60 protein-coding genes, 1 riboswitch and 2 other annotated features (2 of these 63 only partly in view) are annotated in these 56,784 nt (G+C 47.9%); of the genes, 33 read left to right on the plus strand and 27 right to left on the minus strand.

The window, feature by feature from the left end; translation table 11 throughout:
* From nhaC to PJK55_RS11805, 4 genes are all read left to right on the plus strand, one after another.
* Positions 1–68, plus strand: the 3' portion of a protein-coding gene (nhaC, locus tag PJK55_RS11790) for a Na+/H+ antiporter NhaC (protein WP_214746942.1). It extends 1,309 nt beyond the left edge of the window; only the last 68 of its 1,377 coding nucleotides appear in the window; the start codon falls outside the window, past its left edge; it ends in the stop codon at positions 66–68.
* Positions 69–152: 84 nt separating this feature from the next.
* Complete coding sequence (locus PJK55_RS11795) at positions 153–737, plus strand: DNA-3-methyladenine glycosylase (protein WP_271305939.1); 585 nt, start codon at positions 153–155, stop codon at positions 735–737.
* An 82-nt stretch (positions 738–819) separates the two neighbouring features.
* The gene (locus PJK55_RS11800) at positions 820–1,332 is read left to right on the plus strand and encodes a type 1 glutamine amidotransferase domain-containing protein (protein ID WP_026824537.1); all 513 of its coding nucleotides are present in this window, start codon (positions 820–822) and stop codon (positions 1,330–1,332) included.
* A 150-nt stretch (positions 1,333–1,482) separates the two neighbouring features.
* On the plus strand, positions 1,483–2,568 hold the full coding sequence (locus PJK55_RS11805) for an MFS transporter (protein ID WP_271305940.1): 1,086 nt from the start codon (positions 1,483–1,485) through the stop codon (positions 2,566–2,568).
* A gap of 271 nt (positions 2,569–2,839) precedes the next feature.
* On the opposite strand, the gene bshB2 is transcribed toward PJK55_RS11805, so the two are convergent.
* Genes bshB2 through pdxK form a run of 3 tightly spaced genes read right to left on the minus strand, consistent with a single transcriptional unit; the run spans position 2,840 to position 4,738 of the window.
* Positions 2,840–3,490, minus strand: coding sequence for a bacillithiol biosynthesis deacetylase BshB2 (gene bshB2 / locus PJK55_RS11810; protein WP_271305941.1), 651 nt, complete (start codon positions 3,488–3,490; stop codon positions 2,840–2,842).
* Positions 3,487–3,858 carry a YojF family protein gene (locus PJK55_RS11815; protein ID WP_214695888.1) on the minus strand — a complete coding sequence of 124 codons (372 nt, stop codon included), beginning with the start codon at positions 3,856–3,858 and terminating at the stop codon, positions 3,487–3,489. Before PJK55_RS11815 ends, bshB2 begins: the two co-directional genes overlap by 4 nt.
* Positions 3,859–3,913: 55 nt before the next feature.
* Positions 3,914–4,738 (minus strand): pyridoxine/pyridoxal/pyridoxamine kinase, encoded by an 825-nt coding sequence (gene pdxK, locus PJK55_RS11820; RefSeq protein ID WP_214785603.1) that lies wholly within the window; start codon positions 4,736–4,738, stop codon positions 3,914–3,916.
* Between the two features lie 186 nt (positions 4,739–4,924).
* Here pdxK and cbpA point away from each other — a divergent pair, with 186 nt between their 5' ends.
* Entirely contained in the window at positions 4,925–5,560 is a 636-nt protein-coding gene (gene cbpA, locus PJK55_RS11825) for a cyclic di-AMP binding protein CbpA (protein ID WP_214695898.1), read from the plus strand.
* Positions 5,561–5,594: 34 nt separating this feature from the next.
* Here cbpA and PJK55_RS11830 read toward each other — a convergent pair whose 3' ends face one another.
* The 3 genes from PJK55_RS11830 to PJK55_RS11840 form a co-directional block, all read right to left on the minus strand.
* Positions 5,595–6,119 (minus strand): GNAT family N-acetyltransferase, encoded by a 525-nt coding sequence (locus PJK55_RS11830; RefSeq protein ID WP_214785655.1) that lies wholly within the window; start codon positions 6,117–6,119, stop codon positions 5,595–5,597.
* Between the two features lie 57 nt (positions 6,120–6,176).
* A complete protein-coding gene (locus PJK55_RS11835; protein WP_271305942.1) occupies positions 6,177–7,061 on the minus strand; it encodes a diacylglycerol/lipid kinase family protein in 885 nt (294 codons plus the stop codon).
* A 130-nt stretch (positions 7,062–7,191) separates the two neighbouring features.
* The gene (locus PJK55_RS11840) at positions 7,192–7,566 is read right to left on the minus strand and encodes a hypothetical protein (RefSeq protein ID WP_074034233.1); all 375 of its coding nucleotides are present in this window, start codon (positions 7,564–7,566) and stop codon (positions 7,192–7,194) included.
* A gap of 159 nt (positions 7,567–7,725) precedes the next feature.
* Here PJK55_RS11840 and PJK55_RS11845 point away from each other — a divergent pair, with 159 nt between their 5' ends.
* The 4 genes from PJK55_RS11845 (at position 7,726) to PJK55_RS11860 (ending at position 11,613) form a co-directional block, all read left to right on the plus strand.
* Positions 7,726–8,157 carry a MarR family winged helix-turn-helix transcriptional regulator gene (locus tag PJK55_RS11845; protein WP_214746962.1) on the plus strand — a complete coding sequence of 144 codons (432 nt, stop codon included), beginning with the start codon at positions 7,726–7,728 and terminating at the stop codon, positions 8,155–8,157.
* Positions 8,158–8,278: 121 nt separating this feature from the next.
* Positions 8,279–8,914, plus strand: a complete 636-nt coding sequence (locus PJK55_RS11850; RefSeq protein ID WP_015880490.1) for an FMN-dependent NADH-azoreductase — start codon at positions 8,279–8,281, stop codon at positions 8,912–8,914.
* Between the two features lie 79 nt (positions 8,915–8,993).
* On the plus strand, positions 8,994–9,671 hold the full coding sequence (locus tag PJK55_RS11855; protein WP_271305943.1) for a uracil-DNA glycosylase: 678 nt from the start codon (positions 8,994–8,996) through the stop codon (positions 9,669–9,671).
* Between the two features lie 143 nt (positions 9,672–9,814).
* Positions 9,815–10,008, plus strand: a binding site (T-box leader).
* Positions 10,009–10,053: 45 nt separating this feature from the next.
* Entirely contained in the window at positions 10,054–11,613 is a 1,560-nt protein-coding gene (locus tag PJK55_RS11860) for an aromatic amino acid hydroxylase (RefSeq protein ID WP_271305944.1), read from the plus strand.
* A 44-nt stretch (positions 11,614–11,657) separates the two neighbouring features.
* On the opposite strand, the gene PJK55_RS11865 is transcribed toward PJK55_RS11860, so the two are convergent.
* Both PJK55_RS11865 and PJK55_RS11870 read right to left on the minus strand, forming a co-directional pair.
* Entirely contained in the window at positions 11,658–12,656 is a 999-nt protein-coding gene (locus tag PJK55_RS11865) for an alpha/beta hydrolase (protein ID WP_214695910.1), read from the minus strand.
* Positions 12,657–12,686: 30 nt separating this feature from the next.
* Positions 12,687–13,508 carry a Cof-type HAD-IIB family hydrolase gene (locus tag PJK55_RS11870; protein ID WP_271305945.1) on the minus strand — a complete coding sequence of 274 codons (822 nt, stop codon included), beginning with the start codon at positions 13,506–13,508 and terminating at the stop codon, positions 12,687–12,689.
* Positions 13,509–13,633: 125 nt separating this feature from the next.
* Here PJK55_RS11870 and PJK55_RS11875 point away from each other — a divergent pair, with 125 nt between their 5' ends.
* The 4 genes from PJK55_RS11875 (at position 13,634) to PJK55_RS11890 (ending at position 17,555) form a co-directional block, all read left to right on the plus strand.
* Positions 13,634–14,326 (plus strand): response regulator transcription factor, encoded by a 693-nt coding sequence (locus PJK55_RS11875; protein ID WP_026824524.1) that lies wholly within the window; start codon positions 13,634–13,636, stop codon positions 14,324–14,326.
* Positions 14,323–15,702 (plus strand): sensor histidine kinase, encoded by a 1,380-nt coding sequence (locus PJK55_RS11880; protein WP_214695920.1) that lies wholly within the window; start codon positions 14,323–14,325, stop codon positions 15,700–15,702. Before PJK55_RS11875 ends, PJK55_RS11880 begins: the two co-directional genes overlap by 4 nt.
* Positions 15,703–15,768: 66 nt before the next feature.
* Positions 15,769–16,134: a DUF1499 domain-containing protein gene (locus tag PJK55_RS11885; RefSeq protein ID WP_214695922.1), complete on the plus strand. Its 366-nt coding sequence runs from the start codon at positions 15,769–15,771 to the stop codon at positions 16,132–16,134.
* Positions 16,131–17,555 carry a dihydrolipoyl dehydrogenase family protein gene (locus PJK55_RS11890; RefSeq protein WP_214746981.1) on the plus strand — a complete coding sequence of 475 codons (1,425 nt, stop codon included), beginning with the start codon at positions 16,131–16,133 and terminating at the stop codon, positions 17,553–17,555. Before PJK55_RS11885 ends, PJK55_RS11890 begins: the two co-directional genes overlap by 4 nt.
* 32 nt (positions 17,556–17,587) lie before the next feature.
* Here PJK55_RS11890 and PJK55_RS11895 read toward each other — a convergent pair whose 3' ends face one another.
* The 3 genes from PJK55_RS11895 to PJK55_RS11905 form a co-directional block, all read right to left on the minus strand.
* Positions 17,588–18,367 (minus strand): flagellar motor protein MotB, encoded by a 780-nt coding sequence (locus PJK55_RS11895; RefSeq protein WP_271305946.1) that lies wholly within the window; start codon positions 18,365–18,367, stop codon positions 17,588–17,590.
* Positions 18,345–19,127, minus strand: a complete 783-nt coding sequence (gene motA, locus PJK55_RS11900; protein WP_074034258.1) for a flagellar motor stator protein MotA — start codon at positions 19,125–19,127, stop codon at positions 18,345–18,347. Before motA ends, PJK55_RS11895 begins: the two co-directional genes overlap by 23 nt.
* A gap of 86 nt (positions 19,128–19,213) precedes the next feature.
* Complete coding sequence (locus PJK55_RS11905; protein ID WP_224862903.1) at positions 19,214–19,405, minus strand: hypothetical protein; 192 nt, start codon at positions 19,403–19,405, stop codon at positions 19,214–19,216.
* Positions 19,406–19,605: 200 nt separating this feature from the next.
* On the opposite strand from PJK55_RS11905, the gene PJK55_RS11910 reads away from it, so the two are divergent.
* The gene (locus PJK55_RS11910) at positions 19,606–20,985 is read left to right on the plus strand and encodes a TrkH family potassium uptake protein (protein WP_214695929.1); all 1,380 of its coding nucleotides are present in this window, start codon (positions 19,606–19,608) and stop codon (positions 20,983–20,985) included.
* Positions 20,986–21,170: 185 nt separating this feature from the next.
* Complete coding sequence (locus PJK55_RS11915; RefSeq protein ID WP_271305947.1) at positions 21,171–21,455, plus strand: hypothetical protein; 285 nt, start codon at positions 21,171–21,173, stop codon at positions 21,453–21,455.
* A 91-nt stretch (positions 21,456–21,546) separates the two neighbouring features.
* Here the strand turns inward: PJK55_RS11915 and PJK55_RS11920 are convergent, their stop codons facing one another.
* Positions 21,547–22,617 (minus strand): SDR family oxidoreductase, encoded by a 1,071-nt coding sequence (locus PJK55_RS11920; protein ID WP_271305948.1) that lies wholly within the window; start codon positions 22,615–22,617, stop codon positions 21,547–21,549.
* A complete protein-coding gene (locus PJK55_RS11925) occupies positions 22,614–24,788 on the minus strand; it encodes a PAS domain-containing sensor histidine kinase (RefSeq protein WP_271305949.1) in 2,175 nt (724 codons plus the stop codon). The genes PJK55_RS11920 and PJK55_RS11925 overlap by 4 nt, the downstream gene beginning before the upstream one ends.
* 126 nt (positions 24,789–24,914) lie before the next feature.
* Between PJK55_RS11925 and PJK55_RS11930 the strand changes: the two genes are divergently transcribed.
* Both PJK55_RS11930 and PJK55_RS11935 read left to right on the plus strand, forming a co-directional pair.
* Complete coding sequence (locus tag PJK55_RS11930) at positions 24,915–25,409, plus strand: restriction endonuclease (protein ID WP_271305950.1); 495 nt, start codon at positions 24,915–24,917, stop codon at positions 25,407–25,409.
* Between the two features lie 218 nt (positions 25,410–25,627).
* Positions 25,628–26,110 (plus strand): hypothetical protein, encoded by a 483-nt coding sequence (locus PJK55_RS11935; RefSeq protein WP_015880506.1) that lies wholly within the window; start codon positions 25,628–25,630, stop codon positions 26,108–26,110.
* Positions 26,111–26,165: 55 nt separating this feature from the next.
* Here the strand turns inward: PJK55_RS11935 and PJK55_RS11940 are convergent, their stop codons facing one another.
* Positions 26,166–26,789: a DUF1836 domain-containing protein gene (locus PJK55_RS11940; protein WP_271305951.1), complete on the minus strand. Its 624-nt coding sequence runs from the start codon at positions 26,787–26,789 to the stop codon at positions 26,166–26,168.
* Positions 26,790–26,940: 151 nt separating this feature from the next.
* On the opposite strand from PJK55_RS11940, the gene PJK55_RS11945 reads away from it, so the two are divergent.
* Positions 26,941–27,591: a diacylglycerol/polyprenol kinase family protein gene (locus PJK55_RS11945; protein ID WP_214785613.1), complete on the plus strand. Its 651-nt coding sequence runs from the start codon at positions 26,941–26,943 to the stop codon at positions 27,589–27,591.
* A gap of 152 nt (positions 27,592–27,743) precedes the next feature.
* On the plus strand, positions 27,744–28,664 hold the full coding sequence (gene murB, locus PJK55_RS11950; RefSeq protein ID WP_271305987.1) for a UDP-N-acetylmuramate dehydrogenase: 921 nt from the start codon (positions 27,744–27,746) through the stop codon (positions 28,662–28,664).
* A gap of 87 nt (positions 28,665–28,751) precedes the next feature.
* Here the strand turns inward: murB and ald are convergent, their stop codons facing one another.
* The 4 genes from ald to trhO form a co-directional block, all read right to left on the minus strand.
* The gene (gene ald / locus PJK55_RS11955; protein WP_271305952.1) at positions 28,752–29,882 is read right to left on the minus strand and encodes an alanine dehydrogenase; all 1,131 of its coding nucleotides are present in this window, start codon (positions 29,880–29,882) and stop codon (positions 28,752–28,754) included.
* 132 nt (positions 29,883–30,014) lie between these two features.
* Positions 30,015–31,238, minus strand: a complete 1,224-nt coding sequence (locus PJK55_RS11960) for a PucR family transcriptional regulator (protein ID WP_214876352.1) — start codon at positions 31,236–31,238, stop codon at positions 30,015–30,017.
* 91 nt (positions 31,239–31,329) lie between these two features.
* Entirely contained in the window at positions 31,330–31,743 is a 414-nt protein-coding gene (locus PJK55_RS11965; RefSeq protein ID WP_074034273.1) for a divergent PAP2 family protein, read from the minus strand.
* Between the two features lie 126 nt (positions 31,744–31,869).
* Positions 31,870–32,811 (minus strand): oxygen-dependent tRNA uridine(34) hydroxylase TrhO, encoded by a 942-nt coding sequence (trhO, locus tag PJK55_RS11970; protein WP_271305953.1) that lies wholly within the window; start codon positions 32,809–32,811, stop codon positions 31,870–31,872.
* 228 nt (positions 32,812–33,039) lie between these two features.
* Here trhO and PJK55_RS11975 point away from each other — a divergent pair, with 228 nt between their 5' ends.
* Positions 33,040–33,684 (plus strand): TVP38/TMEM64 family protein, encoded by a 645-nt coding sequence (locus PJK55_RS11975; RefSeq protein WP_214785617.1) that lies wholly within the window; start codon positions 33,040–33,042, stop codon positions 33,682–33,684.
* A gap of 18 nt (positions 33,685–33,702) precedes the next feature.
* On the opposite strand, the gene PJK55_RS11980 is transcribed toward PJK55_RS11975, so the two are convergent.
* Together PJK55_RS11980 and PJK55_RS11985 are read right to left on the minus strand one after the other, a co-directional pair.
* Entirely contained in the window at positions 33,703–35,061 is a 1,359-nt protein-coding gene (locus PJK55_RS11980) for a Na+/H+ antiporter NhaC family protein (RefSeq protein ID WP_271305954.1), read from the minus strand.
* Positions 35,055–35,150, minus strand: a riboswitch (SAM riboswitch). It overlaps the preceding gene by 7 nt.
* Positions 35,151–35,248: 98 nt before the next feature.
* Positions 35,249–36,928 (minus strand): GGDEF domain-containing protein, encoded by a 1,680-nt coding sequence (locus PJK55_RS11985; protein WP_271305955.1) that lies wholly within the window; start codon positions 36,926–36,928, stop codon positions 35,249–35,251.
* A 154-nt stretch (positions 36,929–37,082) separates the two neighbouring features.
* Positions 37,083–37,294: a binding site (T-box leader), on the plus strand.
* A 58-nt stretch (positions 37,295–37,352) separates the two neighbouring features.
* On the opposite strand from PJK55_RS11985, the gene argS reads away from it, so the two are divergent.
* A complete protein-coding gene (gene argS / locus PJK55_RS11990) occupies positions 37,353–39,035 on the plus strand; it encodes an arginine--tRNA ligase (protein WP_271305956.1) in 1,683 nt (560 codons plus the stop codon).
* A 45-nt stretch (positions 39,036–39,080) separates the two neighbouring features.
* Here argS and PJK55_RS11995 read toward each other — a convergent pair whose 3' ends face one another.
* Both PJK55_RS11995 and PJK55_RS12000 read right to left on the minus strand, forming a co-directional pair.
* A complete protein-coding gene (locus PJK55_RS11995; RefSeq protein ID WP_214876359.1) occupies positions 39,081–39,659 on the minus strand; it encodes a metallophosphoesterase family protein in 579 nt (192 codons plus the stop codon).
* Positions 39,656–40,147 (minus strand): YajQ family cyclic di-GMP-binding protein, encoded by a 492-nt coding sequence (locus PJK55_RS12000; protein ID WP_015880519.1) that lies wholly within the window; start codon positions 40,145–40,147, stop codon positions 39,656–39,658. The genes PJK55_RS11995 and PJK55_RS12000 overlap by 4 nt, the downstream gene beginning before the upstream one ends.
* Positions 40,148–40,215: 68 nt before the next feature.
* On the opposite strand from PJK55_RS12000, the gene pulA reads away from it, so the two are divergent.
* Positions 40,216–42,213: a type I pullulanase gene (gene pulA, locus PJK55_RS12005; RefSeq protein WP_271305957.1), complete on the plus strand. Its 1,998-nt coding sequence runs from the start codon at positions 40,216–40,218 to the stop codon at positions 42,211–42,213.
* 15 nt (positions 42,214–42,228) lie between these two features.
* On the opposite strand, the gene PJK55_RS12010 is transcribed toward pulA, so the two are convergent.
* Positions 42,229–42,393 (minus strand): YycC family protein, encoded by a 165-nt coding sequence (locus tag PJK55_RS12010; RefSeq protein ID WP_074034904.1) that lies wholly within the window; start codon positions 42,391–42,393, stop codon positions 42,229–42,231.
* Positions 42,394–42,523: 130 nt separating this feature from the next.
* On the opposite strand from PJK55_RS12010, the gene PJK55_RS12015 reads away from it, so the two are divergent.
* The 4 genes from PJK55_RS12015 to PJK55_RS12030 all read left to right on the plus strand — a co-directional run bounded on the left by PJK55_RS12015 (position 42,524) and on the right by PJK55_RS12030 (position 46,706).
* Entirely contained in the window at positions 42,524–43,324 is an 801-nt protein-coding gene (locus PJK55_RS12015; RefSeq protein WP_224862875.1) for a hypothetical protein, read from the plus strand.
* A 91-nt stretch (positions 43,325–43,415) separates the two neighbouring features.
* Positions 43,416–45,539: an MMPL family transporter gene (locus PJK55_RS12020; RefSeq protein WP_271305958.1), complete on the plus strand. Its 2,124-nt coding sequence runs from the start codon at positions 43,416–43,418 to the stop codon at positions 45,537–45,539.
* A 248-nt stretch (positions 45,540–45,787) separates the two neighbouring features.
* Entirely contained in the window at positions 45,788–46,420 is a 633-nt protein-coding gene (locus PJK55_RS12025; protein ID WP_074034289.1) for a YitT family protein, read from the plus strand.
* A 103-nt stretch (positions 46,421–46,523) separates the two neighbouring features.
* Complete coding sequence (locus PJK55_RS12030; protein ID WP_271305959.1) at positions 46,524–46,706, plus strand: hypothetical protein; 183 nt, start codon at positions 46,524–46,526, stop codon at positions 46,704–46,706.
* A 73-nt stretch (positions 46,707–46,779) separates the two neighbouring features.
* Here PJK55_RS12030 and PJK55_RS12035 read toward each other — a convergent pair whose 3' ends face one another.
* The 3 genes from PJK55_RS12035 to PJK55_RS12045 form a co-directional block, all read right to left on the minus strand.
* Entirely contained in the window at positions 46,780–47,727 is a 948-nt protein-coding gene (locus PJK55_RS12035) for a DUF4003 family protein (RefSeq protein WP_271305960.1), read from the minus strand.
* A gap of 87 nt (positions 47,728–47,814) precedes the next feature.
* A complete protein-coding gene (locus PJK55_RS12040; RefSeq protein WP_015880528.1) occupies positions 47,815–48,246 on the minus strand; it encodes a YbjN domain-containing protein in 432 nt (143 codons plus the stop codon).
* A gap of 67 nt (positions 48,247–48,313) precedes the next feature.
* Positions 48,314–48,580, minus strand: coding sequence for a metal-sensitive transcriptional regulator (locus PJK55_RS12045; protein WP_214695974.1), 267 nt, complete (start codon positions 48,578–48,580; stop codon positions 48,314–48,316).
* Between the two features lie 277 nt (positions 48,581–48,857).
* Here PJK55_RS12045 and PJK55_RS12050 point away from each other — a divergent pair, with 277 nt between their 5' ends.
* The 5 genes from PJK55_RS12050 to PJK55_RS12070 all read left to right on the plus strand — a co-directional run bounded on the left by PJK55_RS12050 (position 48,858) and on the right by PJK55_RS12070 (position 54,314).
* Complete coding sequence (locus PJK55_RS12050) at positions 48,858–49,163, plus strand: rhodanese-like domain-containing protein (protein WP_271305961.1); 306 nt, start codon at positions 48,858–48,860, stop codon at positions 49,161–49,163.
* Complete coding sequence (locus PJK55_RS12055; RefSeq protein WP_271305962.1) at positions 49,160–51,625, plus strand: CoA-disulfide reductase; 2,466 nt, start codon at positions 49,160–49,162, stop codon at positions 51,623–51,625. Before PJK55_RS12050 ends, PJK55_RS12055 begins: the two co-directional genes overlap by 4 nt.
* Before the next feature lie 203 nt (positions 51,626–51,828).
* On the plus strand, positions 51,829–53,274 hold the full coding sequence (locus PJK55_RS12060) for an alanine/glycine:cation symporter family protein (RefSeq protein ID WP_271305963.1): 1,446 nt from the start codon (positions 51,829–51,831) through the stop codon (positions 53,272–53,274).
* Between the two features lie 84 nt (positions 53,275–53,358).
* The gene (locus PJK55_RS12065) at positions 53,359–53,814 is read left to right on the plus strand and encodes a hypothetical protein (RefSeq protein ID WP_214760799.1); all 456 of its coding nucleotides are present in this window, start codon (positions 53,359–53,361) and stop codon (positions 53,812–53,814) included.
* Between the two features lie 53 nt (positions 53,815–53,867).
* On the plus strand, positions 53,868–54,314 hold the full coding sequence (locus tag PJK55_RS12070) for a hypothetical protein (protein ID WP_271305964.1): 447 nt from the start codon (positions 53,868–53,870) through the stop codon (positions 54,312–54,314).
* A gap of 37 nt (positions 54,315–54,351) precedes the next feature.
* Here the strand turns inward: PJK55_RS12070 and PJK55_RS12075 are convergent, their stop codons facing one another.
* On the minus strand, positions 54,352–55,371 hold the full coding sequence (locus PJK55_RS12075; protein WP_271305965.1) for a metal ABC transporter solute-binding protein, Zn/Mn family: 1,020 nt from the start codon (positions 55,369–55,371) through the stop codon (positions 54,352–54,354).
* A 173-nt stretch (positions 55,372–55,544) separates the two neighbouring features.
* Here PJK55_RS12075 and PJK55_RS12080 point away from each other — a divergent pair, with 173 nt between their 5' ends.
* Both PJK55_RS12080 and PJK55_RS12085 read left to right on the plus strand, forming a co-directional pair.
* Positions 55,545–56,480, plus strand: a complete 936-nt coding sequence (locus PJK55_RS12080) for an alpha/beta hydrolase (protein WP_271305966.1) — start codon at positions 55,545–55,547, stop codon at positions 56,478–56,480.
* A gap of 63 nt (positions 56,481–56,543) precedes the next feature.
* A protein-coding gene (locus tag PJK55_RS12085; RefSeq protein ID WP_214785633.1) for a histidine phosphatase family protein crosses the window boundary here: on the plus strand, positions 56,544–56,784 show its start. The gene runs 359 nt beyond the window's last position; 241 of the gene's 600 nt are visible here — the first part of the coding sequence; its start codon is at positions 56,544–56,546; the stop codon falls past the right edge of the window.

The raw sequence follows: 56,784 nt of genomic DNA on the forward strand, positions 1-56,784 counted from the left end.
TCTTCTCCATCATTTTGGGATACGTCCGATTGGGGAAGCAACGTGAATCACTTAAAATCGCATCGTAATATCGAGGTGTCCTGCCATGCAGGGCATCTTTTTTGTGTGCAGCACATGACTTTTGAGAAAATAGGAGAAAGGGAGGTGGAACGATGAAGCGACTCGATCTAGCATTTTATGAACAACCGACACTCGAATTGGCACGCGCCTTACTCGGGCAATATTTGGTGCGGCGACACCCGGAAGGTGACATCATCGCGAAGATTGTTGAGACAGAAGCTTACCTCGGTGCCATCGACCGAGCGGCACATAGTTTCGGAGGGCGTCGAACGAAACGGACGGAAGTCATGTTCGGGCAACCTGGGCATGTATACACGTATCAAATGCATACACATACGCTCCTGAACGTAGTCAGTGGTCCGGTTGGTACACCGGAAGCCGTGTTGATTCGAGCCGTCGAACCGATTCAAGGACATGAATGGATTGCTTCGAACCGTCCTGGGGTGAAACGATATGACCAAACGAACGGACCAGGGAAGTTGACGAAAGCACTCGGGATCACGATGGACTTATATGGTCACTCGTTCCAACAAGACCCGCTCTATCTTGCTGAAGGTGAGACGGGAATGGTGATTGAGGCGGGTCCACGCATCGGCATTCCGAACACGGGCGAGGCACGTGACTACCCATATCGCTTCTTTGAACGCGACAATCCGTATGTCTCGAAGTTCCGTTGAATGCATGCAATGATGTTTAAGTGATTCATGCCAGTGGAACAGTCCCTATGTGCATAAAACAAACAGAGGGAGTGTTTAGAACATGGCAAAAGTAGCAACGCTCATTACAGATATGTTTGAAGATGTAGAATTCACGGGTCCCCGTGACGCATTGGTGGATGCGGGACATGACGTCGTGACGATCGAGAAGAAAGCAGGCAACACGGTAGAAGGGAAGCAAGGAGAGGCGAAAGTGAACATCGATCAATCGATTGATGATGTATCGCCAGAAGATTTTGATGCCCTTCTCTTACCAGGCGGATTCTCTCCTGACTTGTTGCGTGAAGACGAACGGTTCGTCTCGTTCGCGAAAGCCTTCATGGATGCGAAAAAACCTGTCTTTGCCATCTGTCACGGACCACAGCTGTTGATTACGGCGAAGACGTTAGAAGGTCGTGACGCGACCGGCTACAAATCGATTAAAGTCGATATGGAGTATGCCGGTGCCAAATATGCGGACAAAGAAGTTGTCGTCTGTCAGAACCAGCTTGTGACGAGCCGTCAGCCGGATGACATTCCAGCGTTCAATCGCGAGATTCTCAACTTATTGAAATAACACGTCAACCACGAGAGGAATCTCGTGGTTTTTTTGTGTTTTCGGGAATAGACAAGTAAGGAGGAGATTCAAATGAGAAAACGAGCACGTTCACCTAGTTAAGTTCGTCGAAACGTTGTCCGATTAGGATGGATTCGTTGGTTTGAAGGCTTGATTCCCGCATACGTGATTGAACGGCTGTTCTGGGAGTCACGAGGCATCTCCATTCAGGAAGTCGTTTATTTAGAGATGGTATATGCGCTCATCATCGTTCTGTTCGAAGTACCGACTGGTGTATGGGCGGATCATACGGCACGGCGTCGACTTGTCCAAATCGGTGTCACGTTAGAATGGCTGTCGTTTATCGTCATTTTGTATTCGTTCACGTTCACGGGTTTCTTTGTCGCCATCAGCTGTTCGGCCGTTGGGTCGGTCATTCGAAGTGGGGCAGAGAATGCGCTGCTATACGAGTCCTTACAAGAAAGTCATGAAGCTTCGTCATTCGAACGGGTTCTTGGGAAGCTGAACGCGATTGGGATTGTGGCCGCTGTGGTGGCGGCATTGAGTGGTAGTATGTTGGCTCAGTACCTTCCTTTGGAGTGGAACTATGGAATCTCGATTTTGAGTTTGATGATGGCGACACTATGTAGTGTATTTCTCGTGGAACCGACTCATCGAGAGCGGGAGGAACGTTTGACGTGGCGGCATTTGTTCAAAGGGTTCCGATTCATTTGGTCAAACCGACAACTTCGTTATGTCACAATCAGTTTTTTGGCAGCGGTATCCGCTTTTAACTTCATCGATGAATTTTGGCAACTGTACGCTCGCGATGTGTCCGTTCCGATTTATTGGTTCGGTGTCATTTCAAGTGGGTTGCTCTTGATCCAGTTACCTGGACAACTGTTCGCAGGAACCATCGTGCGTGTTGCGCCTTCGGAACGTTGGTTGAAACAATTCGGTTGGGTGATGGGTGGCGGGTTTCTCTTCATCGGCTTATTTCCGAGTCCAATCGGAATTGGTGTCATGGGATTGTTGGCACTTCTATATGGGGCGATGGAGCCGCTCTATTATGGACTTTTGCACCATCAAGTTCCTTCATCCATTCGAGCGACGACGGAATCGTCTGTCTCGATGCTGTGGCATCTTGGCATTCTCGGATTAGGGGTTGTCTTTATCATAGGGACGACAGCGTCGCTATTTTTGGCGTTTTCAATGATTGGGCTTGTTGTGTGGGTCGTTCATGCGACTGCACGATAATTCTCACAGGCATGGGCCATAAGCCATGCCTGTTTTTACGTCTTAAGACGGACGCAAGATGGTGAGGAGAAGTGTATGCTTAAAATAATCAAATCGAATACATAAAAACAGCACACCCTGAAAGGGATGCGCTGTTTGAAACCAATCCATAGAAACGTTCGTATAGTCTAGAAGAGGTGAAAACATGGGACAAATCGTTGTAGTATTCGGAACGTTAATCGGTCTTGGGACCGTTGGGGCATTACTTTATATGACCCGCCTAGCCTATGAATCATGAGAACGGATAATGATAGAAGCGCTCACGTTGGAGTAACTCCATGACGTGGGCGTTTTCTGCGTTGTCAATCGCGCGAAGTAGACCTTCCGTCTGAGAACGATGAGCAAAGAGGGAGGCTTTTTTCTGCTCGCTCTCTTCCGTCACATCGACGATCACGTGAGGTTGTCCGAGTTCTTCTTCTGTGCGGCGATCGAAGGCGACACCTAAAAACTCAGGGCGTGACTCTCCCATCTCCTGAAGTGCTCGTACGACAGCACGAGCTGTCGCTTCATGGTCCGGGTGAACGGCATATCCTGGATAGAACGAGATGACCGTCTCCGGCTTCACTTCGTCAATCAAGGAGCGGAAGCGACCAGCGAGCTCTGCCTCGTCCTCAAATTCAACGGTTTTATCACGAAGTCCCCACATGCGCAGGTCCTCGATGCCCATCATCCGACAAGCTTCTTCAAGTTCATGCTTTCGAATTTTAGGTAGCTCCTCACGCGTTGTAAAGATGGGAGAACCCATGTTGCGTCCCATCTCGCCCAGTGTTAAGCAGACATACGTGACCGGGAGTCCTTTTTGACGATGTTGGATAATCGTTCCGGCCGAGCTGAATGCCTCATCGTCCGGGTGTGGGAAAATGACGAGTAATGGTCCATTCATTGATTCTCCACCTCCGATGCTCCTTGCGGGAGCGGTTTGATATCGATATGCAGCGCACAGGCCAGTCGACCGAGTCGATCGTGACCAGCGAGTAATAACTGTTCGCCATGCACCTCGTAGTCGGTCAATCCTTCTACATAGAGCCAACCGTGATCAAGTTTTAAACCGACCCGATAAGGCCCGTTTCCTTTGATTTGGCCGATGCTATATTCGATTTTGGCATTACGGATAAACATCCCGGCGTTATGAAAATCCGGGTCGTTATGTGTCGCATAGGCACCATTTGTCGTCTCGACATGCACGAAAAGTGGTGTTGCGACGTGATTGTCTAAATATTGCTGAATGTGATCAGGTTGAATCGCTTTCACGTCTGTCCCTCCAATGGAAAGGATGACCCGAAACGTCACGTTCCGGGTCATCTGTTTACGATTGTGTTGCTACTTTTTTACGGTATCCCGTATGGTTCGTCGGTCCGACGTATTGGTTGAGACGGAACGAGTGACGAACTGCTTCTGTGATAAATTCTTTTCCGATTTCAATCGCTTCTTCGACCGTATGGCCGTTTGCGAGAGAAGCCGCGATGGCAGAAGAGAACGTGCATCCACCGCCGTGTGTGAACGCTGGCTCGATTTTTTCACTTTCAAGCAGACGGAATTCGTTTCCGTCATACAAGACGTCGAATGCTGTGTCGAAACCAAGTTTGCCGCCGACTTTGACGATGACGATCTCAGCGCCAAGCTCATGGATGAGACGAGCCGCTTCTTTGATTTCGTCCATCGTCGATGGTGTTTTATCGAGGCCAGCGAGCATACGCGCCTCGAATAAGTTTGGAGTGATGATTTTGGCAACTGGTACGAGATGTTGACGCATCGCGACCGCAACGTTCGGGTCAAGAATCTCATCCGCACCTTTACAAGCCATGACCGGATCGACGACGGCATTCTCGATTCCGTATTCTTTAATCTTACGTGCTGCGAGTTCGATGATTTCAGGAGTCGGGAGCATTCCCGTCTTCACTGCATCGACTCCAATCCCAGCGAGTACCGTATCGATTTGCTTCTCAATCAATGTCGTGTCGATTGGAAAAACTTCGTGATTCCATGCGTTGTGTGGATCTTGTGCCACAATGACAGTCAAAGCTGTCATACCGTACACACCGAGTTCTTCCATCGTTTTGAGGTCGGCTTGGATACCCGCGCCACCGCTCGTATCAGAACCGGCAATCGTCAATGCTTTTTTCATCGTCATAATCGTCCATCCCCTTTGTCTGTTTGGATAGTTTCACTATAACGACTTTTTCGTATTCCGACAAATGCAAGGATTACAAGAAGTGTTCATAACTTTTCAGAAAAAGTATGCAGGATGTTCATCATATTTGGGGAATAATAATAAATAGGGTGTAGACCACTTTATTATTGGCTGGGAGGAAAACGCATGTTAGTGCATAGCTTATGTATCCCGAAGAAAGATGTTGTCACAATCAGTGAAAAGGCAACCTTGCGGGAAGCGCTTCATACGCTTGAAGAAACAGGATATCGTTGTGTGCCTGTTTTAGACGAGACGGGGAAATTTTTCCGCGGTAACATTTATAAGATGCATATTTATCGTCATGGAATGAACGGGGAAAACATGGACGATAATGTGATGACGCTCATTAAAAATACGCAAAAATACGTTCATGAATCCGACGGCTTCTTCGAAGTCTTTTTCTCGATCAAAGAATTGCCATACATTGCTGTATTGAAAGATGAGAGCAATGAGTTTTATGGTATTCTTCCGCACGGGAAGATGCTTGGGATGCTCGAAGAGGCATGGAGTCGTGACACAGGTAGTTACGTCTTGACGATTGCCTTGAGCGAACAGGCAGGAGCGCTCGAGAAGATTACAAAAATCGTGAACAAGTATACGTCAATCGCAAGCTTGATGACGCTTGATGCAAAAAGTAAGGTGTTGCGTCGCGTACTCGTGACGTTACCACCGGATTGCGAAGAAGACATGAAGAACAAAGTTGTTGCCAAGCTTGAACAAAAAGGCTTCCGAATCGTCGAAGTCGAGAACTTGAACAACTAAGTCAAAGCCCTTTCACACCACGTGAAAGGGCTTTTTAGTTGAGTCGTTTTTCCATCCGGATGTCGGACCAGAATTGACCGTCCCAGTAAGTGAAGTGCTCAATTCGTCCGATTTCTTCATAACCGAGTTTCGTATAGAGTCGATGGGCCGTGTGATTGAAGGCGAACACGCCGAGCTCCATGCGAGGCGTCCCCTGCGCCCGCAGTTTCTCCTCCAGTAAACGAAGGGACTCCGTGCCCACGCCTTTGCCGCGTCCTACGGATTCCCCGATGACAAACCCGAGCCACGCCGTACCAGGTTCTTGACGGTACAGATGAGGGGGGTCATACATGACGTTCATTTCACCGACGAGATGGTCGTCTGCATAAATGAGAAAAATATCATGTGTCAGAAGACGATCCTCTAAATCTTCGACCGTCATCTCATAATGAGCGGTCAATTCTTCTTCAGACCGACTCGGACGAATCAAATGCACGATTTGTGGGTCATTATTCCAGCGATTGAATGTCTCGACGATTTCGTCGGATGCTGTTGTAAGTGGAACAAGCGAGATGTTGATAGGTCATTCTCCTCTCTCGCTTGTTAACATTCGGTTTCATTCATGAAAGTCCTTCTCTTATACGGGCTTCAATACGTTCAAATGACTCGGTAAAATTTCAAATGTAAATGGCAACGTACCACCTGTGTCACCATCTGCATTTACAGGAAGGGATTCAGGCGAGTTGACTTTCACCCGTGTCGTACAGAATGACGTGACGCTGTCCGTTTCCTTTAATTTTCCCGTGAACAGGGCAGGCGTTAATTGAAGTGCGTCTTTTAGACCGAGTTCTTCAAAAATATAGACGTGCAATAGACCGTCATTCAGTCGCGCGTCCGGTTCGAAATTCTCAAATCCTCCGACCGAGTTCGTCAAGGCGATGACGACGAGATAAGCTTCGCCATCAAATTGACCGTCCTCACTTTCAATCGACAACGCATAAGGACTATGTTCGCGGAACGCCTTCACGCCTTCAATTAGATAGGCGAATGGCCCCCACTTTGTCTTTTCTTCCACGCTCACTTCATCGACCGCCTCGGCAATGAGACCAATGGCAATGACGTTCATAAAATAGCCGTTCTCATATTTTCCGATATCCATCGGTGTCGGTTCAGCGTTACGAAGAGCTTCAATCGCTTTTTTTGGATCATTTGGTACACCAAGTGCGCGGGCAAGGTCATTGACCGTACCGAGCGGGATGAGTCCAAAATCAGGACGATGAGGCGCTTCCGCAAGTCCGGTGACCGCTTCGTTCAACGTTCCGTCCCCACCCATCGCAATGACGGCCTTATATTGTTTTTCTGCTGCTTCTCGTGCAAAGTTCGTCGCATCCTGTTCTTTCTCGGTGAAGCGGACATCGACGTGTCCATATCGTTCACGCAACACTTCCTCGGCATGTGTCGCGTGTTGTTCCCCCAATTCTTTTCCTGAGGATGGATTGACGATTAACATGACTGTGTCCATTCCAACATATCTCCTTTTCGGTTCGAATACTGTCCTTTATTCCCGTCTGCGAAATCGATTACTCCTAAAAAATCCCCATGATCGTCAGCACTTTTGCTGATTTTCATGGGGATTGGAACATGTCGTTCGTTTAATAATGACGGAATGCGGACATATCTAAATGACTCGCTTCAGACTCATCCACTGCGAGTTCGATACGCAGATGTTCATGAAACGGAGAAACGAGGGCGCCCATGCAGGCGACCGGTTCATGGTCGGGGACCGGTGATTTACGTTTCGTTTTGACGAATAAATAATCCGATCGCTTCAACGTCAACAAGAAACGTTCCACGGCGTGCGGTTCACGGGTCACGTTTGGCCAAGGTAAATGATTGAACAATAAAAAGACCGCGCCTTCCTTTTCGAGCGCATAGTCCGGTGCGATGCCTTCCCGATTCAACAAATCGATGACAGCATGCAAAAACTCCCGTTTAATCGTCAATGAAATTTCGTAATACTCACGCATACGGTCCACCCTTTCTTAAAATCACAATACTACCATTCTAAACGTTTCCGACATACGCGACAATGAAGAAGTTCCTTGACGAAGTATTTTTCCCGGCTTATACTGCATAAGTCCTGCTATACTAGTGATATATGATGAACGAATTGAGGTGAAACCGACATGATTGAATCCCTTGAATTGAAGGCATGGGTCGTTCTCGCACGAACGATGGATGCCATCAGCGATCGTGTGAAAGAAGATTTACGACGCCACCAGTTAAATTCAACAGAGTTCGGTGTTTTATCCGTTTTGTATAAACGAGGAGATACCCCGTTACAACAAATCGGGGACCAGATTTTGATTACGAGTGGTAGCGTGACATACGTGATCGACAAGTTGGAAAAGCGTGGGCTGATTGAACGAATCGCCTGTCCGTCCGACCGTCGCGTCACATACGCCTCGTTAACAGAGGATGGGAAGGCGCTCATGGATGTCGTCTATCCACAGCACATCGAAATCTTTAAAGATATATACGGACCGTTAAGCGATGAAGAGACGGAACAATTGATTTCGTTATTGAAACGAGTCGGTTATAACGCAGCGGGCAAATAAAGCCCGTTGCTTTTTTCGTTAATATCTTGAAGTTAAAATAATTGACGATGAGATATACAGATGATATAGTTCTAACTGTTATTGAAAAAAATTAGAGATTACCCAAATGGAGGATTACACGATGACTAAAGTATTATATGTATCGGCTAACCCGAAACCAACTGAACTTTCATACAGCAAACAAGTTGCAGAAACATTCGTATCAACACTCAAGGCTGAAAACGCATCAATCGAAGTAGAAGCAATCGAACTCTACGATGTCGATGTACAAGAAATCGATGGAGACGTGCTCAGCGCATGGGGAAAATTCGCATCAGGCGAAGCACTCACTGACGTGGAAGCGAAAAAAGTAGGCACAATGAGCGGCATGCTCGAGAAGTTCATGGAAGCGGACCTTTATGTATTCGCAACGCCAATGTGGAACTTCTTCTTCCCAGCACGCATGAAAATGTTCCTCGACAGCGTCCTCATGGCGGGTAAAACGTTCCGTTACACGGAGCAAGGTCCTGTCGGCTTGCTTGAAAACAAACAAGCGATCCACATCCAAGGGACAGGTGGAATCTACACAGGGACAGACCTTAACTTTGCAGACGCATACCTTCGCCAAGCGCTCGCGTTCGTCGGTGTTTCTGAAGTGACGACGGTAGCGGTTGAAGGAATGAACCAATACCCAGACAAAATCGAAGAAATCGTTGCAGACGCGAAAGCGAAAGCAGAAGCACTTGCGAAAGAAGTTGCAGGCGCAGTAACGGTATAATGCGAAAGACGAGTCGGCTGGCTCGTCTTTTTGTATGCTCGCATTTTGGGTATCATACAAAGGGAAAGGGGAGTATGCAATGGGAGAACAGTTATCGAGTCGATTGCTTGGGGATTGGACAGACATCATTCAAGACGAGATGAGTCAGCCTTATTTTCAACAGTTGAAACAGTTCGTCAATCAAGCGTATGAAGAGACGACGGTGTACCCAAACCGGGAAGACATTTGGAACGCATTTATTTACACGAAATTTAGTGACGTGAAATGCGTGATTTTAGGGCAAGATCCGTATCACGGACCAAACCAAGCGCATGGTCTCAGTTTTTCGGTACAGGATGGGGTGCGTTTCCCACCGTCGTTACGAAATATCTTTCAAGAACTAAAGGACGACGTCGGGTGTGACATTCCGAAGAGTGGGAATTTAGAAAAATGGGCGAAACAAGGAGTCCTCCTCTTGAATACAGCGCTGACGGTCGAAGCGGGAAAGGCGGGCTCGCATCGTGGGAAAGGATGGGAACAATTTACCGACTCGGTGATTGAGCGACTAGGGAGTCGTGAAGAGCCCATCGTATTCATCCTTTGGGGGAATGACGCCAAGAAGAAAATGAAATGGATTGGAGAACAGCATCAAGTGCTCACGTCCGTTCATCCGAGCCCACTATCATCCCATCGTGGATTCTTTGGATCAAAGCCGTTTTCTCAAGTGAATGACGCTTTAAACGAGTGGGGACAGTCCCCGATTGATTGGTGTCTTTGACAGTCTACGAAAATTCGTAGACTGTTTTTTGTTGACGCGTCGAAAAACCTTTGGTACAGTAACTAACAAGACGTCACTTTAGTGCTTAAAAGCATATATGCATAACAGCATAACTGTATAAAAGATAGAGAAATGAATACGTAGTAGAAGCGAAGAAGGAACCGAAGTAGAGACATCTTCCCTGGCCCAGAGAGCGTGTGGTGCTGCGAACACGCCCAAAAGATGAATCGAATTACAGTTCCCGAGCTCTCATGATTGAGCGGTCCCCCGTTATCGGAATAAGCGGCTAGATAATCTCTAGCAACTAGGGTGGTACCGCGGCTTTGTCGTCCCTATCGATTGAATCGATAGGGATTTTTTTGACTTTAAAGGAGGACTTCACATGTTGACACAATCGATTCCAACACATCTTGCCCCACATATTTCACCGCAGTTTTACAATGAATACACACCAACGGATCATGCCGTCTGGCGCTTCGTTTTAAGCTTGAATCTGCATACGTTAGAAGGAAAAGCGCACCCGTTTTACATCGAAGGTTTAAAACGGACAGGAATGGGACCAGACCGATTACCGAACGTCGAACAGATGACGGATGAGATGCGGGCAGCGGGATGGTCGACTGTCGCAGTGGATGGACTCATCCCAGGCGTTGCTTTCTTTGATTTCCAAGGAAACGGAATGTTGCCGGTCGCGACGGACATTCGAAAAGTCGAGAATATCTTATACAGTCCAGCACCTGACATCATTCATGAGGCAGCAGGTCACGCGCCGATGTTGATGGACCCAACGTTCTCGGCAATCGTCAAACGTTTCGGTCAACTAGGGGCGAAGGCGTTCATGAACCGAGAAGAGCATGCTTCGTTCGCGGCGTTGAAACGCTTGACGATCGTGAAAGAGAACGCCAACTCAACGGAACAAGACATCGAGGCGGCAGAACGAGCGGTACACGAAGCGAAAGCGCAAGTGACCGGTTTTTCAGAGGCACAACAAGTCGCACGCATCTTTTGGTGGACGGTTGAATTTGGATTGATTGGTGACCTTGAGAATCCGATGATTTACGGGGCGGGCCTCTTGTCATCTGTCGGTGAAAGCCGTCACTGTCTGACCGATGCGGTCGTCAAACATCCATTTGATTTGGAGCATGCGCTACAGACGAAGCAAGACGTGACGAATATGCAAAAAGAACTATTCGTCATTCCAGACTTTGAGACGCTTTCTTCCGTTTTAGATGAATTAGAAGGAAGAATGGCCATTCGAAAAGGTGGGGTTGAATCGGTCACAAAAGCATTGGCGTCGGGAAGTCAATCGACGATTCGACTCGAGGACGGTTCAGAACGTGTCGGCATCGTTCGCCACATGACAGAATCGAAGGAACATACGCTCATCCAATGGGATGAGTGCACAGTCGTAAAAAATGGTCAGTTGACGAAACGAGAACGTCACGGACTTCTCATTGTCCATGACACAGAATCTGCGCTAGACCGCGATGATCTCCTCGAGGACGGAATGACCCTTCGTCAAGCATGTGCATCGGACATGCTCGAAGGGGTGATCGTTCAACTAGAAGGACGGACGATTTCACTCGATTCACTCGAAGTACGCGTCGATTCACTTCCATCGGTCTTCCCTGGGACGACGGTGGAAGAATTGACGATCATTGAAAAACCGGTGATCATCGAACGGGATGAACGTGTATGGACGAAAGATGACCCGATGTTCAATCGCATTCACCTCATGCGTGAACGCGGCGAATCGATTGATGGTCTCGTTCCAGACATTTTATCCGAGCATCCAGATGCGTGGTTGTTACACATTGAATGTCTGGAGTTAGTAGAAGACGAGGAATTGAAGCAGGCCGTGATTGATCGACTTGAAGCACTTCGTCATACATCTCCTTCTCGAAATGAATTGATTGGACGCGCGTTCGAACTGTTGCGCTAACGAAAATAAGCGACGTTCTCCGAACAGAGAACGTCGCTTATTTTTTATACGGATTGATTCGTCGTTTCACGTAAGAACGTGATCAGACGGCGATACGTCGAATTTGCCGCCGGGCGGTCCATTTCGAAGTAATAGTTATGACCGAGTTCGTGTTCGTTCCGGTCATAAAATACAGTCGTCACATCCGTTCGACCTGAGAGAATTGTTGCAAATTCTTTCGCCTGATCTTCAAACGAATGGTCGTTTCCGTCAGCGATAAACGTCGGCACGAATGTAGCAGGTACGTTGACGAGCGGCGAAGCTTCAGCGACGACCGGGAGTGTTTCCCAGTTGTATGTGCCGAAATAAGCCCAACCGATGCGTTTGAACAAGAAGCGGTTCACAGATTTCGATGATTCGAGCCATGAACGCTTCAAGTCGAATGGTGCAGACAATAAGATGGTTCCAAGGATAGACGATTTCGGTACAACTTGTCTGACTTCGGCCGAAGGCGAGTAGTCGTCATTCAACTGAATCCCGACAAACTGTGCAACGAGCTGTCCACCGTTCGAATCACCCGCGAAAAAGACGCGGTCCAAATCGAGACGGAATCGATCGTTGTTTTCAGCGATGAATGCATACGCTTCTTCCATTTGCTGAAGTGGTGTCGGATACGTTACATCTGGCGCAAGCGCGTAGTTGATACTGACGACGTTGTAGCCGTTACTCGCAATCGAGGTGGCGTATTTTAAGACGTCAGATTTATCACCACCGACGAATGAGCCACCATGCACCCAAAAGATTGTTGGGACAGGTTTTCGGTCGCCTTCATAGCGAATCAAATCAAACGTCCCGTTGTCATAAGAAGACAAGTAGTCGATGTCTTTTCGGACAGACGTCTTTTGAACGACTTCCTCGAATCCCTTCATCTCCACTTCGTTCCCCCCTGCGAACGAAGTTTTGATTAAACGTGTTGCTGGTTTAGGCGAAAGGAAAACATAAGCCGCTCCCGCGACCGCTGTTCCAATCAGCCCGACTCCAGCGCGTTTCAACCCTTTATTCATCTTACTTCCTCCCTTTCTCCAACCAGAAGCTTATTGCGTGACGAGTACGTCCGCCATGTATGTCTCGATGACATGCGCAATTCCGTCTTCGTTGTTTGACTTCGTAATGAAGTCTGCTTTCCCTTTGACTGTCGTATTGGCGTTACCCATCGCAACACCGAGACCTGCCCATTCAATCATCGTCAAGTCATTGTTTCCATCACCGCAAGCGATGACTTCTTTCTGGGCGATGCCGAGTTGATCTGCTAGGAAAGCGAGGCTTGTCCCTTTTGTGACACCGGCTTCCGTGAACTCTAGGAAGAACGGTTTTGAACGAGCGACGGCCAATTTTCCAGCCAACTCTTCTTGAAGCTTCGTCTCAATCGGAGCAAGCGTGTCACCATCGGCAAGCATCAAACATTTAACGACAGGTGCAGTCACAGCTTCTTTAAAGTTATCGACATGAACGACCGGCATACCTGTCAATTCACCTTCGATATCCGTATACGGGTTCGGGCGATCGGTTACGATTTCGTTACCGACGTACGTATGAATCGCGATTCCTTCCCGTTCACTGATATCATGGAGATGGGCGACTGTGTCCGGTTGAAGCGTACTCGAGAAAATTTCCTCGTTCGTCGCGCAATTGATGACCGATGCACCGTTGAACGATAAGATGAAGCTACCGTACTTCGCAAGTTCTAATTCACGGGCTGCATCCCACATCGCAAACGTTGGTCGGCCACTCGCGAGCACGACTTTATAGCCGCGCTCTTGCGCATCGAGAAGTGCTTCTTTTGTTTTAGGGGAAATCGTATGGTCGCTCGTGAGGAGCGTATCATCCATATCCAATACAATCATCTTGTAACTCATAGTAGTAGGGGGTCCTCCTTCAGAATCTAATGACTCCATCCTAAACCTTTTTAAGGTCAATTGACAACCTTGTCGCAAAAACGTAACTATAATGTAGAGAAGTGAACTCTAGAAGAGGTGTAAATATGAATCGAATTTTAGTAGCTGAGGACGAGCATGCGATTCGCAGCTTCATTATTGTGAATTTAAAACGAGCCGGTTTCGATGTGTTTGAGGCGACGAATGGACGAGAGGCGGTCACCGCATTTGACCGTGAACCGTTCGATGTCGTCTTATTAGACGTTATGATGCCGGAGATGGACGGGTTCGAGGCATGTGCGGCCATTCGAGATATCGATGAAAACGTCGGGATTATCATGTTGACGGCACGGACGCTCGAAGAAGATAAAATCGAAGGCCTCGGAAAAGGGGCGGACGATTATATCGCCAAACCGTTCAGTCCAGGCGAATTGGTAGCACGCATTCAAGCGTTGCTACGCCGCGTCGAAAAAGTGAAACGAAAAGACTCGAAGCGGTTGAAGTCAGGACCGTTCGCGATTGATCTTGCGGCGAAGCAAGTGACGAAGTACGGTCAATCGATCGATTTGACGCCGACCGAGTATGACTTGATTTGTCATCTTGTTCAAAATGAGGAAATTGTTTTATCGCGTGATGCACTACTCGATGCCGTATGGGGCGTCAACTACTTCGGTGACCGCAAGACCGTCGACGTTAACATTCGTCGCTTGCGTCAAAAAATCGAAGATGACCCGAGTCATCCGATTTATATTGAAACATTATGGGGTCACGGATATAAATGGCGGAGACATGAAGCATGAAACAACAGTTAGTCATTCGCATGATGATTGTCGTGACGATCGTCTTGCTTTTACTCGTCAGTGTCTTGTCTTACGGGACATATCGATACTATTACGAGTATGAGTCGGAAGCGTTACTCAGTCATGCGACCACGAGTGCATATTTATATCCTCAAGCCCAAGTCGGGTTTGAGACGCCGAGTGCCTTTTCCGTTCTCGTCCGGACATTCGGATATCCCGGAACCGATTTGACGATTGTCGACCAGAGCGGTTCAATTGTTAAAACGACGGGACAACGGACCAGGCAGGCATCTTTTTCACAAGAACAATTACAAGAGCTGTCACGAGGTGAGTCGGTCGTTCAGGACTATGACGTCGGTGACGAGCATTACTTATCGGTCACCAGTCCGATTATGACGAACGATACGTCAGAGTTTGCGATTAGCTTTACACGCCCGCTCGAAGACCTAGACACGCTGATTCGTGAGATTTGGATGACCGTCGTCATGATTGGTGTCCTCATCTGGTTACTCGCACTCTATACGGTCATTCGCATTGCTGATCGTTTCGTCCGTCCGATTCGTCAAATCATCGAAACGGCGGATGAGATGGCTCAAGGTGATTTCGACGTCGCTGTGGAGTCGAATGAGAAACATGAGCTTGGGGCATTGGCTCGGACACTCACGTATTTAGGTGCGAAAGTACAGCAGCACCAGTCGACACGTAATGAGTTTCTCTCGAGCGTCTCCCATGAATTGCGGACACCGCTCACATCGATTAAAGGATGGACGGAGACAATTCGAGGTGGCGATGAGAAGTTGTCTGAAGAAACGGAGCTTGGTTTAAGCATCATTCATTCAGAAACGGAGCGTATGATCGGTCTCGTCGAGCAGCTTCTCGATTACACAAAAATCGAAGAGAGTCGATTGGTCTTGTATCGTCAGGAACTCGATTTAGTCTCCTTGTTACGAAAAGTGACGTTGCAGTTAAAGCAGTCGCTCGAAGACAAAGGCATTACACTCATCGAACGTTATCCTCAAAAGTCAGTCGGGCTATTTGATGAGAATCGATTGAAACAAGTGTTCCTGAACATTCTTGAGAATGCGATTCGCTTTTCACCGGATGGCGGGACATTGACCATCCGTTTCGTTCAATCAGAACGTGTCGCCTTCATCTCGATCATCGATGAAGGTCCTGGTATCTCACGTGAGCATTTGCAGCGTATCACCGAAATGTTCTATCAGGCCCATGTGACGGAAGGGAGTAGCGGTCTCGGACTCGCCATCTCCAAAGAGTTGATTGAGGCACATGAAGGAAAACTCGTCATCGAGAGTGAGGTCGGACACGGGACGACCGTGACGGTTTTATTACCTCTCGACCCGAGCGAACTACATTAATAGGGTTAAACCTCCCGAATTCAGGCTACATATATAGATGTATGTAGAATGAGGGAGGTTTTTGTTATGGCCAATCAGTCATTGAAGCCGTTAAAAGGAAGTCCAAATGCCGTCTCGACGCAAACCTCGATTGAAGAGTTACGCATGTCTCCGCTCCCATATGCGGGGAGTCGCGGCCAATCAATTGAAGCGATCAAGATGGCAATGAACCAATTGCCACGGGCCGAACTGATCAAAGAAACAGATGAGGGCCTTCATTATGTGGTGACCTCGAAAGTGATGCGTTTTAAAGATGATGTGAATTTTCTATTTGATGATTCCACTCAACAAGTCGAATTTCGGTCTGCGTCACGTGTCGGCTATTCAGACTTTGGCGTGAACCGAAAACGGATGGAAGATGTGAGTGAACGATACCGGAGGTTGATTCGATGAAGGACTATCAGTTGATTGTCATCGGTGGCGGTGCCGCTGGGATGACGGTAGCAGCAGGAGCAGCGAACTTAGGCGCGAAAGTCGCGCTTGTTGAAAAGAACAAACATTTAGGTGGCGACTGTCTACACGTCGGATGTGTCCCGTCGAAAGCATTGATTGCCGCCTCGAAAGAAGCGAATGCGATGATGCGCGCAGCGCGTGTTCTCGGAACAGAATTCAATGGAGGCGAGCATTATCAAATGTCGAAAGCACGAGTCGACAAGGCGCGCGCCATTATCCAAGACCATGATGGGACAGAACGTTTTGAAAAGATTGGGGTCGACGTGTACATCGGAGAGGCTTCTTTCCAAAGCCCGACAGAATTGAAAGTCGGGGACGATTTATTGATTGGAAAAAAATTCGTCATCTCAACCGGTTCAAAACCGACAGTCCCTCCAATCGACGGATTGGATCAAGTCCCATACTTAACGAACGAGACGGTTTTTGAAGAAGAGACGCTTCCGGAAAGCCTCATTGTCATCGGTGCCGGGACAGTCGGCCTCGAGCTAGCACAATCGTTTGTTCGACTCGGCTCGCAAGTTACGGTACTCGAGGCACAGGATGCGTTCTTGCCAAAAGAAGATGAGGACGTCTCAACTTACCTAAAATCTCAACTCGAGATGGCGATGCGCTTAAAAATCGGCGTGAAGGTCAACCGGGTCGATGAAGTCGACGGTCGCATTCGTGTCACGACAGAGGTGGACGGCGAGACAGTCGAATATGAAGCAGATAAACTGCTCATGGCGACAGGGCGTGTGCCACGCATCGACGCGCTTCGTCTCGATCGTGCAAACGTTCAAGTTACGAAAGGATACATCGATGTCTCCTCTTCGTATCGGACGTCACAGCCGCATATCTTTGCGATTGGCGATACGATCAAGACGTTACCGTTCACACACGCGGCTGGCGAAGAAGGGAAAGCCGTTGTCGCAAACGCACTGTTTGGACTATGGAACAAGGTAGATTACAGTAAGCTTCCTTGGATCACGTTCACAGATCCTGAAGTATTTCACGTTGGGATGACGGAGAAAGAAGCGCGTGAGCGTTACGGGGATGACATCGAGACATATGAAGCGAAACTGTCAGAAGTGGACCGTTTCATCGCCGAACGCCAAGAGGCGGGCTTTGTCAAAGTCATCACGAAGAAAAATGGAAAGATTATCGGGGCACATGCGGTTGGTGAGTCAGCTGGCGACTGGATGCAAATCGTCGTCTATGCGATGCAACGCGGCGATAAGATCGGCAAGTTGTCACGAATGATTTATCCTTACCCATCGCGCAGTGAAGCGGTGAAGAAAGTGACAGATCTCTACTGGCGGAAACGCTTGTTTGAAAGTCCGCTCACAGAACTAGCGAGACGTTACTTCAAATTGACGCAATAACACAAATCACCCACTCGTTTGAGTGGGTGATTTTAGTTCGGTAAGGTGATCGTTTCAATCATCTTCGGTTCGCCCTCCGATAAGTCGACGAGCGGTTTAATTAACACTTCGACACGTCGGTTTTTCGAACGACCTTCTTCTGTGTCGTTCGTGGCGATTGGTTTGAATTCCCCGTAACTTGCGAGTGTAAACTGAGCCGGGTTCAATGCATCATTCGTCAATAATCCACGCATGAATGCCGTCGCACGTGCTGAACTGAGCTCCCAGTTCGATGGGAAGCGGGCCGTGTTGATGGGGATGTTATCCGTATGACCAGAGACGACAATTTCTCGCTTTCCAGCCTTCTCTAAGATTTGACTGATGTTTTGAGCCACATTTTGAGCATCGGCATCAAGTGTCGCCTCTCCTAAGTTGAAGAGGGCGCGGTCTTGAATCGTTAAGACGAGACCACTGGAGTTAATCGTCGCTTTAATTTGGCTCTCTAACCCGTTCTTCTTAATGTATTGGTTCACATCTTCTTTCAACTCATCGAGCTGAGCGAGCTCGTACGTGCGCGGATTGGCGGTCGTATTCGTGTTATCTGTCCGACTGATGTCGCTGTTTGAGGCGGTCGAAGCTTGGAAGACACTGACGCCTCCAGAGAATACTTGGTTGAACGAGCGCGACATTTTCTCTAGCTTCGTCTGGTCGATGTTACTCGATGCGAACAATACGATGAAGAGCGCGAGTAAGAGCGTCAATAAGTCGGCGTAAGGAATGAGCCAACCTTCTGGAATGTGTTCTTCATGATCATGCTTCTTTTTGCGTTTCATAGTCAGCTCGCTCCTTTGGAGACAAATACACAGACAGCTTATCTTCTAACGTTTTTGGAGATTCACCGCTTTGAATCGATAAAATCCCTTCAATCATCATTTCTTTGATGACGACTTCGCTCTTCGAATACTGCTTTAATTTATTGGCAAACGGGAACCAAAGTACGTACCCGGTGAAAATCCCGAATAGTGTTGCAACGAAGGCTGCAGAAATGGCGTGTCCGAGTTTTTCGATATCCGACAAATCTTTCAGGGCGGCAATCAATCCGATAACGGCTCCGAGTACCCCGAGCGTCGGCGCATATGTCCCGGCCTGGGTGAAGATGTCGGCGTTCGCCTTATGACGCTGTTCCATGTTTTCGATGTCCCGTGACATGACTTCCGCAATATACTCAGAAGGTTGACCGTCGATGACCATCATCATGCCTTGGCGTAAAAATGGTTCTTCGACTTGTTCGAGTGCTGTTTCTAGGGATAAGAGTCCCTCTTTCCGAGCTTGCGTCGATAAATCGACAAATTGTGTAAGCAATCCAGATTTACTTGGGAGTTCTTGTTTTTTGAACAAGATTTTAAATAACTTCGGTACATTTTGAAGCTGTTCTTTCGATACGGCGATACTGACCGCAGCAGCTGTACCGACGAAAATGATAACGATTGCGGCAGGGTTGATCAGCGGTGCGATACCCGCTCCTTTTAATAACATTCCACCAACGAGGGTGAGGAACCCGAGTATGAGCCCGACTAACGTAACGACATCCATGTCTTTGTTTTCCACCTTTCCGAAATAAATCAGGACAAAAAAAGCGAGAGACGCTACTCGTCTCCCGCAACATGCGTTCCCGATGATTAAGCGCCGTTTTCATCAATCAGCATTTGAATGCTGATGTTTCGTTCTTCACGCTCTATATCGGTTAATACGTCGTATTTTTTTAACAATGCGTACAATTGATTCACGACTTCTTGCTCAAGTGACCAATTGAGTAACTCTTCTAGCTGAAAATAAAGGTGAGCGGGCATACATTGTGATTGTCGCTCCAACCTTCGCGAGACATCCTCTATCGAATGATCTACCGTACTAGGGTCCACGGTTTCATTCAACCTCCTCAACATTCTTAAAGTCTATCTCTCATAATACCAAAAAATCGAGGAAAGCGTTAGAGATACATTTTCTTGTTGGCATTTAGAAAGGCGAGGAGTAACATGAGGCTTAGAATAACAGAAGTGAAGGGGATGTCGTGATGCGACATAGACTGTCAGCGCGTGAGATGCGCTTGAAGCGAATCGAGGTACTTTATCGAGTCGTGTTTGAAAAACCTGCTCGCTTTATCGCGGGAGGATTTTTACTTGCGATTTTTATCGGGGCAACACTTTTATATATGCCATTTGCTCAAGAAGAACCAGTGTCTTGGATTGATTGTCTATTTATCGCGACTTCTGCGGGTACCGTGACCGGATTGTCGACAGTCGACATCGGATCGTCGTTCAACCTGTTCGGAGAATTGGTGATTGTCGCGCTCATTCAAATCGGGGGTCTCGGGTTCATGACGATCGCGTTGATGCTCCTGAGTGTATTAGGGAAGAAAATTGGATTGAAACAACGGATTCTCTTACAAGAGTCGTTAAACTTAGCCGGACCCGGTGGAACGGTTCGTCTCGTGCGAAATATCGTCTTCACGACGGTCATCGTTCAATTTATCGGGATGCTATTTTTGACGTTCGAGCTATATAGTACAGAGAGTTATTCTTTCGGTGCGGCACTTTACTACGGCTTTTTCCATGCCGTCTCTGCCTTTAACAATGCAGGCTTCGCGTTGTTCCCGGATAGTCTAATGTCATTTGAACAAAACACGGCGATTGTCGTGACCATCGCCCTCATGATCATGATTGGGGGTCTCGGGTTCACGACGATTGCCGATGCGACAGAGGTGCGAGGATGGAAGCGTCTCGCTCTCCATTCGAAGATCATGATTCTGTCCCTTTTGGTCATCAATGGGGTGGCATGGTTCGTGCTCATGATGTTTGAGTGGGTATCAAACGAAGGTTCTCTCTATGGGCGGTCCATCGGTGAGGCACTACACGTAACCTTTTTCCAAGCCGTGACGACACGTACGGCCGGTTTCAATACGATTGATATCGCAACGATGGCACCTGCCTCAATCGGCTTGATTTTAATTTTGATGTATATCGGGGCCGGTGCAGCTTCGACGGGGTCAGGGATTAAAGTGACGACGCTAGCGGTCATCTTCGCGGATATGTGGGCGTTCATTGCAGGTAAAAAAGAAACGGTCATTATGGAGCGGACGATTGATGCGTTTCAAATCAAAAAGGCATACGTTGTCGCCATCTCGAGCTTCTTCTTCATCCTGATCATTACGACACTCGTCATTTTGACAAACGGTCACATTCCAGCGAGCGCCATTCTGTTTGAGACGGTGTCGGCGTTCGGGACGGTCGGGTTATCATTAGGCATTACTGCTGATTTGAATGCTGCCGGCAAAGGGTTCATCATGTTCATGATGCTCCTTGGACGTGTCGGGTCGTTGACGATTCTCTTTACGGTCGCACGACAAGCCGACCGGAAGATTCGCTATCCGAAAGAAAAGATTTTGATTGGTTAGAAAAGAGCGTATGAAGAAAGAACGTATTTGGCTGCAATCCATGCATAGGGGATTGCAGCCTTTTTTAGGTCTATACTAATCAGAAGGCGAAATCGTTTTTTATCAGCTTTTATTCCATTTAATCATTGGTATATAATGGATTTAAAAATGAGTAATCTGTCTGAATCGATTAAGGGGGTTTTAACTTGTTATCTTGGCTAGGTATAACAAAAGGAGAGAAAGAAGGACGTCCATTCTTCGGGAATGTATCAAAAAGAGCGGTGACGCTTGTTTTGCTCACCTCACTGATATTGATGAATGTGGTGAAGTCACTCTTCCTTTACCTGATTCCAAAAATATATTTGGAGGATGCAATCATTGCTGTTCTCCCTGGTATAATCGGTCTTCTCGTGGCGTTGGTCTATATCCTCGTTCTCGAGCGTCTGCTACACGAACAAGCGATTTCTCATAAAGAAAGGGATCAAGTATAAAAAACAAGTGTACTCTCGTTACGGAGTACACTCGCATTCGACTTGTTGATTCCAATCATTCAGTTCATTCTAGTTGAAGCCCTGAACGCATTCAGGGCTTTTTGTGTGTCATGAAATAACGAACGATCTCCGGTAGATAATCTTGAAGATCCGGACAGACAATCCCAGTTCCATCGAGTGCTCGAATCGTTTGCGTCGTATCGAAATGGACAGGATGTTTGAAATAGTCTAGCAGTTCGTGCGGAACATCCAGTTGTGCGGCGTTTTTCCAAGTCGTGAATGCGACATCTGCAACAGCATGGGGAACCGTGCCGCGAGGAGGACGGTGGAACATCGTCTCATGTAGCATGCGATACACTTCACGCGCACCATGCGGGAAAGGGTCCGTCAAATGAAAGGTTCGCTTCGACCCGACTGGCGAGTGTGCTAAGAAGGCGGTCGCTTCCACGACGTAATCATAAGGAACTAGATTCACTTCGACGTTCGCGCGCCCGATATAAGGGAGCGGTCGCATCTGTTGAAGTTGCGCCATCAATTTCAACACAAAATAGACACCGTCAAACTTCTTCGTTTCACCTGTTTGACTATGCCCAATCACAATACCAGGACGAATAATGGTGATTGGCATTGTGCTCATCTCGCGGGAGACGAGCGCTTCTGCTTCATATTTGGTTGCTTCATAATGATTTTTAAATCGAGCCCGATGCCAGAGTTCGTTCTCATAGACGGTCCCTTGCCTGCGACCGGCAATGTAGGCCGTACTGAAGTAAACGTACCGTTTTAGCTGTTTCGAACGTTTGGCGAATGCCGTCACATGTTTTGTACCGAGGATGTTGATTCGATACCCGAGGTCATACGGAATGCTCAAATCGTAAGCGGCAGCCAGATGAAAGACGTAATGCACGTCACGCTCGATGACAGAGCGCATAATCGGGTCGAGGATCACTTCCGGTAACGTGATGTCCGCCTCCACTAAGATGAGCTGACGAGGCTCAAGGGATGTCGTAGACAGCAACGTATCCCGTAGTTCTTCCGCTTCACGCTGTTGGTTAGGGAGATGAAGCGCATAGATTGTTCCGATTTGATGAGGCAACGACGCAAGATGTTCGATTAACTTTCCAGCTAAAAATCCAGGGAATCCGGTAAAGGCATAATCGTTCATGATAGTTCCTCCGCTAAGTCTAGTGTGAATGTAAACGTCGATCCTTTTCCGACAGTCGATTCCACTTCGATACTGCCGCCGTGTGATTCGATGATTTCTTTACAGATGGATAAGCCAAGACCGGTCCCGCCAATTTTACGCGTATCGGAGTTATCGACCCGATAAAACTTTGTAAAGAGTTTCTCGAAGGCGTGTTCAGGAATACCGATTCCGAAGTCACGAATAGAGACGTGGGCCTGATTGTGGTCGTGCCGGACCCGTACTTCGATTTCTTGTTCGTTCGGAGAGTACTTGATCGCATTGGAAATCAAGTTGACGAGTACTTGTTCAATGCGGTCCTGGTCAGCAATCAAGCGTAGGTCTTCATCGGCGTTATCGAAATGAATGGCATGGTCATTCGTTTCACGGAATCGCTCAACCACCCCTAAGACGAGTTCATTTAACGAGAAATGATCTTGCTTGTATTCTTGATGTCCACCCTCCATGCGTTGAATGTCTAAGAAGTCATTGAGTAACGCCGTTAACCGCGACGCTTCCCGTGACATCGTCTTTAAGAACCGTTCTCGCTTATCAGGCGTCAAATCGCGAGCGAGCATCAACTCGATGTAACCAGATAATGAAGAAAGGGGTGTCCGCAGCTCATGCGAGACCGTGCTCACTAGCTCATTTTTAATCTGGTCCATCCGCTCCTCTTCCGTCCGGTTACGGAATACGAATAAGAAACCGCTATCCATTCCGATTTGTCGTTTCGTATCCATTGTCGTGCCATACATCTCGTAATATTCCTCATCCCGATCGTTCGGTTGAGGGATGGAGAAACGCATGGACACTTCCCGAGCCGTTCCGTCTAACAGTTGATCCATCTTGCGCAACATCTCGCTTCGATCGCGGGGACGGAACGTGGAGAGGAGGGGGATCCGCTCTTGTATTTTATTCGGGGCGATCCCGGGTAAGTCCATGAGGCGTCGCGCATGGACGTTCATGAACAAGACACTCCCGTTCGACTCGGTCAAGACGAATGCTTCGTTTGACGCTTGTAAAATCGATTGAATGATGTCCCGTTGGCGGGCAATCGCATTTTTCTCTCGTTCGAGCATGCGTTCTATTTTTTTTCGGTCGCTAATGTCACGCATGACGGCGACTCGTAACGTTTGGCCAAGATACGTCACTTCTTTCGGGTAAACCTCCATCTCTAGAAACGTGCCGTCCGCTCGTCGTCCAATCACTTCATATGGCGTTTGGATATGATTGCGAATCCGTCGTAACACATCTGCCCGATATCCTTCGGCAATAAATTCAACCGTTTGCCGACCGACCATTTGTTCAGCTGGGATTTTGAAGATGGATTCCGCTGCTTTGTTCGCGTCAAGAATCATCCCGTCTTCGTGGAATAGGACCGCCTCGATGACAGATTCGGCAAACATGCGATAGCGTTGTTCCTTATAACGAAGTTCTCGTTTTAGTTCAATCTCAGGACTCACGTCAAATACGAAGAAAAAGAATCCGATGAGTTGCTCTTGTTCATAAACCGGGTGCATAAAGAGTTTTCCGATAAAATGTGTCCGGTCTTTACATTGAAATTTCCACTCACGGTCTCCTTTGTCGAGTGCGAGGCGTAACATTTGTTCGAACGAAAGCAAGCGTTCTGTCTCATCTTGATAGGCAGAACGTTTTTCGCTCAGTTCCCTTGACTCAAACAAAGCGAATGGGGTCATCTCGTATAACACTTCATGGGGCGCGTAGCCGAACAGTTCCGTCGCACCCTGATTGAATCGAGTGATCAACATATTGGCATCCGTCATGATCATCGCCATGTCGAGCTCGGTGTGCATCATCGCTTCAAACGCATTGTGTTGAATCGTCACGCGTGTATCGAGAGGGAGTGGTTCGATGGAGAGGATATAATGATTCTCCCAAGGGATGGCATGCACGCGCATCGTCGGCAGTTCATACATCCATGGAAGTCCCTGCTCCATTCGGCGAGATAATTCCATCGTAAGCGGAGACTGGTTGACCATGTGAAAGAGGTTCGTACGAGTCTGTAGATTCTCTGGAAACTTTTCTAGGAACGGCCGGTTTGCTTGAACGATTGTTCCATCTTTTTCTATTAAAGCAACCCCGTAAGGTAATGCATGTAATAACTCACTTTGGAGATTGGTGCGATTCTCCATGAACGATCATCCCTCCTTCGTGGTGTCAGACGAGCATATCTTCTATAACATTCGACAGATCCCCCTTTCATTTCCTGCCCTCGAAACGGTAAAGTGGGAGAGAGGACGTGGAAAGGAAAGATGGGGATGATTGGATTACTTATTAGTATGGTCGGTGCCGTTAGTCTATGGTGGTTCGGAGCACCGCTTTGGAGCAGTATCTTACTACTCCTGTGTGGGATCGTGTGGTTCATCTGGAGAGCCCGGCTGTCGACAATCGACCGAATCGACCGAATGGATGGCCGAGAATTCGAACTGTTCTTAGAGGATGTGTTTACGGCGCTCGGATACACGGTCACCGTGACACCAGCCTCGCGTGACTTCGGGGCAGACTTGTTACTCGAGACACCCGATGGATGGTCGATTGCGGTACAAGCAAAACGGTATGAAAAGGTAGTCGGTCTTGAAGCGGTTCAACAAATCGCGGCTGCTGTTCCGTATTATCAGGCACATGAAGGATGGGTCGTGACGAACTCGACATTTACGGACAGTGCGTATGAATTGGCAGCGCCAAATCAAGTTCGTCTGATTGCAAGAATGGAGCTTGAAGAACTCTTAAAAGAAGCGGGATATAAGCGATAAGAATAGGCATGTTCACAAGTTCGACAGAATCCAAAATGATGTCGAAAAAAAGGGCTTGTCTTTTTCTTTAATCGATGCAATAATCATCTTCGTCATATGAAATATGTAGTAGTTGAAACGAGATAAAAACTACACAGAGAAACGATTGGGGTTTCAAGAAATGCCCGACCGTACACATACAAACAATCACGGTTGGAACGTGCTAGGAGGAAAAAGCGGTGCGCAAATTAATTTATGTAAAAGGTTGCGTCTTTACGCAAGGCGAGGCGACCATTTATGATGAGACAAATGATGCGATCGGATCTGTTCACCGCGACGCGGAAGGCAGTGTCCAAGTGCACAATTTGTCTGGACGACAGATCGCTCACGGGAAGTATATCCCGAACTGCCAAAAATGGGTCGTGATGAACCATGACGGACAGGCGATTGGTCAATTGAAAGACAAGTTCTCGTTATTCGGGAAAAAGTGTGAGTACAACGTCTATGAACGCGGACTCTTCACGATTCAATACGATGTGGAACGTCATAAGTTCAGCGTCCGTGACAAAGCAGGAAAACTTGTCGCGGAGCTACGGAAACAAGAGGACGACACGTTCTGCTTAACGAAAGAAGCAGATCAGTTATCGATGTTCGAACTCCTTTCTGTCTTAAAAACGTTAACGGTTAAATCGCGGATGCCGCTCGCAGCATCTGTCTCATAACGATGACGAGCACCGGTCCTTGACCGGTGTTTTTTGATGCAAAAAAACCGTTCCATCAAATGAAACGGTTCAAATACTGCTTGGCCTCGAGCTCGAGTGTCGTCACACGGTGTGCGTACAAACAGAGCTTTAGGACATGAATGATATTCGGATGTGTGTATTTCGTTTTTTCGAGAGAACGCTTGGCACGCGTATCGAGCAGGTCGATTGGACTCGTCGACTTGGCGTACTCCGCATACAGGCGATAAAAATCAATCGGACTGATGAAGTCGTCTTCGTCCCGGTCAGGGTTGTTGAAGATAAGTGCCAATAAGGAACTTGTCTCTTCAAGTGAGAAAAGGTGTTTCAAGTCATCAAGAAGGTAAATGATGGCTGCTTGATGCAAGGAATACTTTTTACCGATTCGTGGGACACCGATGATTTTACGAACTTCACGCTTCGTCCAGTTTTGAATCGTCGTCGCCGAGAGATGTTCTCCGGTCAATGCGTTCGCAAGGGCAACGATTTGATTGATGGACAAGCCGTTCTTTTCAATATGAAACAAGTGGATTTTTCGAAGCTCTTTTGGAAAATGTTCACGCACGTCTTCAGGGAAGAGGGCGATGGCTCGCTCGATTTCTCCGACCTGCATGAAGTGAAGGCAATCTGCCAAAGTTTGAATTGAAGTTGCGTCGCGCATACGGCCACCCTTTCTATCACCAACATCGTACGTTGGCTATACAGTCATTTGACCTCATTCTACCAAATGTTTGAAAAGTAAGCTAGGATGGGCACTGATTAAGGTATAATGACGGTATTATACACATCCTATACATAGAGGTGGTCAAGCAATGAATGAATGGATTAGTTCGATTCTTTCCATCGTGATTGTCCTTGTATTTCTCGTCGGTCTCGAACAAGTTGGAAAGCGTCTTGGATGGACAGACGAAACGATTCGAAAAAGTGTACATATCGCAGTCGGACATTGGTCGCTACTAGCGGTCTGGTTAATGGATTCCTGGTACGTCGCGGCAGTTCCGCTCATCTTCTTCACGTTCGCGAACGCGGTCTTATTATATAAAAGTCCATCACCGGTACATCAGACGGAACGAAAGTCTTTCGGAACGGTCTATTATCCAATCGCTTTACTCATCATTTTATACTTCTTCTTTGAGTCAGAACCGATTGCATTTTTAGCGGGATCACTCGTCCTCGCCTGGGGGGATGGAATGGCTGCATTGATTGGACGGAAGTATGGGACAATCATCTATGATTTGTACGGTCAAAAGCGTTCCTTCCAAGGAAGCGTCGCCATGTTCTTAAGCTCGTATGCGGTCTTATTTTTATTGTTTTTGTGGAATGATGTCGTCATGTGGCAAGTGGTAACATATGGATTTATCATTTCCATCATCGCCACGCTGACTGAAGCGATTTCATACCGAGATTGGGATAACTTTACAATTCCGATTGTAGTGGCTGTAGCGACATCGCTATTGTTATAAACTAATCATGACATTGTAAGAAAAACGTTGCTTGTCACGTCCGACAATCATTTGTATACTGTGTTTCGTACTGAAACCATTCAGTGACGTGCTCGGTACGAAGAAGATGTGATCGAGACACTTAAATAGAACGTAAAGGATTGAGTGAACGCATGAGCTTTTTAGAGCAACTCCAGAGTATTATTCCGGCCGAGCGCGTCCTCCAAGACGAGCCGCTGTCGGCACACACGTATACAAAACTAGGCGGGAAAGCAGATTACTTCGTCGCCCCACACACGTACGAAGAAGTCCAAGTCGTCTTAGAACTAGCCCATCAGGAAGCAATGCCGTTCATGATTCTCGGGTTTGGTTCAAACTTGATTGTCCGCGACGGGGGAATTCGCGGAGTCGTTTTAAACTTGAATGAACTGAATACGATTCGTCGCGAAGGGAACCGAATTGTGGCACAGGCTGGGGCAGCGATTATCGATGTCTCACGGCAAGCACTTGCGGAAGGCTTATCCGGTCTTGAGTTCGCTTGTGGGATCCCTGGAACGGTCGGTGGCGCCGTCTACATGAACGCGGGTGCATATGGGGGAGAAACGAAAGACGTCATCACGTCTGCAACAGTATTGACGTCGGACGGACAAGTGCTTCATTTGTCAAAAGACGAATTAGAACTCGATTACCGCACGAGCCGTGTATCAAAAGAAGGGTTCATCGTGTTAGAAGCGACGTTCGAGCTCGAACCGAAAAACTACGAATTGATCAAAGAAGTCATGGACGATTTGACGTATAAACGTGAGTCGAAGCAACCGCTCGAATATCCTTCGTGCGGAAGTGTCTTCAAACGTCCGCCAGGCTACTTTGCCGGCAAGTTGATTCAAGACTCTGGTCTTCAGGGCAAACGAATCGGAGGAGCTGAAGTATCGCTTAAGCACGCAGGATTCATCGTCAACATTGCGGAGGCGACAGCGACAGAATACATTTCGCTGATCCGTCACGTGCAAGCGACCGTTAAAGAGAAGTTCGAAGTGGAATTAGAACCGGAAGTGAAAATCATCGGGGAAGATATCGCTGTCGAAAACGCATAATGAGAAGAAGGGGCTGAGCGATTATGTTCAGTCCCTTCTTTTTTGTACGAAAAAGACGACGAGAACGGGCATCTCGTCGTCTTTTGATTACGCTTGTGTTTGTTTTGCAACTGCCTCATAGGCAGGGACGAACGGATACTCTAAATCACGAGCGACCGCTTCGTATGTGACCGTTCCATTGATGACGTTTAAGCCTTTGAGAAGGGCATCGTTTCCGAGGAGTGCTGGGAATACGCCTTTTTGTGCACATTCGATAATGTATGGCATCGTTGCGTTCGTAAGCCCCATTGTCGATGTGCGTGGCACGGCACCTGGCATGTTGGCGACGGCGTAATGTTGCACACCGTAACGTTCATACGTTGGCGCATCATGCGTTGTGATATGATCGATTGTCTCACAAATTCCACCTTGGTCAATGGCGACGTCAACGATGACCGATCCTGGTGACATGCGTTGTACCATTTCTTCAGTGACAAGTTTCGGTGCTTTTGCCCCAGGAATCAAAACGGCACCGATGACGAGATCACTCTCAGCTACTTGTTTGGCGATGTTGTATTTGTTCGAGATTAACGTGTTGATTGTGTTTCCGAACAAGTCGTCGATTTGACGAAGACGAGCCGGGCTGATGTCCATCAAGGTAACACTCGCACCGAGACCAATGGCGATACGCGCTGCATTCGTTCCGACGACACCGCCTCCGATGACCGTGACGTTCGCACGAGGTACGCCTGGGAGACCTGACATCAAGATTCCTTTTCCACCGTGCGGTTTTTCGAGAATCTGTGCCCCGATTTGAGCAGCCATCCGACCTGCGACTTCACTCATCGGTGTGAGAAGCGGTAACGTCCGGTCGACTTCTACCGTCTCATACGCGATGGCAGTGATGCCTGAATCGACGAGTGCTTTCGTTAATTCTGGCTCTGCCGCTAAGTGTAAATATGTGAAGAGCGTTAGATCAGGACGGAAGTATTGATATTCAGACGGTTGAGGCTCTTTTACTTTGAGCGCAAGCTCGACGCCTTCCCATACTTCTTTCGCCGTTTCAACGATTGTTGCACCGGCATCGATATATTCCATATTCGTGAAACCACTGCCGAAACCAGCATTCGTTTCGACGAAGACATCATGACCGAGTTCCGTTAACATAAATGCACCCATCGGTGTCAAAGCCACCCGATTTTCATTGTTTTTAATCTCTTTTAATACCCCGATTTTCATGGAACATTCCCCTTTCATTCCGTTGACACAAATTGTTCACACCCCTAGTATAGACCCATTCGAAAACGCTGTCTTTATCATAGATTCTAAAAACGAAGACGCTCACTTTGTGAAAAAACACAAAGCGAGCGTCTAGTCTTCTAATCGATATTGACCGGCTTTAATCGCCAAATAAATCATGGACCGTTCTGGTAAGGAAACTTGCGTGATATTCGTCAACTCTTCGATGCGTCGAATCCGATACAAGACGGTATTCGGATGGATATGAAGGTGGGCGGCGACCCGCTTTACGTTCCCATCGAAATAAAAATACCATTCGAGTGTCTTCACGAGTTCGGTCTGATGGGATGAATCATATTGTTGCAACCGTTCGACGGTCGGATGGGTTTCCAGTCGAAGTCCGATGCGACGTGCCAGTTCAGGGACGAGTTGATAAATCCCGATCTGTTCGAAGGCGCGAGAAGTCGCGAGCTCAAGAGGGAACTTACGACGAAGTGTTGTGACACGTCGTGCCTCTTCCGCTGCGGCGTACAGCATGTCACTTTCGAAAAAACGCCGACTGATTCCGAGTCGTGGCTCAGATTCAGTGAACTTGTCTTGAAGCAACTGTTCGAATCGTTCCGCCCAAGCGAGCAATTCCACTTCTTCATCGGAAAGTTCGGATTTCATGTAATGCCAGACGAGTAATTGCTGCCCATCGATGGCATGTAAGACCACTTCGATCGCTTCTTGGGTCGCGAGCACATAATGCAGACGTTCAGCGAGTTGTGGGGTGATCGGTTGAGCGCATTCAATAATCGTCAATCGACTGGCGACGGCGATAGGCGCGAGTTCGTTCAATCGTTCGCGATTGGCATCAGAGAGCGTCGGGGAAGCGAGGACATCTAACAAGAAACGTTCAAGTTCCGCGCTAATGCGTCGTTCGTGCATCGCGATGGTCATGAGCAACTTCTTGGCAATGGTCGCTCCTTCCTGCAAGATGGCTAATTCTTGAGTGGTGAACGGGTTCGTTCGAGCCAAGCTCCAAATATAACCGAGTACTTCGTCATGTTGCTTGATCACGATGGCCGCACGTTCGCCGAGCCCGACAGCGAGCCGTGCCGGAATGACGACAGGCTCATCTTGGTCGATGACTTCTCGTAAAATCCCACTTTCCCATAAATCTTCAATAACGGCCTCTGGAACACGACGACCGATGATCGTGGCAATCCTGGCCGGGTCGGTCGAATCGGGATGGGTGCTGTACGCCAGCAACTGGTGGTGGCGATTTTCAATCGTGATGGGTGCTCGAATCGCTTGACCGATTGCTTCGGCGAGTGTATCGAGAGACTCATAAGATTTCTGCAAAAAAGGCATGTCGATTCCTCCTCTCTCTGAGTATAACTTCTTCTTTGTGAAACTTCACAAAAAGAATCGAGAGTGTGAGAAATGACATACCTTTAGTGGATTACATCGGGAAAAACAATCCGACGACGAGACCGAGAAGCGCCCCGACGATGACTTGGAACGGCGTGTGCCCGACGAGTTCATTCAAAAGTGGAGTCTCGTGTTTAATCCCTTTGAAATAATCGTTCAATAGTCGGGCCTGAAAACCGACTGCTTGACGGACGCCGGTCGCATCGTACATGACGATGGTGGCGAAGACGACAGCGAGGGCAAACATACTCGAGTCGATGCCTTCCATCCGTCCGATTGCCGTTGCGAGCGCGACGACCGTGGACGAGTGTGAGCTTGGCATGCCGCCTGAAGCGAACATGATTTCAATTTCAAAATCCCTTGTTTTAATAAGTTCGGTAACGAGTTTGGCCGCTTGGGCGATAAACCAAGCAAGAATCGCAGCGAGTAAAGGTTCGTTAAACATGCATTCACTTCCTGTCTGACATAGTAACTTCACTATACCCGAAAGAGGCGCTGGCTAGACGTTAAGATTTCGTCAAAAAAAGGTATCACGGACGGCTTGTCCATGACACCTTTTGGTCGATTTTTGTTACCCGACTACTCCTTCAGTTTCCTGAAGTTTCTCTGCAATGTTGTCGATGATATAACGGTTGCGTGGGTGTTCTTGACACTCTTTCGAGCATGAACGCATTTGTTTCGGTTCACACTCTTCACAACAGAAATGCTGTGCATTGCACTCCGGGTTTGCACAATTAACGTAACGAACCGTCTCGGTTCCACAGTGCATACAGTGTGAAACAACAGTCGGGTTAACAGAGTTAACAGGAACGTTGATACGCTCGTCAAAGACGTAAAGCTCACCATCCCAGTTTTCACCTTTCGTCGCTTCGTCTTTTCCATACATTGCGACGCCACCTTTTAAGTGGAAGATGTTGTCGTGACCTTGGTCACGCATATATGCTGTAAATTTCTCGCAACGGACGCCACCAGTACAGTAAGTGAGAAGTGTTTTCCCTTCGTAGAGGTCCTTGTTCTCTTCGAGCCATTCTGGCATGTAACGTGAAGCCTCTACATCGATTTTGATCGCGTTTTTAAAGTGACCAAGTTCGTACTCGTAGTTGTTACGAACGTCGAGGATGACGACATCATCACGATTCATCATCTCTTTCCACTCTGCTGGTTCGAGGTATGCACCGTGTTGTTTCGGTACATCAAACTCACCATCAAAGCGCCACGTCACGAGCTCTTTCTTGTGACGGACAAAAATTTTCTTGAACGCATGCTCTTCGACTTCATCGATTTTGAACTCGATATCGCTGAAGAGTGGGTTTGCCTTCAAGTCGTTCATGTATTGCTCAGTTTGTTCCCAAGTACCAGAGCACGTCCCGTTGATTCCTTCGGAGGAAATCAAGATGCGTCCTTTGATGCCGAGGTCTTTACAATACTTCAAATGTTCTTGCGTGAGTGTTTCTGGGTCTTCGATGTTGACGTACTTATAGTACAGCAAGACCCGCATTGGTTTTGTTTCCATGTTGTGTTGCTCCCCTGTGTTCAGTTTTTTGCAGGAAAACGAACGTTGGGTTGTGTCGTTCGACGAATAGACTTGCCTGCAACCACAAGTCCATTATTATATGATAAATATCACGACGAATTTTCGCAAATGGTTTTTAATTTTTTTTGACGAATGCAGGGAGATGCGTCTTGCAAATCGAATTCGGGTAATAGAGTAGTAGTAACGAAAGTTGAAGGTGGAACGACTATGCTCACTTCTCTCCAACAGTACATCATCCAATTAATCGAATGGCTTCAAAGTTTGCCTGGCGGTCCTTGGGCCGGACTCGGTGCTCCATTTTTAGAAGCGATCTTTCCGTTTTTGCCACTCGTTTTAATCATTTCAGCGAATGCGGCAACATATGGTTTTTTGTTAGGGGTCCTTTTATCATGGATCGGGAACTTACTCGGAACGATTGTCGTCTTCGCGGCGGTCCGATATGTGTTTCGTAAACCGATGACGCGTTGGCTCGAAAAACATAAAGCGGCTGTCTATTGGTTAGAACGAATCAATCATATGAGTCCGATTTCACTCGGGTTCTTGTATTCACTCCCGTTCATCCCGGTCAGTTTGATCACCTATTTGCTGGCGCTCATTCAGATGCCGCTCCGTACGTTCATTTTGGCGGCGGGATTCGGAAAACTACTCGTCGTCGTCATTTTCTCGGTCATCGGGGATCAATGGGAAGAATTTATCCAAAGCCCGTTTCGTTTATCGATGCTCGGTCTGCTTTTGGTCGCGTTGTGGGCCATCAGTCGAGGACTAGAAGAAGTGCTCAAACGACGCGCTTTCAAGAAACGCAACGAGCAATTGAAACAAGAGATGGTCACTAAACGACAAACACCCCTTTGAATAAAGGGGTGTTTTCGCTTAAGACTGCTTTTTAAAACGCGGGAAATTGAATGCGATGGCAATCCCTCCACAAATAAAGAGGAGGAACGGATAAAACATGAACGGGACGAGGTCCGGCGAAGCGGTCTTCGTCAACTCTGCGGCGATGAGAAGTTGCGCTCCGTATGGGAGAATCCCTTGTACACCACATGAGAAGATATCGAGCACACTCGCTGATTTTTTCCGTTCGATGTCATATTCGTCCGCAATGTTCGCGGCGAGTGGTCCGGCTACGAGAATGGAAATCGTATTGTTCGCCGTCGCCACGTTCGTCGCACTGACGAGACCAGCGATACTCCACTCGGCACCGGCACGTTTTTGAATCCGTGACGTCAGCGCATCACGCAAATACGTGAGTCCACCGTTGTGCGAAATGAGTCCGACGAGGCCGCCCATGAGTAACGTCAAGAACGAGATTTCGGCCATACCGACCATACCATCGGCGATAGCGGTCACAAATGCTGTGACGGATAAGCTTCCGTCGAGAAGACCGATGATTCCGGTTAGCGTGATCCCGCCTAACAGGACGAGAATGACGTTCAGTCCTGTTAACGCCAGTCCGATGACCGCGAGATACGGAATCAGTTTGTACCATTCGAATGCGGCGACATCGACCGTCGATTCACCGTTTGACAAGACCGCGAGTAAAATCGTCGTGATGATGGCAGCTGGTAGCACGATCCAGAAGTTCGTCCGGAACTTATCACGCATGTTCGTCCGTTGTGTCCTTACGGCAGCGATGGTCGTGTCCGAGATGAATGAGAGATTGTCTCCGAACATGGCTCCGCCGACAACTGCCGCGGCAGCGATCGCGACGTTCACACCACTCTCTTCATGGATACCGAGGGCAATCGGCGCAAGTGCCGCAATCGTCCCGGTCGATGTGCCCATTGCCATTGAAATGAAAGCGGCAATGACGAATAGTCCACTTAAGAGAAGCGATGGGGGTAAGAGCGTCAACGCCGCGTTAACCGTCGCGTCGATGGCACCGATTGATTCAGCTACAGTTGAAAAGGCACCGGCCAGTAAGAAAATAAAAATCATAATGATGATTCCCGGATTTCCGGCACCTTGTGCGATGCGTTCCACGGTTTGTGTGGCGCTTCCTTTTGTCATGAACGCTGCAACCATCAATGCGATCATGGCTGCGACAAGGACTGGAAACTTATAAAAGTCCCCATAGTAGACACCCGCCCCGATGAAAAAGAGCAAGAAGACGAGTAACGGCAGAAGTGCCCACTTGTTTGCTGTTGGTTGTTCCAAAATAATCACCTCACTAAAAAATAAAAAGGACCTTTTTCTTGAGAAAAGGTCCTTCGTGTGAAATACCCTTTTCATCTTTCGAGCAATACGCCCGCTGGATTTGGCACAGGTTCCCCGCTGCCGAGACTTCATAGGGCCAGTCCCTCCGTCTCTCTCGATAAAAAGTTAAGCTATCCTATTATCAAACACGTTCCCTAACGTACCTGTTTCAAATCTAGTTGTCAACCTAAAAACTCCCCAATTCGATGTGAGAAAGGGGAGTTTACGTCGTTAAATTGTTGAAGTGCGCCACACGGTTACGTCCTGCATATTTTCCACCAACATACAGGGCACGGTCCGCGTTTCGAATCGTGTCGTCGAGACGCTTGTTTCCGAACGCTTCGATTGTGTCGACACCAATGGACGCGGTGACAGAAATTTCATGGTGGTCGACAAGAAACGGTTTCGCTTCGATTTGATGGCGAATCCGCTCTGTGATTTCGATTGCTTGGTTCATGTCACAATGATTGAGCAATAAAATAAATTCTTCGCCGCCATAACGTGCAGCAAAGTCATCGGGACGAAGCACCTGACGGATTCGTCGTCCGAACTCTTGTAACACATGGTCCCCGACCTGATGACCGTACGTATCGTTAATCTTTTTGAAAAAATCAATATCGAGCATGGCAACCGAGATGGGATACATCGACATATCGGATATTTGTTGAATGCCATATTCATAAAATGCACGTGCATTGGCGAGAAGCGTTAAACTGTCCGTCCGACTCTCGGTATAGAGGCGGTCCCGTTCGTGACAACGGCTAATGGTCCGGTTGAACGATTTTAACAATTTGATGATCTCGTGCTGAATAATCTTCGGATAACCGTATACAGGTTCTCCTGTCATGACAATCCATGTACGAATCTCTTCAATTTCCTCCGAACGAATAGAAACGAAGCTGTGGTAATCGTCATGGAAAGCATCGGAAAGAGAAGTATCCCATTCAAAGCGCATCTCATAATCGAGGACTTGCTCGATTGGCTGACTCATCTCAAGCAAGGTGAAGACGATAGGGCGATCGATGGGTTGTCGCGTCTTCAAATCAAAGTAGAGGGTGCGTTCAAACAATTTAAACTCGACATACCCTTCATCATAATGATTCAGCTGTTCGCATTGACTTAAAAACACTTCGATGGCTTGCGCCTCGCTCTGTGATAAGGAAACGGCCTCTTTCGCTTCATCGTATTGCTCAATCAAGGATTTAAATGCATCTTGTCGCTCTTTTTGAATGAGGAGACGTTTAATGAAGAATGTTAACGCAGCGGCGATGCTACTGACGACGAGTAAGTTCGTCTCTCGGAAAAACGCTGCCGCTAAGATGAAAATCAAACTGACGACGTACGTGTAGAAGGCGATCTTCATAAAATCGCTCAATGCGATGTCGACGCGGAACCACCATCTCACCTGATATTTTTGGAACACCGTGTTTAAGAAGATGGCAAGGAACAATCCAGCAAGCGGCACGAGCGAATCTTGCGAATAAAAGTCGAGACCGGTCTCCCCACCTAGGGCGAGATAGACAGCTGCCGGGATGACAATCTCTAAGTATGCCGTAATAGCATTCCACGGATACGTGAAGCGGAAGCGACGGATGGCGACTTTCGGTTTCAAGTTGGCGAATTGAAAGACGAACAACCCGATTTGGTTGACGATGAGTGCTGTTTCAAATCCAAAGAATAAAAATAAGATTAAAACGATACTTTCAGAAAATGTGAAGTACACACCTTTGACTTCGATCGAGTCGAGTTGAAAAATGATGACAAGCAACGAAATTAAAATAAACGACAACGAATCGATTGTTGGGGCGTGTAGGATATCCAATGCAAATAATGCGATGGTGAAGATGAATAAGGCACTCCATATACTCCAACCGAGCACGGACATCTTACGAAAGTGGTTCATGCGTTCCCTCCTAGCATGGGACATTTCAAGATCTAATAGTAAAGATTCGTCACGATTTCGTGTGAGTCCTGCTTCTGTTCCATGATGCTTGAATTCTAGCATTGAGTATACACGGAATATCCTCTATAATGAAATTGCTTTTCAACCGCATAGACGAATGTCGATGAAAAAGAGAGTAACGATGGTTTAGTCAACAAAGCGACCTGGGGATTGGTGAGAGCCCAGGCTGACAAACGTCGCGAAACGCACTTTTGAGATGCTATCCGAAACGAGAGTAGGCATAGCCGGAGGGAACCGTTATCACCATAAAGCGGTCTGCATCATGCAGGCAAGAAGAGTGGTACCGCGGGAATTCCCGTCTCTTTGCATCTATGCAAAGGGCGTTTTTTTTATGAGTTGTGATACGAAGAAGGAGGACATACAAATGAGTTATGAACGCAAGTACGCAGAAGCGTTATCACGTGTCATCGGAGACGAGCTCACGATTGACCAGATTGAAGCATTGATTGAGAAGCCAAAACACGAGGCGCACGGTGACCTCGCGTTCCCATGTTTCCAATTGGCGAAAGCTTACCGTAAAGCACCTGTCATGATCGCGACAGACATTGCGAATGACTTGAATGATGAATTGTTCACAAAAGTCGAGGCAGCGGGACCTTACGTCAACGTCTTCTTGAGCCGTGACGTCGTGTCAAAAGAAATCATCAACACGGTGCTCGAGGAGAAGTCAGAGTACGCGACACATGCAACACGCAATGAAACGATTGTGACGGACTTCTCGTCACCAAACATTGCGAAGCCGTTCTCGATGGGTCACTTACGTTCGACGGTGATTGGGAATGCGATCAACCAAATCGCACGTAAAAACGGATATGACGTCGTTGGCGTCAACCACCTTGGAGACTGGGGCACTCAGTTTGGGAAATTGATGGTCGCCTACAAGAAGTGGGGCGATGAGGAAGCGGTACGTGCCAATCCGATCGCAGAACTCTTGAAATTATATGTTCATTTCCATGAAGAAGTGAAGACACAACCAGAACTCGAAGACGAAGGTCGCGCGTGGTTCAAGAAGCTTGAAGACGGCGATGCGGAAGCGACAGAGCTTTGGCAATGGTTCCGTGACGAGTCACTCAAGGAGTTCCAAAAAGTATACGACCTCCTCGGTGTGAAATTTGAGAGCTTCAATGGTGAGGCGTTCTACAATGATAAGATGGGACGCGTCGTCGCGATGCTCGAAGAAAAAAACCTCTTAGTCGAAAGTGAGGGCGCCATGGTCGTCTCGCTCGAAGAAGAGAACTTACCACCATGCCTAATCAAGAAGAAAGATGGCGCGACATTGTACGCGACACGCGACTTGGCAGCAGCGATCTATCGCTATGAGACGTACAACTTCGTGCAAGCGAACTATGTCGTCGGTGGTGAACAGGCGCTTCACTTCAAACAACTCTTCTCGGTTCTTCGTAAGCTCGGCTACGACTTCGTCGATGGCATGCATCACGTACCGTTCGGCTTGATCTTGCAAGAAGGGAAGAAGATGTCGACACGCAAAGGGCGCATCGTTCTTCTTGAGGAAGTGTTGAAAGAAGCAATCGAAAAAGCACAAGCGAACATCGAACAGAAGAATCCGGACCTTGCGAACGCAGAAGACGTCGCACGCATGGTCGGTGTCGGAGCGGTCGTCTTCCACGACTTGAAGAACGAACGCATCAACAACATCGAATTCGATCTCGATAGCATGCTCAAGTTCGAAGGGGAGACAGGACCTTACGTCCAATACACGAACGCTCGTGCGAATTCACTCCTCCGTAAAGGGAACTATGATGGCTCGCCGTTTACTGGTGCAGACGATGACTACTCGTGGGGTGTCGTCACGATGCTCAACGCGTTCCCACACGTCATCACGCGTGCGCATGAACGTCGCGAACCATCCATCATCAGCCGTTATGTACTTGACCTCGCGCAAGCGTTCAACAAGTATTACGGTCATGTCCGCGTCTTAGAAGAAGATGCAGGCAAACAATCGCGTCTCGCGCTTGTGAAGGCAGTGACGCTCGTATTGACGGAAGGACTCCGTTTACTCGGTGTCGAAGCTCCGGAAGAAATGTAAGACAGACGAAAGGACCTCAAAAAAATTGAGGTCCTTTTCCTATGCTTACACTTTCATCCGCGTCACTGTTCGGGCTTCCGTGTCATAGAGACACCATTCCCGGTCGAAGATGACGGCACCGACATTGATGACATATCGCTTTTTCTTCAAATGGAACGGTGTCCCGATTTCCCACGGCAAGGATCTTCCTTTCCGGTAAATCCCCGGGATGTGACTATGTCCGATGAAGACGAGTGGATATTTCCCTTTCTCGACAATCGGTTCCCAGTCCTCGTTCCACTTGACTTGATGCCCATGTAAAAAGCGTGCTTCTCCAAGAGTCGTCTGTTCCGGTAATAAGGAAATCCGTGTTTTCACGGGATGGTCGATGACGAGCACCTCGTCGATTCGCTCCTCCTGATTACCACGTAAACTCGGGAACGTCAGCAATGCTTCGTAATTCGGATCATACGTCACGACGTCTTCCACATGATGAAATCGCTCGTGACGTCGTTTTTTCCCGATGTGGCATTCATACAGGTCTCCGAGACAGAGAATGTGCTCGGTTTCACGCCGAACATCATCGAGAACGGCTTTCAAATCATCAAACGAACCGTGTGGGTCACTGATGATCGCGAGTTTCATCGGAAGTTCGTGAATTGGGCGTCGACGGACAACTCGAGCTCGCGAACGAGTTGCATGACGGCTTGAAGATCGTCACGCGATTTCCCCGTCACTCGGATTTGATCGTCTTGAATTTGCGATTTGACTTTAAGTTTTGATTCCTTGATGGCGTTGTTGATTTTTTTCGCGTCATCTTTGTCAATCCCGCTCTTCAATTTCACACGTTGGCGAACCGTGCCGCCGAGTGCGTTCTCTACTTTTTGATAGTCGAGGTTTTTTGTCGGGACGCCGCGCTTGATCAACTTCGTGATTAAGACGTCTTTCAATTGCTCGAGTTTGTAGTCGTCATCCGAGATGAGGACGAGGTCGCCGTTGTCGAGCGACATCTCACTTTTTGATCCTTTAAAGTCGTAACGGTTCAAAATTTCCTTCTCCGCGATTTGAATCGCGTTCTTCACTTCTTCAAGATTCATTTCGGACACGATATCGAAAGAATTGTCTTTTGCCATGTTTCATCCATCCTTTGTGTGGTTTTGTTATAATGATAGCAGATTTGAAGCAGTGAAGGAGTGAAGAGATGGAACGTACAATGGATCAACATACACAAGCAGACTTAGATCACGTTGCCTATCACGGGAAAGACCTTGGGGTGACGTTTAAAGGGGAACAGATTCGACTACGTGTCTGGTCTCCGGTAGCGGAACAGATGTCGGTCAAGTTATATCGCACAGCCCGTGCCCGCAAGTTTGATCGACTCGAACTCGAACCGGCTGAGAAGGGGACGTGGGTCATTGAACTCGACCGCGCCTTGTTCGAAGGTCAATTTTATGTATTTGAAGCAATGATTGATGGGAAGAAAGTGGAATCACTTGATCCTTATGCAAAAGTCGTCGGAGTGAATGGGAAGCGTGGATGTTTGCTTGACCCGGCATCCTTGAACCCGGACCATTGGATCAAAGAACGTCCGCTATTCAATTCTTCACAAGAAGCGGTCATCTATGAAGCGCACGTACGTGATTTGACGAGTCATCCGGAGAGCGGGGCCATGCATCGTGGGAAGTTCTTGGGGATGACCGAGACGGGCACGACGACCACGAGCGGTTACCCGACCGGACTCGATTACATCACATCGCTCGGTATCACACATCTTCAATTGATGCCATTCTTTGACTACGGCTCGGTGAATGAGTCACGTGAAGGGGAAGATAACTATAACTGGGGATATGACCCGGTGCATTACTTTGCGGTCGAAGGATCATACGCCTCGTCAGCAGACGATCCGGCGACACGAATTATTGAACTGAAAGCGATGATTCAAGCCCTCCACGATCGAGGCATCCGTGTCATCATGGACGTCGTCTTCAACCATACGTACGATGCGTTGACGACACCGCTCGGTCAATTCGTCCCTGATTATTACTATCGACTAAATGAGGACGGAACACTCGCAGACGGTTCGGCATGTGGGAATGACACGGCATCTGAACGCGCGATGATGCGTAAGCTCATGGTCGAGTGTGTCACATATTGGGCGAAGGAATTCATGATCGACGGATTCCGTTTCGACTTGATGGGATTACATGATGTGAAGACGATGAATCAAATTCGGAAGGCGCTTGATCGCGTCGACCCGTCCATTCTGGTCATCGGAGAAGGTTGGGATTTAGATACGCCACTCCCGGTCCGTAAAAAAGCGAATCAACACAATGCGCATAAGATGCCACGAATCGCGCAATTTAATGATGGGATTCGAGACGGTGTTCGTGGAGACGTGTTCATCGAAGACTTACCAGGCTGGGTGAGCGGCAATACAGACATGACGGCTGACGTGAAACGAGGAATCGCTGGCGGGATTACGAGCCAAAGTTTTGCCGATGAACCGAACCAGGTCGTCAACTATGTCGAATGTCACGATAACTTGACGCTTTGGGACAAGTTGTCCGTGACAAATCCAGATGATGATGAGACGACGCGTCGTCGCCGTCATCGCTTGGCGACATCCATCGTACTTCTTGGACAAGGGATTCCGTTCCTCCATAGTGGGCAAGAGTTCTTCCGGACAAAGGATGGAGACGAAAACAGCTTTAACTCAGGTGAGGTCGTCAACCGTGTCGACTGGACACGTGCAGAACAAGAAGCGCCGAGTGTGGAATATGTGAAAGGTCTCTTGCGCCTGCGGAAACAGTATCCGCTCTTCCGACTCGAGAACACGGAACAGATTCGAAAACACTTACGCTTCTTCGATGAAGAAGAAGGCGTGATCGCATTCGAGTTGAGCCGCCACGTCGAAGGGTATGTAGAACGACATGTCGTGTATCATAACGCGTTAGAGGAAGCGGTCGAGATTAAACTTCCGTCCGGTAAGTTTGAAGTAAACGTGGAAGACCATACCGTCAATCTGACGGCGCCGCGTCAAATTGAAGACCGTCATCTGACAGTCGCACCACTATCGACACTCGTGGTGACAGAGCGTCGTCCGGACTACAGCAAATACGCTGTTGCCGGAGGTGCCGCACTCGCCGTGCTCGGTGGTCTCTGGTACGTATCGAAAAAACGAAAACGTAAAGAACAGTAATCAAAAAAGGAGACGTTAATCCGTCTCCTTTGGTGTGTCTTCCTCTGTTTGAGATGCCTCGAGTTGCATCATTTTTTGAACGAGAATATGCTTCGGCATATGCATCAATTCTTCGAGCGGGACGTTCAACTTTTTCGCAAGCTCAACCGCGGTCTCTGGTGATAATTGTAATGGGCGCATCGGTATACTCCTTTCTGAACCATTCATCTATACCGACAGTATACAGGAAAATCGAAAATGTGTTGAACGAACACATTCAAAATCGAATTTCGCTTCGGTCGTTGCTAAGCTGAAATTAGGAAGTGATCAAATGTACAAACAAACAGCAGACTTTCAATTTCATCAAACGATCGAATGGTTAGAACGTGTCGGTGAAGGTTGGATGTTGTACTTGGCGCAAACCGGATTTTTGTTCTTTGACGAGTCGTCCCAAATTCGCTGGGAGATTGACTGGGCTTGGACACCGTGCGCCCTATATGTGGAACCGAATGCGACGCGTGCCGTGGCATGGTTCCGAGAAAAAGGACTTTACGGAGTCATTGATTTACAAAAAGGACAGATGGAGACGCATGCGATTCCACAACGTTTTAACGGTGACTGGTTTAGCAATTTGCACTATTGGCAAGGCGATGACATCTTCTTATATTCAGCCGAATCGGATGTCGTGGCTTTGAATCTCCACGATCATACGTTTCGATATAGTCGCTACGAAGAAGTTCCGCTCTTTGGGAACATCATCGAGCTGGCATATCAAGGGACGTATGATTTTGAACGATTCACACCTGAAACATGTGTGACCTTATTTGATGAAAACACGCATCACTTTTTAGTGGAGAATGTGAAAACGAATGAGAACTGGCGTATTCCGTATAAAGGGGACCGTGATACGGTCATCCTCGATCAAGTCGGCGAAACGACGGCAATCACTTCGACCGAAGCGTTCCAACTGTTTCGTCGAGAAGAAGAACTGTTTTGTTCGACGGTGTGCGCGGACAACCAATTGCTGAAGGTCATGCTGTTAGATGACCGAGGAGATCGACTCGTTGTTCTATCCGCACCACCACGATTTTGCCATAGTTGGCTTCAAGTCTTTGAACGACAAGAATCCTGAACCCGAAACAGGTTCAGGAATTTTTTGTGAAGTGATGATGAATGAAGAGAGAAACGGGAAGTAGATGGTTAGACAGGGAGGAGTGACGAGGATGGAATGGTTAGGTAGGCAGTTGGTTCGCTTTCGATATGGAGTACTACTCATTTGGACGATTTTACTCGCAGGGTCGGTCTATTTTGGGCTGCAGCTCCCGGGTGAGTTGAGAGGAAACGGCTTCGCGATTCAAGACGGGCGATTCCAACAAGTAGAAGATACGTTGAATGAACGGTTCGACCGTGCCGGTGCCTCGATGATCGTCTTGTTTGAAGGCGGAGAAATAGAAACGGTCATGGACGAACAACAGCAACGGTTCGAGGCAATTCGGTCGATTGATGGTGTCATTACGCCGTCCGAGAATCCAGATGCTCGTTCAGGGGATGTCTCGTACTTCGTGCTTGAATTTGAAGACTATGAAGCAGCCGAATCTTCGATTGATGCCGTTCGTGACGCCCTCATCACAGACACGGATACAGAAGTGCGGTTGACCGGAGAACCGGTATTTGCAGACGACTTGAACGAGGCGTCGAAAAATGACTTGATTCGGGCGGAGTTGATTGGGATTCCGGTTGCTCTCATCGTTTTGTTACTTGTTTTCGGAACGCCGCTCGCGGCACTCATGCCGTTGCTCGTCGGACTCATCACGTTCATCGTAGCGGCAGGGTCTCTATTCTTTTTTGCGCAAAACATGGAATTATCCATATTCGTCTTGAACGCCGTGGCGATGATCGCCATTGCGCTCGGGATTGATTTCTCATTACTACTCGTCAATCGGTATCGTGAAGAGTTGACGCGTGGACAATCGAGAGAAGAAGCCATCGTCCGGACGGTGGCGACGGCAGGACGCTCGATTCTCTTTTCTGGACTATGCGTATTCGTCGGATTGGCCGGTCTACTCTTTATCCAGGTCGATGTCTTCCAGGCAGTCGCGCTCGGTGCGCTCATTGCCGTCGCGGGGGCTGTTTTGTCCGCACTGACACTCTTGCCGTCATCTCTTTACTTAGTAGGGGACGCTTTGAATAAAGGGCGGATCATCAAGTCTGACGAAACGAAGTCAGAAAAACGCTGGCAAAAGCTTGCCCGCTTCGTTATGAAGCGGCCTGTAACGATGACGCTCATTGCGTTATTGTTACTGTTACCGAGTCTTTGGTTCGTTCGTGACTTAGAGCTAAATATTCCGGACGCAGATGCGCTCCCGACTTCGTATGAATCACGGGCGGCACTTGAACGATTTGACGATGTGTTCGGGGAAAACTCAACCGATGCGGTCATTTTGTTCGAAGCGAATGATTTGACGGACCCGATGATTTTAGAAGAACTGACAACGCTCACAGACGAGTTAAACGAAGTAGGGATTGTCGATAATGTCTCGACCTTTTTGACGACGTCCGGTTTGACGCCTGAAGCGTTCACGCAACTCGTGGAGGCGGCCCCGGAACAACTCGCTCCGCTTGAACGGCTCGTCACGCTTGATGGAAATACGGATCTCGCCCTCGTCAACGTGAGTTTCGATGTACCACCGAGTGACAAGGAAGCACAGGCATTTGTCCGCGATTGGCGAGATCAAGGATTTGAGGTCGGTGGACCGGCTGCTTTTAACGAAGAGATTTATGATGAGATTTACGACAGCATCCCATATGCAGTGATCACCGTCATTTTGGCGACGTTCTTCATCCTCATGTGGGCATTCCGATCCATCTTGATTCCAATCAAAGCCATTCTCATGAATGTACTCGGTCTCGGAGCAACGTTCGGCTTACTCGTCATCATCTTCGAATCCGGTTATGTATATGACGCGGAGACCATCAGTATTTTGACACCGGTCTTCATCTTCTCACTCGTCTTCGGATTGTCGATGGACTATGAGGTGTTTCTCGTTTCACGAATCGAGGAATACTACCGAGAGACAGGTGACAACGACTATGCGACAGAGATGGGACTGGCGAAAACGAGTAAGATCATTACCTCGGCTGCCATCATCATGATTGTCGTGACCGGTGCGTTTGCCTTTACGGGTGTCAGCCCGATTAAACAGCTCGGTGTCGGGATTGCCCTCGCCATCTTTATCGATGCGACCATCATCCGGATCCTGCTCGTTCCATCCCTTATGAAACTGTTTGGGGATTGGAACTGGTGGTGGTTTGGTAAGAAAGATTTACCGAAACGTAACATGCACTAAAGGTAAAATTCATGAACTGAATCAAAATGTGTGGTAAACTACGTACAAGATTACGCGCAATTTGAGAAAGGAAGGTCTTTATGGATACCGAGAGGACGTGGCCTCTGTTCCAACTTCCGGACTTCTAGCGTTGAATGATCACCATGACGTGTATCAATCAACAAACGGAAGATCGGAGATGGAACAGATGGAACCGCAGCTACGACTGAGGATCCTCCTCTCCGTCAAGAACGGGGAGGACAATCGGAATGAAACGAGTTGCTACCATAGTGCTCGGAACGCTGATCATGGCGTTCGGTTATTATTATTTGAATGAACAGTTTGGTTTGGCGGAAGGTGGATTCGTCGGGTTATCGCTACTCGGTCGCTATTTATTTGATATCGACCCGGCGATCTCGATGATCGTGCTCGACATCCCATTTTTTATCATTGCATTGTGGTGGAAAGGATGGCGTTTTGTCGGGCAGGCGGTGCTAGCCGCTTCGTCCTTATCGCTCAGTTATGCGATGTGGGACCGTCTCGATTTGCTCACGTTTGATATTCAAGTATGGCCAGCGACGTTATTCGCTGCCATCGCGAGTGGGATATTGACCGGATATGGTCTCGGTCTCGTCTTGAAATCAGGCGGAGCGACCGGTGGCGACGACTTATTCGCCCTCGGATTATCGAAATGGACAGGCGTGTCGGTCGGTACGATTTTAATTATCTTTGATGTGATCGTCCTTGGGATTTCACTCATTTATTTACCATTATCGAACGCATTGTATACGCTCGTCGCGGTGTCAATCGCCGGACGGGTCGTCACCAAGATGCTTGTCGTCGATGAGCCAAAAGCGACACCTGTCGTACCAAATTGGACACCAAAAAACGATCTCGCGTGAGATCGTTTTTTTATGATAATCTAGCTTTGGATGGAAAAAAATTACTGATAACAAATAGAGAGTGATACAATAAGTAAAGATTGATTGTTCGGGTGGTGAAAAGATGAACCGCAACATCGTAAACTTTAGTATTCTCGTGTTACTTATGGCAGTGATGGTAATCAATAATCTTGAAGGAATGCACACGTTCAAGACAATCGTGAACAGTCTGGCGATTTTGACGTTGACCATCGTTGGAATGATGTTTATGACGAACTATGTGAAAAACAAGAAGCAAGTCATGTGAGGAGATAGGTGGCCGAGGCTACCTATCTTTTTTCGTTATTTGTGCTGACATGTCTTACGACCTATCTTATGATTTAGTTCGTAGACGAAGAAGTACTGGCAATGACGGCGGCAGTTGTCGCAGCGGTCATTGCTTGTTGCATCGCCAGCAAGTGGGCGAAGGTCCCGTGTAGCAACAAATCATTCGCCTCTCCCGTGATGTGGTCGGCAGCTACGAGTTGAAGTGCGACAAGCACGCTATGTGTGTTGAACCAGCGCTGCTTGTCCTTTTCGGCATCCACGATTTCCTGAATGGCGTGCACGGCATCCGCATTCGGTCCCGCGACAATGCTCAACAAAGCGAGCGCCGGTAACTGCTCACGTCGAATGGATAGTTGGATGTCGTCTAACTGCGATTTCCATGCCAGCAGTCGAGAGACCGCTTCTTCTGGTTCAGACTCGCTGAATGTCAAAAGATGCGAGACGAGTTGCAGTTCGTTCGATTTCGGTAGCCGATCTTTCAATAAGCTATAATGCTGCTCGATCCGTTCGTTCAAATCGATGACGTCATCAAACGCTTGAACGAGCACGAGTGCTGATAATAAGTCTTCCTCGCTCGTCAACCAGGGATGATGTTGTTTGAACGTTTGATATAAGTCAGTCGCTTCATCGAGTCGTCGTTCAGGTTCCCCTACATTGATCAGTTGATTCGCTAAAAAAGGTCGTAATGAACTGAAACGGAAATGCTTTCGGTCGAGTAACGTATCAAGTCGAAGGGCCTCGTCGATTGCGGTCCCGATGTCTTCATATTTGGCATCGAGAAAGGAGAGCCAGACGAGGTTTTGAATGCCCCTAAACTTTGAAAACATCTTCGTTTTTTGTTTCAATGTATCGCGTGCGTTCGAAAATCGAGATGCCTCGAATGGGGTGTCGTGAATCGCATAATGAATGGCCATCAAGCGTCGGAAGTCATCCGTCAGTTCCCACTTCGTTGCTTCCTTGATGGCGTCTAACGCCTCTACATATCGTTCATAACGTGTCATATCGAATCGCCTCCTTGATCAACATTACGAGCTGGAGTAAAAGATGTTTCAAAAAAGCCGCCCGGAAATGTTCCGGGCGGCTTTTCATTATTGTACTTGTGTATACAGCTTTTGCATGTACTCGTTCACTTCGTCGGCCGCTTGGAACATCATGAATGAATGTTGCAAGATAATCTCTGGTGAGAAACCGAGATCGAGGTCGAGTGTTGATGCGAGTGTGACATCACGATCGCTGTCGAGTACGCAACGGAAGTACTTGAACTCCTGGTTGAACTCGTTCAAGGCATTTAGAATCGGTAAGTCTTCTACGTAGTCTGGGACGTGCGTGACGGTCGCAGCGTATAACTCAGCGTCTGTCGTCTTTTTGTTAAAAGCGATAATCATAACGGGCTGAGCCCCGGATTTTGTTGTTTCACGCGTCAAAAACGTGACGTGCGTTTCAGTGTCGCTCTCTTTGAACGTCATGTTGCGTTCAGCGGCGAGCGCTCTAAATGATTCTACTTTTTCTTCGAAGTTCACAAGGAAATCCCCCTTAGTAAGTCGTTACTCTAACTTTCCCCCATTTGGACGGGGAAAGCAAGGGGAACTAGCGTTTCATCAACATTTTAATGGCTTCTTCGACCGTTTCTGACGTATCTTCGCCATCCGCTTGCGCTGTGATGATGCACTGTTCTAAGTTCTTGGCCACGATAATCGTCGAGGCGCGGTCGAGTGCGGAACGTGCTGCGCTCAGTTGTGTCACGACGTCACGACACTCTTTTCCTTCCTCCATCATGCGGATGATGGCGCGAATTTGCCCTTCTACCCGTTTCATACGATTCAATACTTTCGGGTCGTATTGATACTGTTCCATGTCCTTCACCTCTATAGTAAAAATTGTTCAGTAACCCAACTATTTATTGTGTAGGCTCATCTTAATACATGGGGGAGTATGTGTCGAGCATCAACCCCTCAAGAAGGGAAGAATAAAATATTCTCTATTTCGTCAAACTTATTTCTTGCAATTGTATACCTAAGGGGGTATATTAATGACGTGGAAGCGAAATGTTCAATAAATCACAAACTTATTGATCGCCAGCTACCAAGCCGAATGGTATAAATTGATTTGAAAAAAGAAAGGTAGATCAACGATGAAAGCATCCGCTTTAAAACGTCAAATGGACTTTGAAGTGCCTGTAAATATCGTCGACGTCCGAGAACGTGACGAGTTTCAAGAAGCGCATATCGAAGGTTCCAAAAACTATCCGTTATCAGAAATGACAACATGGATCGATACACTCGACCCTGCTGAAGAATATGTCGTCCTTTGCCGCTCTGGTGCACGTAGCACGCAAGCAACTTGGCAAATGGAGGCGAAAGGCTATAAAGTGGTCAATATAGAAGATGGCTTGATGAGTTGGCCAGGAGAAGTCGTCAGAGGAGGAAATGGACAATGAGTAAAAAAATCGTAATCGTCGGTGGAGTAGCGGGTGGTGCATCTGCAGCAGCACGTCTTCGTCGTTTAAATGAAGAAAATGAAATTGTCATGTTTGACCGTGGAGAATATATTTCATTTGCGAACTGTGGTCTTCCATATTACATCGGGGACGTCATTCAAGATCGTCAAAAATTGCTCGTCCAGACGGTTGAAGGGATGAACAAACGTTTCCAACTCGATATCCGTAACTTGACGGAAGTTGTTAACATCAACCGTGACGAGAAAACAGTGACGGTGAAGCATGTTCAAACAGGCGAAACGTATGATGAGTCATACGATGTCCTCATCCTTTCACCGGGAGCGAAGCCGATTCGTCCAAACATCCCTGGAATCGACGAGGCGGAAGACATCTTTACGCTTCGCAACATTCCGGACACAGATAAAATCCGTGGTTATGTTGATGACAAAGCACCAAAACACGCGACCGTAATCGGTGGGGGCTTCATCGGGATTGAGATGGCAGAAAACTTACGTGAGCGTGGCGTTGACGTTACCCTCGTCGAGATGGCAGACCAAGTCATGACGCCACTTGACCGCGAGATGGTCGCTCCGATTCATGAACATATGCGCCTTCACGGTGTCGAGCTTCAATTGTCTGATGGCGTTTCTTCATTCTCTGAAAAAGGGAAGAAAGTACATTTGACGAGCGGCCGTGTCATCGATACAGATATGGTCATCATGTCGATCGGGGTCACACCGGAGTCGACGATTGCGCGTGAAGCGGGTCTTGAAACAGGTACGCGCGGTGCAATCCGAGTGAACGAGAAAATGCTCACATCAGATTCAAATATTTACGCAATCGGAGATGCCGTCGAAGTACTCGATTACGTCTTCCAAGAGCCAACTGTCGTCCCACTCGCATGGCCAGCGAACCGTCAAGGTCGTCTCGTTGCCGATATCATTAATGGTCGTGACGTGAAATATAACGGAACAATGGGAACAGGAATTGCGAAAGTGTTTGATATGACGGTCGCATCGACTGGCTGGAACGAGAAACGTTTGAAAGCAGCCGGTAAGACGTATGAAGCTGTTCATGTGCATCCAGGTTCGCACGCCGGATACTATCCAGGATCGACACCGGTGTCACTCAAACTCTTATTCCACCCAACAACGGGTGAGATTTACGGTGCACAAGGTGTCGGGATCAACGGAGTCGACAAGCGAATCGACGTCATTGCGACAGCGATGAAAGGTGGTTTGACGGTCCTTGACCTGCCTGACCTTGAACTCAGTTATGCACCACCGTTCAGCTCGGCGAAAGATCCCGTCAACATGATTGGGTATGTCGCTTCTAACGTCGTACTCGGTGATAATGAGGTCGTGCATTGGGATGAAATCGATGAGCTCGTGAAGAACGGAGCGACGTTACTTGACGTTCGTGACGAATCAGAACATGAACTTGGGAAGATTCCAGGATCGATCAACGTCCCACTCAACTCATTACGTGAAAACTTAGATAACTATGACCGAAACGAAACGATTTATGTGACGTGCCAAGTCGGTCTTCGTGGATATCTCGCATCACGCATCTTGCGCCAAAATGGCTTCAAGGTGAAAAACTTGAGCGGTGGCTATAAAACATGGTCACAAATCAATCGTGATTTCGAGGCGCTTGAAGAAGCGAACACATCAAATGAAACAGCGGCTACCGTTGTAGAAGAGGAGCCAACACAAATGACGAACGCACCAATCGGTGAAGCGGTCATGTTAGACACATGTGGTCTACAATGCCCGGGACCAATTTTAGAAGTGAATAAGAAAGTTGCAGAACTCGGAGAAGGCGAAACACTTCGTGTCCTCGCAAGTGACCCAGGGTTCTTCGCCGATATCGAAGCGTGGGCGAAGAAGACAGGTAACAAACTCGTCTCGAAACAATTCGTCAACGGACGTGTCGAAGCCATCCTTCAAAAAGGACAAGGTCCGGCTGCGCCACAAGCGGGCACTCCAGCAGGAGACGGCGCGTCGATGGTCGTCTTCAGCGGTGACCTCGACCGTGCACTCGCATCTCTGATCATTGCGCAAGGTGCTGCGGCGATGGGGAAAGAAGTAACAATGTTCTTCACATTCTGGGGACTCAACGTCATCCGTAAGCCAGATGCACCTGAAGTGAAGAAACAAGGTCTTGAGAAAATGTTCGGTATGATGATGCCAGGACATGCTGGTGAACTTCCACTCTCGAACATGAACTTCGGTGGTGTCGGTCAAAAAATGATGAAGAAGGTCATGAGCGACAAGAATGTTCCTTCTGTCGAAGAAATGATCAAGTCAGCTCAAGAGGCAGGCGTAAAAATGGTAGCCTGCACGATGTCAATGGATGTCATGGGAATCAAAGAAGAAGAGTTGATTGATGGGGTCGACCTCGGTGGTGTTGCGGCGTATCTCGGTGCAGCAGAGGGCGGCAACTTAAACCTCTTTATCTAAATGAACTGTATAACGAATCGGATTGTGATGGGCAATCCGATTCGTTTTTTTTTGTTGGTGAGATACAAACCGAAGGAAGACCTTATAAGCAAGAAAACGAATTCATATTGCAATTTTCGTATAATTTACCTATAATTCTAGTCATGTTAAAAAAGTTAACATGACTTTTTCTGTTGAGATTTTTAGAATGATGGAGGATTAGTATGGAGAAATTTGTAGAGAACCTCGTTTCACAAGCGAACGATTTATTATGGTCGCAAGTGCTCATCGTTGTTCTTGTCGCATTAGGTATTTATTTCACGGTCCGTATGGGCTTTGTTCAGTTCCGCATGATTCCTGAGATGTTCCGCCTTTTGTTCAAAGAAGGGACAGCTCGTGAGAAAGGCCAAGTGTCTTCGTTCCAAGCGTTCGCAATCGGGACGGCAGCACGTGTCGGAACAGGGAACATTGCCGGTGTGGCGACAGCGATTGCGCTAGGTGGCCCAGGGGCGGTCTTTTGGATGTGGCTCATCGCTTTGATTGGAGCAGCTTCTGCATTTGTCGAAAGTACATTGGCACAAGTGTATAAGATTCGTGACGGACGCACATGGCGCGGAGGTCCGGCTTACTATATGGAACGTGCGCTCGGTCAACGTTGGCTCGGTGTCTTGTTCGCGATTTTAATCACGTTCTCATTCGGATTCGCGTTCAACTCTGTTCAGTCGAACACGATTTCACTTTCTGTGAGTAACCAGTTCGGTATCAGCACAACAGTCGTTGGGGTTGTCCTCGCCATCATTACGGCGATTGTCGTATTCGGTGGCATTCAATCAATCGCACTTTTGTCGAGTATCATCGTTCCTGTCATGGCGGGTGGCTATATTTTACTCGCGATTTGGATCATGGTGACAAACGTATCCCTCTTACCAGACGTCTTCAGCCTCATCTTCTCAGAAGGAGTTCTTGGCATTGAGCAACTCTTTGGTGGTGCAATCGGTGCGATGGTACTCCAAGGGATTCGTCGTGGTCTCTTCTCGAACGAAGCAGGTATGGGTTCTGCGCCGAACGCCGCTGCGACAGCGGAAGTATCACACCCTGTTAAACAAGGGTTGATTCAATCGTTCAGCGTATTCGTGGATACATTGCTCGTTTGTACGTCGACAGCAATGATCATCTTGATTTCAGGTGTTGCCGGTTCAGAATCGTTTGCAGGTGTCGAATTGACGCAAGCGGCATTGACAGCAGAAGTCGGTTCGGTCGCGACATCGTTCTTGACGATTGCAATCTTCTTGTTCGCTTTCAGCTCGATTCTTGGTAACTACTACTATGGCGAGACGAACATTCAGTTCATCTCGGATAAAAAAATATACGTCACGCTCTATCGCATCGGTGTCGTCGGAATGGTCTTGTTTGGTGCGGTCCGCTCTGCAGGGCTCGTCTGGTCGATTGCTGATGTGTTCATGGGTCTCATGGCACTCGTCAACTTGTACGCGATCTTCCGCTTGGCAAAAGTGGCTCGAGCCGTTCTTGACGACTACTTGTCACAGCGTCGAGCAGGACAAGATCCGGTCTTCTATGTCGACTCGGTAGAAAACCTTCCAGGTCGTGAGTATGTAGAAGCTTGGGAAAGCGAAACAGAAGAACAAAAAACAGGAACAAGTCGTTCTTGATGAATGGAACCGTCTACGAATTCACGTAGGCGGTTTTTTTACGTATACAAGACGGGTAATGTCATAAAAAGGGGGCGTTCATGTATGGAGACGACGCATTATGTACGTGTTTCCCCAGAAGTTTGGGTGTCATTTAATCAAGATCCGGAGATGATTTTAGACTGGTTGATTCATATGCATGAGCAATACCGTAATCGGGACGACACGTTAACGCTCCCAAATGTCGAATCGTTTCAACGCGTGCTCAGTCAAATCGAGGTGTATATCGATGGGGCTGACACATACAATATGGAAATGGCGCTCGTTGGCGAGGAGTTGATTGTGAATGAAGCACAGGCGGTCGTGGTCGGAATCTTGACCCCACAGCTACTTCACATCGTCAAAGACACGTTGCATGCGTTCGGACGGGATGATGTGAAAGACATGGCACTCGTACCGAAAGAGGAGTTTGAGACGATTTGGGAAGATTGGACAAAGTTGCAACAGTTCTGTGAGACGGCCGCATCCCAAGAAGAACTTGTCCTCATTTATTATGAGTAATGATGAATCCGATATGGTATAATGTAAAAAAATGGATAAAAGAGGATTCGATCATGGACGTGTTCGGCACACTCATTTGGCTTGGTATTCTCATCAACCCGTTTCTCGCCTATCAAACGAAACACATATCACTTTATCGCATCACACTCACCTTATTCATCGTATTCTTGGTGACGTGGGGGTATGCTGTAGCGGGCGAATCAGTACCGACCCTATTTGACACAGCGTGGAGTTTGCTGTTCATCGCTTATGTTAGTCTTTTGGTGTTGAATAGTTACTTCGTCAGCAAACGGTTCGTTGCAAATATGACATGGTTTCGTTTTGGTGTGATGGGCCTAAGCGGAGTCGTCATCAGTCAAGTGTGGTTCGGACTGAGCACGGACAACTGGGAGTGGTCATCCTTTATGAATGGGGACGTATGGATGATGAGTGTGACCGTATCACTCCTGCTCCTTCTTTTCGTCACGATGAAAACGCTGGACCGTCGGATCGAAGTATAAAAATCCCGAAACGAATGCATTCGTTTCGGGATTTTGATTATTTCAAGGCTGTCTCGAGTGCCTTGACGTTTTCACGCATCAAGTCAAAATAGCTCTTGTCCATCTGTTCTTTTGTGACAGATTCCAAGTTGTGGATTGTTACGCTTTCTGCGCCGATTTCTTGCTTCACGACCTCAGCCACTTTCGGTGTGACTGTATCTTCAAAAGCGATATAGTTCAAGTCGTGGAGACGTGCCTCTTCAATGATTCGTTTCAGGGCTTGTTGTGATGGTTCTTCAGAAGGTGTGAGTCCGGCGATTGGCAACTGATCGAAACCATATCGTTCAGCCAAATAGCCGTATGCCGCGTGTGTCACGAGCAACTCTGACTTCGAACCGTTCTCGACCGCTGCTTTTAACTCTGCATCGAGAGCGTCTGCCTCATCCTTAAATGCACTCAAGCGTTCTGAGAACTCGTCTTTATAGTCCGGTGCTTCTTCGCTGAAGGCTGATTCTACAGCTTCCGCCATCGACACGGCATTCATCGGGTCGAGCCAGACGTGTGGATCGTATTGTCCATGGTCATGCTCATCTTCGTTATGCGCTTCTTCTTCATTGGCATGCTCGTCTTCAGAATGTCCTTCTTCTTCGTGAGCATGTTCATCTTCGGAATGACCGTCTTCTTCATGAATATGAACGGTATCGGTTGCATCAAGCAACGTCACGTCCTCTGCTGTTTTGACGAAAGCGACGTTCTGTCCTTCTAAGCTCTTCTCCATGGACTCGACGTAAGGTTCGAGGTCATGGCCAATTGTCAAAAAGAGGTCCGCATCTGCAATTTGAGTCATCTGCTTTGAAGTGGGCTCATATGTGTGTGGGTCTGCTCCAGGTGGAATGACCATTTCCACGTTGACACGGTCACCACCGATTTCCTCTGCCATTGACTTCAAAGCAAAAGTCGAAGCGTAAACCGTTAGTTTCTGATCTGTCGATTCGGATGCGTTGTCTCCTTCGGTATTCCCACACGCGCCAAGCAAAAGCGTGCCGGCCGCGACAGCGCCTAGCCAAGTCTTCTTCATCTTTCGTCGTCCACCTTTCAAATTATCTGAATATTAAATCGTAACTGTTACGTTTTATGACTGCGAGTAATATTATAGTGTGACCTTCGGAGCACGTCAAGTCCGACTTCTGATGGATAGATTTTTGAAAAAAGCGGGAATATGATTAAAAAAAGGAACGAGGAGTGGATTGTATGAGAAAGGAGACTGCCTGGTTTGTCGGGGGCGCGGCACTTGCTGCGGCGACGGCAGCCGGGGCTAGCGTGTGGAGTCAGTACGGGTCACTTGTCAGATGGCAAGAGCCCGAATTACCGATTCGACCGACAACACGCCGGCGCCACACGTATACGTATAAGATTGTTAATGATCGTCCGCTCCAATTTGATTTATATCTTCCGCCAGGAGAGGGACCGTTCCCGGTAGCGGTCTATGCACATGGGGGAGCATTTGTGAGAGGGAGCCGCAGCATGGTTACGCTGTTCCATCCGTTACTCGATCACTTTTTGGGGAAAGGGATCGCCGTCGTCAGTATCGATTACCGTTTATTTGAAGATGGGGTGTATTTCCCTGACAATATCATCGACGTTTCCGATGCGCTTAGCTATTTAAAACAGCATGAATCATTGCTCACCCTCGATACAAGTCAGTTACTCGTGTGGGGCGACTCTGCTGGAGCAGCTTTAATGCTCGCTACTGCGCTCGATCGTCACAAACAATTTGTAGGGGAACTCGGGGATGACCTTCCGACAATCAAAGGAGTCATCGCCTTATATCCGCCGACAAACTTCTTGTTGTTCAAATTCATCCAAACATGGCTAGCTCATTTGAAGTTTTACGAGGGAAGCCGTGAAGAATGGCGTGAACTGATGGTGAAATGTTCACCAGTCTCCCATCTATATGCCGATGCCCCTCCGATTTTACTCTTACACGGGAAGAAAGATCCGATTGTGCCGTTTGGTCAAGCCCTTCACTTCGTCGAACATGCGAGTGATGTCGGTGCGAACGTTCAGCTTATCTCGTTTCCGAATGGGACACATTCGCTTGCGAGTTTCCTACAATCGGACAACCCGATCAAAGAAGAGCAGTTGATGACGCGGATCAATCGTTTCATTGACGAATGTCTTGTCTGAAGTTGCGATTTTTAGGGAAGATGGTACGATGGGGGATGATTGAAAGAGTAAGGAGTGGAAGCAGTGACAGAGTTATGTTTAGTAAGACACGGTCAGACCGATTGGAATCGTTTAGAAATCATTCAAGGACGTGAAGACAATCCGTTGAATGCACTCGGACGCCAACAGGCAGAAGAGAGTGCAGCTTTTTTGGGTCAAGAAACATGGGATCTCATCGTTTCTAGTCCATTAACGCGTGCGGTCCATACAGCACAGGCAATTGCGACAGCCTGTGGAATCGAGCATGATGCGATTCGATTGGACG

Source organism: Exiguobacterium sp. MMG028 (assembly GCF_027947425.1).
Classification (GTDB): Bacteria; Bacillota; Bacilli; order Exiguobacteriales; family Exiguobacteriaceae; genus Exiguobacterium; species Exiguobacterium aestuarii_A.

Bases quoted from the DNA above. Each gene is read 5' to 3' on its own strand.
- PJK55_RS11795 (WP_271305939.1), top strand. From the start codon at position 153: ATGAAGCGACTCGATCTAGCATTTTATGAACAACCGACACTCGAATTG.
- PJK55_RS11800 (WP_026824537.1), top strand. From the start codon at position 820: ATGGCAAAAGTAGCAACGCTCATTACAGATATGTTTGAAGATGTAGAA.
- bshB2 (WP_271305941.1), bottom strand. From the start codon at position 3,490: ATGAATGGACCATTACTCGTCATTTTCCCACACCCGGACGATGAGGCA.
- pdxK (WP_214785603.1), bottom strand. From the start codon at position 4,738: ATGACGATGAAAAAAGCATTGACGATTGCCGGTTCTGATACGAGCGGT.
- cbpA (WP_214695898.1), top strand. From the start codon at position 4,925: ATGTTAGTGCATAGCTTATGTATCCCGAAGAAAGATGTTGTCACAATC.
- PJK55_RS11835 (WP_271305942.1), bottom strand. From the start codon at position 7,061: ATGGACACAGTCATGTTAATCGTCAATCCATCCTCAGGAAAAGAATTG.
- PJK55_RS11840 (WP_074034233.1), bottom strand. From the start codon at position 7,566: ATGCGTGAGTATTACGAAATTTCATTGACGATTAAACGGGAGTTTTTG.
- PJK55_RS11845 (WP_214746962.1), top strand. From the start codon at position 7,726: ATGATTGAATCCCTTGAATTGAAGGCATGGGTCGTTCTCGCACGAACG.
- PJK55_RS11850 (WP_015880490.1), top strand. From the start codon at position 8,279: ATGACTAAAGTATTATATGTATCGGCTAACCCGAAACCAACTGAACTT.
- PJK55_RS11855 (WP_271305943.1), top strand. From the start codon at position 8,994: ATGGGAGAACAGTTATCGAGTCGATTGCTTGGGGATTGGACAGACATC.
- PJK55_RS11860 (WP_271305944.1), top strand. From the start codon at position 10,054: ATGTTGACACAATCGATTCCAACACATCTTGCCCCACATATTTCACCG.
- PJK55_RS11865 (WP_214695910.1), bottom strand. From the start codon at position 12,656: ATGAATAAAGGGTTGAAACGCGCTGGAGTCGGGCTGATTGGAACAGCG.
- PJK55_RS11870 (WP_271305945.1), bottom strand. From the start codon at position 13,508: ATGAGTTACAAGATGATTGTATTGGATATGGATGATACGCTCCTCACG.
- PJK55_RS11875 (WP_026824524.1), top strand. From the start codon at position 13,634: ATGAATCGAATTTTAGTAGCTGAGGACGAGCATGCGATTCGCAGCTTC.
- PJK55_RS11880 (WP_214695920.1), top strand. From the start codon at position 14,323: ATGAAACAACAGTTAGTCATTCGCATGATGATTGTCGTGACGATCGTC.
- PJK55_RS11885 (WP_214695922.1), top strand. From the start codon at position 15,769: ATGGCCAATCAGTCATTGAAGCCGTTAAAAGGAAGTCCAAATGCCGTC.
- PJK55_RS11890 (WP_214746981.1), top strand. From the start codon at position 16,131: ATGAAGGACTATCAGTTGATTGTCATCGGTGGCGGTGCCGCTGGGATG.
- PJK55_RS11895 (WP_271305946.1), bottom strand. From the start codon at position 18,367: ATGAAACGCAAAAAGAAGCATGATCATGAAGAACACATTCCAGAAGGT.
- motA (WP_074034258.1), bottom strand. From the start codon at position 19,127: ATGGATGTCGTTACGTTAGTCGGGCTCATACTCGGGTTCCTCACCCTC.
- PJK55_RS11910 (WP_214695929.1), top strand. From the start codon at position 19,606: ATGCGACATAGACTGTCAGCGCGTGAGATGCGCTTGAAGCGAATCGAG.
- PJK55_RS11920 (WP_271305948.1), bottom strand. From the start codon at position 22,617: ATGAACGATTATGCCTTTACCGGATTCCCTGGATTTTTAGCTGGAAAG.
- PJK55_RS11925 (WP_271305949.1), bottom strand. From the start codon at position 24,788: ATGGAGAATCGCACCAATCTCCAAAGTGAGTTATTACATGCATTACCT.
- PJK55_RS11930 (WP_271305950.1), top strand. From the start codon at position 24,915: ATGATTGGATTACTTATTAGTATGGTCGGTGCCGTTAGTCTATGGTGG.
- PJK55_RS11940 (WP_271305951.1), bottom strand. From the start codon at position 26,789: ATGCGCGACGCAACTTCAATTCAAACTTTGGCAGATTGCCTTCACTTC.
- PJK55_RS11945 (WP_214785613.1), top strand. From the start codon at position 26,941: ATGAATGAATGGATTAGTTCGATTCTTTCCATCGTGATTGTCCTTGTA.
- murB (WP_271305987.1), top strand. From the start codon at position 27,744: ATGAGCTTTTTAGAGCAACTCCAGAGTATTATTCCGGCCGAGCGCGTC.
- ald (WP_271305952.1), bottom strand. From the start codon at position 29,882: ATGAAAATCGGGGTATTAAAAGAGATTAAAAACAATGAAAATCGGGTG.
- PJK55_RS11960 (WP_214876352.1), bottom strand. From the start codon at position 31,238: ATGCCTTTTTTGCAGAAATCTTATGAGTCTCTCGATACACTCGCCGAA.
- PJK55_RS11965 (WP_074034273.1), bottom strand. From the start codon at position 31,743: ATGTTTAACGAACCTTTACTCGCTGCGATTCTTGCTTGGTTTATCGCC.
- trhO (WP_271305953.1), bottom strand. From the start codon at position 32,811: ATGGAAACAAAACCAATGCGGGTCTTGCTGTACTATAAGTACGTCAAC.
- PJK55_RS11975 (WP_214785617.1), top strand. From the start codon at position 33,040: ATGCTCACTTCTCTCCAACAGTACATCATCCAATTAATCGAATGGCTT.
- PJK55_RS11980 (WP_271305954.1), bottom strand. From the start codon at position 35,061: ATGAAAAGGGTATTTCACACGAAGGACCTTTTCTCAAGAAAAAGGTCC.
- PJK55_RS11985 (WP_271305955.1), bottom strand. From the start codon at position 36,928: ATGAACCACTTTCGTAAGATGTCCGTGCTCGGTTGGAGTATATGGAGT.
- argS (WP_271305956.1), top strand. From the start codon at position 37,353: ATGAGTTATGAACGCAAGTACGCAGAAGCGTTATCACGTGTCATCGGA.
- PJK55_RS11995 (WP_214876359.1), bottom strand. From the start codon at position 39,659: ATGAAACTCGCGATCATCAGTGACCCACACGGTTCGTTTGATGATTTG.
- PJK55_RS12000 (WP_015880519.1), bottom strand. From the start codon at position 40,147: ATGGCAAAAGACAATTCTTTCGATATCGTGTCCGAAATGAATCTTGAA.
- pulA (WP_271305957.1), top strand. From the start codon at position 40,216: ATGGAACGTACAATGGATCAACATACACAAGCAGACTTAGATCACGTT.
- PJK55_RS12010 (WP_074034904.1), bottom strand. From the start codon at position 42,393: ATGCGCCCATTACAATTATCACCAGAGACCGCGGTTGAGCTTGCGAAA.
- PJK55_RS12015 (WP_224862875.1), top strand. From the start codon at position 42,524: ATGTACAAACAAACAGCAGACTTTCAATTTCATCAAACGATCGAATGG.
- PJK55_RS12020 (WP_271305958.1), top strand. From the start codon at position 43,416: ATGGAATGGTTAGGTAGGCAGTTGGTTCGCTTTCGATATGGAGTACTA.
- PJK55_RS12025 (WP_074034289.1), top strand. From the start codon at position 45,788: ATGAAACGAGTTGCTACCATAGTGCTCGGAACGCTGATCATGGCGTTC.
- PJK55_RS12030 (WP_271305959.1), top strand. From the start codon at position 46,524: ATGAACCGCAACATCGTAAACTTTAGTATTCTCGTGTTACTTATGGCA.
- PJK55_RS12035 (WP_271305960.1), bottom strand. From the start codon at position 47,727: ATGACACGTTATGAACGATATGTAGAGGCGTTAGACGCCATCAAGGAA.
- PJK55_RS12045 (WP_214695974.1), bottom strand. From the start codon at position 48,580: ATGGAACAGTATCAATACGACCCGAAAGTATTGAATCGTATGAAACGG.
- PJK55_RS12050 (WP_271305961.1), top strand. From the start codon at position 48,858: ATGAAAGCATCCGCTTTAAAACGTCAAATGGACTTTGAAGTGCCTGTA.
- PJK55_RS12055 (WP_271305962.1), top strand. From the start codon at position 49,160: ATGAGTAAAAAAATCGTAATCGTCGGTGGAGTAGCGGGTGGTGCATCT.
- PJK55_RS12060 (WP_271305963.1), top strand. From the start codon at position 51,829: ATGGAGAAATTTGTAGAGAACCTCGTTTCACAAGCGAACGATTTATTA.
- PJK55_RS12065 (WP_214760799.1), top strand. From the start codon at position 53,359: ATGGAGACGACGCATTATGTACGTGTTTCCCCAGAAGTTTGGGTGTCA.
- PJK55_RS12070 (WP_271305964.1), top strand. From the start codon at position 53,868: ATGGACGTGTTCGGCACACTCATTTGGCTTGGTATTCTCATCAACCCG.
- PJK55_RS12075 (WP_271305965.1), bottom strand. From the start codon at position 55,371: ATGAAGAAGACTTGGCTAGGCGCTGTCGCGGCCGGCACGCTTTTGCTT.
- PJK55_RS12080 (WP_271305966.1), top strand. From the start codon at position 55,545: ATGAGAAAGGAGACTGCCTGGTTTGTCGGGGGCGCGGCACTTGCTGCG.